49 protein-coding genes and 1 pseudogene (2 of these 50 cut by a window edge) are annotated in these 57,671 nt (G+C 56.3%); 28 read left to right on the plus strand and 22 right to left on the minus strand.

Annotation, left to right across the window (positions count from 1 at the left end; genetic code table 11):
* The 5 genes from M495_RS03145 to lpxC form a co-directional block, all read left to right on the plus strand.
* A protein-coding gene (locus M495_RS03145; protein WP_020825212.1) for a D-alanine--D-alanine ligase crosses the window boundary here: on the plus strand, window positions 1-722 show its 3' portion. It extends 199 nt beyond the left edge of the window; only the last 722 of its 921 coding nucleotides appear in the window; its start codon lies beyond the left edge, outside the window; the stop codon is at window positions 720-722.
* A gap of 1 nt (window position 723) precedes the next feature.
* On the plus strand, window positions 724-1,575 hold the full coding sequence (ftsQ, locus tag M495_RS03150; RefSeq protein ID WP_020825213.1) for a cell division protein FtsQ: 852 nt from the start codon (window positions 724-726) through the stop codon (window positions 1,573-1,575).
* On the plus strand, window positions 1,572-2,828 hold the full coding sequence (gene ftsA / locus M495_RS03155) for a cell division protein FtsA (RefSeq protein WP_004950148.1): 1,257 nt from the start codon (window positions 1,572-1,574) through the stop codon (window positions 2,826-2,828). Before ftsQ ends, ftsA begins: the two co-directional genes overlap by 4 nt.
* Before the next feature lie 74 nt (window positions 2,829-2,902).
* Entirely contained in the window at window positions 2,903-4,057 is a 1,155-nt protein-coding gene (gene ftsZ / locus M495_RS03160) for a cell division protein FtsZ (protein WP_004950150.1), read from the plus strand.
* A gap of 103 nt (window positions 4,058-4,160) precedes the next feature.
* Entirely contained in the window at window positions 4,161-5,078 is a 918-nt protein-coding gene (lpxC, locus tag M495_RS03165) for a UDP-3-O-acyl-N-acetylglucosamine deacetylase (RefSeq protein ID WP_037426060.1), read from the plus strand.
* Window positions 5,079-5,092: 14 nt separating this feature from the next.
* On the opposite strand, the gene M495_RS03170 is transcribed toward lpxC, so the two are convergent.
* Window positions 5,093-5,617, minus strand: a complete 525-nt coding sequence (locus M495_RS03170; RefSeq protein WP_020825215.1) for a DUF721 domain-containing protein — start codon at window positions 5,615-5,617, stop codon at window positions 5,093-5,095.
* Window positions 5,618-5,643: 26 nt separating this feature from the next.
* Between M495_RS03170 and secM the strand changes: the two genes are divergently transcribed.
* The 3 genes from secM (at window position 5,644) to mutT (ending at window position 9,484) form a co-directional block, all read left to right on the plus strand.
* Entirely contained in the window at window positions 5,644-6,177 is a 534-nt protein-coding gene (gene secM, locus M495_RS03175) for a secA translation cis-regulator SecM (protein ID WP_041414203.1), read from the plus strand.
* 89 nt (window positions 6,178-6,266) lie between these two features.
* A complete protein-coding gene (gene secA, locus M495_RS03180; protein ID WP_020825217.1) occupies window positions 6,267-8,978 on the plus strand; it encodes a preprotein translocase subunit SecA in 2,712 nt (903 codons plus the stop codon).
* Between the two features lie 101 nt (window positions 8,979-9,079).
* Window positions 9,080-9,484 (plus strand): 8-oxo-dGTP diphosphatase MutT, encoded by a 405-nt coding sequence (gene mutT / locus M495_RS03185; protein WP_020825218.1) that lies wholly within the window; start codon window positions 9,080-9,082, stop codon window positions 9,482-9,484.
* Window positions 9,485-9,525: 41 nt separating this feature from the next.
* On the opposite strand, the gene yacG is transcribed toward mutT, so the two are convergent.
* Genes yacG through coaE form a run of 3 tightly spaced genes read right to left on the minus strand, consistent with a single transcriptional unit; the run spans window position 9,526 to window position 11,140 of the window.
* Window positions 9,526-9,717 (minus strand): DNA gyrase inhibitor YacG, encoded by a 192-nt coding sequence (yacG, locus tag M495_RS03190; protein WP_020825219.1) that lies wholly within the window; start codon window positions 9,715-9,717, stop codon window positions 9,526-9,528.
* A 50-nt stretch (window positions 9,718-9,767) separates the two neighbouring features.
* Window positions 9,768-10,520, minus strand: coding sequence for a cell division protein ZapD (gene zapD / locus M495_RS03195; RefSeq protein ID WP_020825220.1), 753 nt, complete (start codon window positions 10,518-10,520; stop codon window positions 9,768-9,770).
* A 5-nt stretch (window positions 10,521-10,525) separates the two neighbouring features.
* On the minus strand, window positions 10,526-11,140 hold the full coding sequence (coaE, locus tag M495_RS03200; protein WP_020825221.1) for a dephospho-CoA kinase: 615 nt from the start codon (window positions 11,138-11,140) through the stop codon (window positions 10,526-10,528).
* 458 nt (window positions 11,141-11,598) lie between these two features.
* Between coaE and M495_RS03205 the strand changes: the two genes are divergently transcribed.
* Window positions 11,599-12,642, plus strand: a complete 1,044-nt coding sequence (locus M495_RS03205; protein ID WP_020825222.1) for a GMP reductase — start codon at window positions 11,599-11,601, stop codon at window positions 12,640-12,642.
* Window positions 12,643-12,707: 65 nt separating this feature from the next.
* Here the strand turns inward: M495_RS03205 and hofC are convergent, their stop codons facing one another.
* The 4 genes from hofC to nadC form a co-directional block, all read right to left on the minus strand.
* A complete protein-coding gene (hofC, locus tag M495_RS03210; protein WP_020825223.1) occupies window positions 12,708-13,907 on the minus strand; it encodes a protein transport protein HofC in 1,200 nt (399 codons plus the stop codon).
* The gene (gene gspE / locus M495_RS03215) at window positions 13,904-15,352 is read right to left on the minus strand and encodes a type II secretion system protein GspE (protein ID WP_020825224.1); all 1,449 of its coding nucleotides are present in this window, start codon (window positions 15,350-15,352) and stop codon (window positions 13,904-13,906) included. The genes hofC and gspE overlap by 4 nt, the downstream gene beginning before the upstream one ends.
* A complete protein-coding gene (gene ppdD, locus M495_RS03220; protein WP_020825225.1) occupies window positions 15,349-15,798 on the minus strand; it encodes a prepilin peptidase-dependent pilin in 450 nt (149 codons plus the stop codon). Before ppdD ends, gspE begins: the two co-directional genes overlap by 4 nt.
* A gap of 200 nt (window positions 15,799-15,998) precedes the next feature.
* A complete protein-coding gene (gene nadC, locus M495_RS03225) occupies window positions 15,999-16,889 on the minus strand; it encodes a carboxylating nicotinate-nucleotide diphosphorylase (RefSeq protein WP_020825226.1) in 891 nt (296 codons plus the stop codon).
* A gap of 85 nt (window positions 16,890-16,974) precedes the next feature.
* Here nadC and ampD point away from each other — a divergent pair, with 85 nt between their 5' ends.
* The gene (ampD, locus tag M495_RS03230) at window positions 16,975-17,571 is read left to right on the plus strand and encodes a 1,6-anhydro-N-acetylmuramyl-L-alanine amidase AmpD (protein ID WP_020825227.1); all 597 of its coding nucleotides are present in this window, start codon (window positions 16,975-16,977) and stop codon (window positions 17,569-17,571) included.
* A complete protein-coding gene (gene ampE, locus M495_RS03235; RefSeq protein ID WP_020825228.1) occupies window positions 17,571-18,425 on the plus strand; it encodes a beta-lactamase regulator AmpE in 855 nt (284 codons plus the stop codon). The genes ampD and ampE overlap by 1 nt, the downstream gene beginning before the upstream one ends.
* Before the next feature lie 70 nt (window positions 18,426-18,495).
* Here the strand turns inward: ampE and hemL are convergent, their stop codons facing one another.
* Window positions 18,496-19,785: a glutamate-1-semialdehyde 2,1-aminomutase gene (hemL, locus tag M495_RS03240; protein ID WP_020825229.1), complete on the minus strand. Its 1,290-nt coding sequence runs from the start codon at window positions 19,783-19,785 to the stop codon at window positions 18,496-18,498.
* 179 nt (window positions 19,786-19,964) lie between these two features.
* Here hemL and clcA point away from each other — a divergent pair, with 179 nt between their 5' ends.
* Window positions 19,965-21,404: a H(+)/Cl(-) exchange transporter ClcA gene (gene clcA / locus M495_RS03245; RefSeq protein ID WP_020825230.1), complete on the plus strand. Its 1,440-nt coding sequence runs from the start codon at window positions 19,965-19,967 to the stop codon at window positions 21,402-21,404.
* An 89-nt stretch (window positions 21,405-21,493) separates the two neighbouring features.
* Window positions 21,494-21,838 carry an iron-sulfur cluster insertion protein ErpA gene (gene erpA / locus M495_RS03250; RefSeq protein ID WP_004950184.1) on the plus strand — a complete coding sequence of 115 codons (345 nt, stop codon included), beginning with the start codon at window positions 21,494-21,496 and terminating at the stop codon, window positions 21,836-21,838.
* Between the two features lie 58 nt (window positions 21,839-21,896).
* Here erpA and M495_RS03255 read toward each other — a convergent pair whose 3' ends face one another.
* The 4 genes from M495_RS03255 to mtnN all read right to left on the minus strand — a co-directional run bounded on the left by M495_RS03255 (window position 21,897) and on the right by mtnN (window position 24,495).
* On the minus strand, window positions 21,897-22,145 hold the full coding sequence (locus M495_RS03255; RefSeq protein ID WP_020825231.1) for a hypothetical protein: 249 nt from the start codon (window positions 22,143-22,145) through the stop codon (window positions 21,897-21,899).
* A 226-nt stretch (window positions 22,146-22,371) separates the two neighbouring features.
* Window positions 22,372-22,986, minus strand: coding sequence for a TRIC cation channel family protein (locus tag M495_RS03260; protein WP_020825232.1), 615 nt, complete (start codon window positions 22,984-22,986; stop codon window positions 22,372-22,374).
* Window positions 22,986-23,792: a vitamin B12 ABC transporter substrate-binding protein BtuF gene (gene btuF, locus M495_RS03265; protein WP_020825233.1), complete on the minus strand. Its 807-nt coding sequence runs from the start codon at window positions 23,790-23,792 to the stop codon at window positions 22,986-22,988. The genes M495_RS03260 and btuF overlap by 1 nt, the downstream gene beginning before the upstream one ends.
* A 1-nt stretch (window position 23,793) precedes the next feature.
* The gene (gene mtnN / locus M495_RS03270; protein ID WP_020825234.1) at window positions 23,794-24,495 is read right to left on the minus strand and encodes a 5'-methylthioadenosine/S-adenosylhomocysteine nucleosidase; all 702 of its coding nucleotides are present in this window, start codon (window positions 24,493-24,495) and stop codon (window positions 23,794-23,796) included.
* Window positions 24,496-24,624: 129 nt separating this feature from the next.
* On the opposite strand from mtnN, the gene dgt reads away from it, so the two are divergent.
* Both dgt and degP read left to right on the plus strand, forming a co-directional pair.
* Window positions 24,625-26,142 carry a dGTPase gene (gene dgt / locus M495_RS03275; protein WP_020825235.1) on the plus strand — a complete coding sequence of 506 codons (1,518 nt, stop codon included), beginning with the start codon at window positions 24,625-24,627 and terminating at the stop codon, window positions 26,140-26,142.
* 190 nt (window positions 26,143-26,332) lie between these two features.
* Window positions 26,333-27,772 carry a serine endoprotease DegP gene (gene degP, locus M495_RS03280; RefSeq protein WP_020825236.1) on the plus strand — a complete coding sequence of 480 codons (1,440 nt, stop codon included), beginning with the start codon at window positions 26,333-26,335 and terminating at the stop codon, window positions 27,770-27,772.
* Window positions 27,773-27,832: 60 nt separating this feature from the next.
* On the opposite strand, the gene barA is transcribed toward degP, so the two are convergent.
* Entirely contained in the window at window positions 27,833-30,565 is a 2,733-nt protein-coding gene (gene barA / locus M495_RS03285; RefSeq protein WP_020825237.1) for a two-component sensor histidine kinase BarA, read from the minus strand.
* 68 nt (window positions 30,566-30,633) lie between these two features.
* Here barA and rlmD point away from each other — a divergent pair, with 68 nt between their 5' ends.
* From rlmD to M495_RS03325, 8 genes are all read left to right on the plus strand, one after another.
* Window positions 30,634-31,983, plus strand: coding sequence for a 23S rRNA (uracil(1939)-C(5))-methyltransferase RlmD (gene rlmD / locus M495_RS03290; RefSeq protein ID WP_020825238.1), 1,350 nt, complete (start codon window positions 30,634-30,636; stop codon window positions 31,981-31,983).
* A gap of 9 nt (window positions 31,984-31,992) precedes the next feature.
* Window positions 31,993-34,224, plus strand: a complete 2,232-nt coding sequence (gene relA, locus M495_RS03295; protein ID WP_020825239.1) for a GTP diphosphokinase — start codon at window positions 31,993-31,995, stop codon at window positions 34,222-34,224.
* 155 nt (window positions 34,225-34,379) lie between these two features.
* Entirely contained in the window at window positions 34,380-35,174 is a 795-nt protein-coding gene (mazG, locus tag M495_RS03300) for a nucleoside triphosphate pyrophosphohydrolase (RefSeq protein ID WP_020825240.1), read from the plus strand.
* 375 nt (window positions 35,175-35,549) lie between these two features.
* Window positions 35,550-37,187 carry a glutamine hydrolyzing CTP synthase gene (gene pyrG, locus M495_RS03305; RefSeq protein ID WP_020825241.1) on the plus strand — a complete coding sequence of 546 codons (1,638 nt, stop codon included), beginning with the start codon at window positions 35,550-35,552 and terminating at the stop codon, window positions 37,185-37,187.
* A gap of 81 nt (window positions 37,188-37,268) precedes the next feature.
* On the plus strand, window positions 37,269-38,564 hold the full coding sequence (gene eno, locus M495_RS03310) for a phosphopyruvate hydratase (RefSeq protein WP_020825242.1): 1,296 nt from the start codon (window positions 37,269-37,271) through the stop codon (window positions 38,562-38,564).
* A 297-nt stretch (window positions 38,565-38,861) separates the two neighbouring features.
* Window positions 38,862-40,052 (plus strand): NAD(P)/FAD-dependent oxidoreductase, encoded by a 1,191-nt coding sequence (locus M495_RS03315; protein ID WP_041414206.1) that lies wholly within the window; start codon window positions 38,862-38,864, stop codon window positions 40,050-40,052.
* A gap of 10 nt (window positions 40,053-40,062) precedes the next feature.
* The gene (locus tag M495_RS03320; protein WP_020825244.1) at window positions 40,063-40,434 is read left to right on the plus strand and encodes a hypothetical protein; all 372 of its coding nucleotides are present in this window, start codon (window positions 40,063-40,065) and stop codon (window positions 40,432-40,434) included.
* Window positions 40,435-40,480: 46 nt separating this feature from the next.
* The gene (locus M495_RS03325) at window positions 40,481-41,671 is read left to right on the plus strand and encodes a methionine gamma-lyase (RefSeq protein ID WP_020825245.1); all 1,191 of its coding nucleotides are present in this window, start codon (window positions 40,481-40,483) and stop codon (window positions 41,669-41,671) included.
* Between the two features lie 34 nt (window positions 41,672-41,705).
* Here the strand turns inward: M495_RS03325 and M495_RS03330 are convergent.
* The 6 genes and pseudogenes from M495_RS03330 to M495_RS03355 all read right to left on the minus strand — a co-directional run.
* Window positions 41,706-42,572: pseudogene (locus M495_RS03330) on the minus strand (aromatic amino acid lyase); the annotation flags it as partial.
* 45 nt (window positions 42,573-42,617) lie between these two features.
* A complete protein-coding gene (locus M495_RS25735; RefSeq protein ID WP_020825247.1) occupies window positions 42,618-43,091 on the minus strand; it encodes an ABC transporter permease subunit in 474 nt (157 codons plus the stop codon).
* A gap of 222 nt (window positions 43,092-43,313) precedes the next feature.
* A complete protein-coding gene (locus M495_RS03340) occupies window positions 43,314-44,705 on the minus strand; it encodes an amino acid permease (protein ID WP_041414208.1) in 1,392 nt (463 codons plus the stop codon).
* A gap of 100 nt (window positions 44,706-44,805) precedes the next feature.
* Window positions 44,806-46,341 (minus strand): histidine ammonia-lyase, encoded by a 1,536-nt coding sequence (gene hutH / locus M495_RS03345; protein WP_020825250.1) that lies wholly within the window; start codon window positions 46,339-46,341, stop codon window positions 44,806-44,808.
* Window positions 46,338-48,029 (minus strand): urocanate hydratase, encoded by a 1,692-nt coding sequence (hutU, locus tag M495_RS03350; protein ID WP_020825251.1) that lies wholly within the window; start codon window positions 48,027-48,029, stop codon window positions 46,338-46,340. The genes hutH and hutU overlap by 4 nt, the downstream gene beginning before the upstream one ends.
* A 463-nt stretch (window positions 48,030-48,492) precedes the next feature.
* The gene (locus tag M495_RS03355; RefSeq protein ID WP_020825252.1) at window positions 48,493-49,839 is read right to left on the minus strand and encodes an MFS transporter; all 1,347 of its coding nucleotides are present in this window, start codon (window positions 49,837-49,839) and stop codon (window positions 48,493-48,495) included.
* A 321-nt stretch (window positions 49,840-50,160) separates the two neighbouring features.
* On the opposite strand from M495_RS03355, the gene queE reads away from it, so the two are divergent.
* Window positions 50,161-50,832, plus strand: coding sequence for a 7-carboxy-7-deazaguanine synthase QueE (queE, locus tag M495_RS03360; RefSeq protein WP_020825253.1), 672 nt, complete (start codon window positions 50,161-50,163; stop codon window positions 50,830-50,832).
* A gap of 29 nt (window positions 50,833-50,861) precedes the next feature.
* Here the strand turns inward: queE and queD are convergent, their stop codons facing one another.
* Window positions 50,862-51,221: a 6-carboxytetrahydropterin synthase QueD gene (queD, locus tag M495_RS03365; RefSeq protein WP_020825254.1), complete on the minus strand. Its 360-nt coding sequence runs from the start codon at window positions 51,219-51,221 to the stop codon at window positions 50,862-50,864.
* 437 nt (window positions 51,222-51,658) lie between these two features.
* Between queD and cysJ the strand changes: the two genes are divergently transcribed.
* The 3 genes from cysJ (at window position 51,659) to M495_RS03380 (ending at window position 55,978) form a co-directional block, all read left to right on the plus strand.
* Complete coding sequence (gene cysJ, locus M495_RS03370) at window positions 51,659-53,458, plus strand: NADPH-dependent assimilatory sulfite reductase flavoprotein subunit (RefSeq protein ID WP_041414210.1); 1,800 nt, start codon at window positions 51,659-51,661, stop codon at window positions 53,456-53,458.
* Window positions 53,458-55,173, plus strand: coding sequence for an assimilatory sulfite reductase (NADPH) hemoprotein subunit (gene cysI, locus M495_RS03375; RefSeq protein WP_020825256.1), 1,716 nt, complete (start codon window positions 53,458-53,460; stop codon window positions 55,171-55,173). Before cysJ ends, cysI begins: the two co-directional genes overlap by 1 nt.
* Before the next feature lie 70 nt (window positions 55,174-55,243).
* The gene (locus M495_RS03380; protein ID WP_020825257.1) at window positions 55,244-55,978 is read left to right on the plus strand and encodes a phosphoadenylyl-sulfate reductase; all 735 of its coding nucleotides are present in this window, start codon (window positions 55,244-55,246) and stop codon (window positions 55,976-55,978) included.
* Between the two features lie 61 nt (window positions 55,979-56,039).
* Here the strand turns inward: M495_RS03380 and M495_RS03385 are convergent, their stop codons facing one another.
* Window positions 56,040-57,116, minus strand: coding sequence for an aminopeptidase (locus tag M495_RS03385; RefSeq protein WP_020825258.1), 1,077 nt, complete (start codon window positions 57,114-57,116; stop codon window positions 56,040-56,042).
* Window positions 57,117-57,376: 260 nt separating this feature from the next.
* Here M495_RS03385 and cysG point away from each other — a divergent pair, with 260 nt between their 5' ends.
* Window positions 57,377-57,671 carry the start of a siroheme synthase CysG gene (gene cysG, locus M495_RS03390; RefSeq protein ID WP_020825259.1) on the plus strand. 1,136 nt of this gene lie beyond the right edge of the window, so 295 of the gene's 1,431 nt are visible here — the first part of the coding sequence; it begins with the start codon at window positions 57,377-57,379; the stop codon falls past the right edge of the window.

Here is a 57,671-nt window from a genome sequence, read left to right on the forward strand (position 1 = left end):
GTGAAGACGGCACCCTGCAAGGCATGCTGGAGTTCCTCGAACTGCCTTATACCGGCAGTGGCGTGATGGCTTCGGCACTGACCATGGACAAGTGGCGCACCAAAATGGTGTGGCAGTCGATGGGCCTGCCGGTGGCGCCTTATGTTGCGCTGAACCGTCAGCAATATGCCGGTGCAGAAAAAGAGGCGCTGATCGCGCGCGTAGAGGCCTTGGGCCTGCCGCTGATCGTCAAGCCAAGCCGTGAAGGCTCCAGCGTTGGTATGAGCAAAGTTACTGAGCGTGGCCAACTGGAGGCGGCTCTGGAAGAAGGTTTCCGTCATGACGACGACGTGCTGGTCGAGAAGTGGCTGAGCGGTCCGGAATACACGGTAGCGATGCTGGGTGATCGGGTATTGCCTTCCATCCGCATTCAACCGGCCGGGGTGTTTTACGATTACCAGGCCAAGTACATCTCGGACGATACCCAGTATTTCTGTCCGAGCGGCCTGGGTGCGGAACAGGAAGCCGAAATGGCGTCTCTGGCGTTACGCGCCTATCGTGGGCTGGACTGCAGCGGCTGGGGCCGTGTTGATGTGATGCAGGATAGCGATGGCAGCTTCTATCTGCTTGAGGTGAATACCTCGCCGGGCATGACCAGTCATAGCCTGGTGCCGATGGCAGCGCGCCAGTCTGGTTTAAGCTTCTCGCAGCTGGTAGCGAGAATTTTGGAATTGGCCGACTGATATGTCGCAAGCTGCCCTGAATGCGCGTGAACGCGAGGTGGACAACAACCCGCGACGCAGCAATGGAACCCAATTGGCGGGAATGATTTTCCTGCTGATGGTGTTGGGAACGGTCCTGTGGAGTGGGTGGGCGGTGATTGGCTGGATGAAAGACGCCAGCCGCCTGCCGCTGTCACGACTGGTAGTGACCGGTGAACGTCACTACACCACCAATGACGATATTCGTCAGGCTATCCTGGCGCTGGGATCGCCGGGGACGTTCATGACGCAGGATGTGGATATCATCCAGCAGCAGATTGAACGCCTGCCGTGGATCAAGCAGGCCAGCGTGCGCAAGCAGTGGCCGGATGAGCTGAAGATCCACCTGGTGGAATATGTCCCGGTGGCGCGCTGGAATGATTTGCACATGGTAGATGCCGAAGGCAAATCCTTCAGCGTGCCTGCAGAACGAATTGGCAAACAGAAGTTGCCGTTGCTGTATGGTCCGGAAGGGAGCGAACAGGATGTTCTTGAAGGTTACCGGACCATGAGCAGCATGTTAGCGGCCAGCAAATATACGCTGAAAATGGCGGCCATGAGCGCCCGCCATTCCTGGCAGCTGGCTTTGGATAATGATGTTCGGCTGGAGCTGGGACGCGACGATCGCACCGGACGCCTGCAGCGCTTTATCGAGCTTTACCCGGTATTGCAGCAGCAGGGGCAGGCAGAAAGCAAGCGAGTCAGTTATGTCGACTTACGCTACGAGGCCGGTGCATCGGTAGGTTGGGCCCCCGTGTTTATCGACCCGCAGGCTGCAGGCGATCGGCAGAACAGTAATCAGCAACAGAATCAGGCACAGGCAAAACAACAATGATCAAGTCGACGGACAGAAAACTGGTAGTTGGACTGGAGATCGGTACTGCAAAAGTCTCCGCATTGGTAGGGGAAGTTCTGCCCGATGGCATGGTCAACATTATCGGGGTGGGCAGTTGCCCGTCTCGCGGTATGGATAAGGGTGGCGTTAACGACCTGGAGTCGGTAGTGAAGTGCGTACAGCGCGCTATCGATCAGGCCGAACTGATGGCGGATTGTCAGATTTCTTCGGTTTACCTCGCATTATCGGGTAAACACATCAGCTGCCAGAACGAAATAGGGATGGTTCCTATTTCCGAAGAGGAAGTGACACAGGAAGATGTGGAGAACGTGGTGCATACCGCTAAATCGGTACGCGTCCGTGATGAACACCGCATCCTGCACGTCATCCCTCAGGAATACGCCATCGATTATCAGGAAGGCATCAAAAACCCGGTTGGGTTGTCCGGCGTGCGTATGCAAGCCAAGGTGCACCTGATCACCTGCCATAACGATATGGCTAAGAACATCGTTAAGGCAGTAGAACGTTGTGGTCTGAAAGTTGACCAACTTATTTTCGCCGGTCTGGCCGCCAGCTATGCGGTACTGACCGAAGATGAGCGCGAACTCGGCGTTTGTGTGGTGGATATCGGCGGCGGCACCATGGATATGGCGGTGTACACCGGCGGTGCGCTGCGCCACACCAAAGTGATCCCTTACGCCGGGAACGTGGTCACCAGCGATATCGCTTACGCCTTCGGCACGCCGCCGACAGACGCGGAAGCGATCAAAGTTCGACACGGCTGTGCGCTTGGGTCGATTGTTAGCAAGGATGAAAGTGTAGAGGTGCCAAGCGTTGGAGGACGTCCTCCTCGGAGTCTGCAAAGACAGACACTGGCTGAAGTGATTGAGCCACGCTACACCGAACTGTTGAATCTGGTTAACGATGAAATTTTGCAATTGCAGGAGCAACTGCGTCAGCAAGGGGTGAAGCATCATCTGGCAGCGGGTATTGTGCTGACCGGTGGCGCCGCCCAGATTGATGGCCTGGCAGCCTGTGCGCAACGGGTGTTCCACACCCAGGTACGCATCGGCCAACCCTTGAACATCACGGGTCTGACGGATTATGCGCAGGAGCCTTACTACTCTACGGCGGTAGGTCTGCTGCACTATGGAAAAGAGTCTCACCTGAGCGGTGAGGCAGAAGTAGAAAAACGCGCCTCGGTGGGCAATTGGTTTAAACGTATCAATAGCTGGCTGAGAAAAGAGTTTTAATGTTTCAACAAAGAGATCATGCTGAGTAATCTTTTTATGATCTCGCAGCGACAGGCACAAAACGGAGAGAAACTATGTTTGAACCAATGGAACTAACCAATGACGCGGTGATTAAAGTCATCGGCGTCGGCGGTGGCGGTGGCAACGCCGTTGAACACATGGTGCGCGAGCGCATCGAAGGTGTTGAATTCTTTGCCGTGAATACAGACGCTCAGGCGCTTCGTAAAACGGCAGTTGGCCAAACCATCCAGATCGGTAGCGGTATTACCAAAGGTCTGGGGGCAGGCGCGAACCCTGAAGTGGGTCGCAATTCAGCGGAAGAAGACCGTGAAGCCCTGCGCGCCGCACTGGATGGTGCAGACATGGTCTTCATTGCAGCCGGCATGGGCGGCGGTACCGGTACCGGTGCAGCGCCAGTCGTCGCTGAAGTTGCTAAAGACCTGGGTATTCTGACAGTGGCCGTGGTGACCAAGCCTTTCAATTTTGAAGGCAAGAAACGCATGGCGTTCGCTGAGCAGGGTATCGCAGAATTGTCCAAACATGTGGACTCACTGATCACTATCCCGAACGACAAGCTGTTGAAAGTTCTGGGTCGCGGTATTTCTCTGTTGGACGCGTTTGGTGCGGCTAACGACGTGCTGAAAGGCGCGGTACAGGGTATTGCCGAACTGATCACCCGTCCGGGCCTGATGAACGTCGACTTCGCCGACGTGCGCACCGTAATGTCCGAAATGGGCTACGCGATGATGGGTTCCGGCGTTGCCTGTGGTGAAGACCGTGCTGAAGAAGCTGCGGAAATGGCGATCTCCAGCCCACTGCTGGAAGATATCGACCTGTCCGGCGCTCGCGGCGTGCTGGTCAACATCACCGCCGGCTTCGACCTGCGCTTGGATGAGTTCGAAACCGTGGGTAACACCATTCGTGCTTTCGCTTCCGACAACGCGACCGTGGTAATTGGTACGTCGCTGGATCCGGAAATGAACGACGAACTGCGCGTAACCGTGGTTGCGACCGGTATCGGCATGGACAAACGTCCGGAAATCACTCTGGTCACCAATAAACAGGCCAGCCAGCCAGTGATGGATCATCGCTACCAGCAGCACGGCATGTCGCCGCTGCCGCAGGAAGTGAAACCTGCCGCCAAGGTGGTTAACGATCCGACTGCGCAGCCTAATAAAGAGCCCGACTATCTTGATATTCCAGCCTTCCTGCGCAAGCAGGCAGACTAAGAATATCCTGAGAATTTGGAATCTCCGCTCTTTGTGCTAAACTGTCCCGCCAGCCATGCTGTATGCTTGGCTGGTAGGATTGATAACATTGCGAGATAAAACGATGATCAAACAAAGGACATTAAAACGTATTGTTCAGGCGACTGGTGTCGGTTTACATACCGGCAAGAAAGTCACGCTGACAATGCGACCCGCGGCGGCTAATACCGGGGTCATCTATCGTCGCACTGACTTGAATCCACCGGTTGATTTTCCGGCTGATGCAAAATCCGTGCGTGATACCATGCTCTGTACCTGCCTGGTCAATGAGCATGACGTGCGTATTTCTACCGTTGAGCATCTTAATGCCGCGCTGGCTGGGTTGGGCATCGACAACATCGTTATTGAAGTTGACGCTGCTGAAATCCCTATCATGGACGGCAGTGCCAGTCCGTTCGTCTTCCTGTTGCTGGATGCCGGCATTGAAGAACTGAACTCTGCGAAGAAATTCCTGCGTCTGAAAGACACCGTGCGTGTTGAAGATGGCGACAAGTGGGCCGAGCTGTCCCCGCATAACGGGTTCCGCCTGGACTTCACCATCGACTTCAACCACCCGGCGATCGACGCCAGTACGCAACGCTACCGCCTTGATTTCTCTGCCGACTCGTTCGTGCGTCAAATCAGCCGTGCGCGTACTTTCGGCTTCATGCGTGATATCGAATATTTACAGTCCCGTGGCCTGGCCCTGGGCGGCAGCTTTGACTGCGCTATCGTGGTAGATGATTACCGCGTGCTGAACGAAGACGGTCTGCGCTTCGAAGACGAATTCGTGCGTCACAAAATGCTGGACGCCATCGGCGACCTGTTCATGTGCGGCCATAATATCATTGGCGCGTTTACCGCGTACAAGTCTGGTCATGCGCTGAACAACAAGCTGCTTCAAGCAGTTCTGGCGAAACAGGAAGCGTGGGAATACGTCACCTTCCAGGACGAAGCCGAAATGCCACTGGCATTCAAAGCTCCGTCAACCGTATTGGCATAAGTCGATACCGCTGATTACTTATCACGACTGGTAGCGTTGGCACTCTCTCCGGCCAACGACGCCAGTCGTTCTAATATCTTGCGCAGTTTTTCCGGGCTCCGGCTCGCCAATACCCTTAATTCCCCAGCACTTTCCTGACTCAGATGACGCATAGGCACGCTTGACTGCGTATTTCCTGCCGTTTTTGCGGCGTCCTGCACAAGGTTGTTCCCTTTTGCCATCAAGGCCGGATTAATCCTGATGTCGATCGACGACAATGATGGTAGAATTTGCGCTCGTAGTGCTGATAATAAAGCCGGTTGTTCGTAACGTAGACGCATCATCCAGCTGGCATTTGCCGTTTCTAGCACTAAAATACCCTGTCGGAAGTTTGCGACGCGGCACCAAGGATGCAGTTGAACGGGCAACAGGCCTTTCACTGCACGGTTAAGCTTAAGCAACGCGACCGCGCGTTGTTGGACGTTATGCAGTGGCCCTTTGTCTTCTGCAGACGCGTCGTCGAACAGGGAATCTAATAATTGTGGACGGCTATCGCGCATAATGGGCTCCGGCGGATTATAAACTCGTGATCGGTATTCTAAATCGTTGGCGACAATTTGGCAGACGTTATTTCTGGCCCCATCTCCTTTTAGGGATGGTTGCGGCCACGCTTGGCGTACCTACCAATCTGACCGGCAACCCCGATCAAGCGGCTCTGCCGAGCACCTCGTCCAGCCTGAACCGGCAAAACTCTGCCAGTGGCGCCTTCAATAGCCTGGCGTTACTGCAGGAGGCGCATCGTCGTCCGACCTTTAGCGTCGACTACTGGCACCAGCATGCGCTTCGTACCGTCATTCGTCACCTCTCTTTTGCGCTTGCGCCGCAGGCCGTTTACGCGCGGGTGCAGGAAAGCGAAGCGGAAGTGACCGAACCCCCATTGCAGGTGGCGCAACTGGCGCTGCTTTCTACCCTTAATGCGCTGCTGACGCACGAGCCGAAGCCGCCGACCATCATTCGCACCACTCATCACGCCGTGCTACCCGCTGTTGCGCAGCATCAGGCCGGGTTGTGGCTTGCGCAAGTGCAGGGCATTCGCGCCGGACCTGTAGCCTTAAGCTGATTTCTTGCCCCTCGGGCGACAAAAAAACCTAAAAAATAACATCAAGTTGACTGCCTGTGTTGGCCGTCATGACAGAGATATCAAACATCATGTTAGTGAAATTATTGACCAAAGTTTTTGGTAGCCGTAACGATCGTACGCTGCGCCGTATGCGCAAATCGGTTGAGCTGATCAACCAGATGGAACCGGACATGGAAAAACTGTCCGATGACGAACTGAAAGCCAAGACCAACGAGTTCCGCGCGCGTCTGGAAAAGGGTGAAGTGCTGGAAAACCTGCTGCCTGAGGCCTTCGCGGTAGTGCGTGAGGCGAGCAAGCGCGTCTTCGGCATGCGTCACTTCGATGTGCAGCTGCTGGGCGGCATGGTGCTGAATGACCGCTGTATCGCAGAGATGCGCACCGGTGAAGGTAAAACCCTGACCGCAACCCTGCCGGCCTATCTGAACGCCCTGAGCGGTCGTGGCGTGCACGTGGTAACCGTCAACGACTATCTGGCACAGCGTGACGCCGAGAACAACCGCCCGCTGTTCGAGTTCCTCGGTTTGAGCATCGGCATCAACCTGCCGGGCATGCCGGCACCGGCCAAGCGTGAAGCCTATGCCGCGGACATTACCTACGGCACCAACAACGAATACGGTTTCGACTATCTGCGCGACAACATGGCGTTCAGCCCGGAAGAGCGCGTTCAGCGCAAACTGCACTATGCGCTGGTGGATGAGGTTGACTCCATCCTGATCGATGAAGCGCGTACGCCGTTGATCATCTCTGGCCCTGCTGAAGACAGCTCCGAGATGTATATCAAGGTTAACAAGCTGATCCCTAAACTGATCCGTCAGGAAAAAGAAGATTCGGATTCCTTCCAGGGCGAAGGCCACTTCTCGGTTGACGAAAAGGCGCGCCAGGTGCACCTGACCGAACGCGGCCTGATCCTGATCGAAGAAATGCTGATGGAAGCCGGCATCATGGACGAAGGGGAGTCACTGTACTCACCGACCAACATCATGCTGATGCACCACGTGACTGCGGCTCTGCGTGCCCATGTGCTGTTTACCCGTGACGTTGACTACATCGTAAAAGACGGTGAAGTCATCATCGTCGACGAACACACCGGCCGTACCATGCACGGCCGTCGCTGGTCCGATGGCCTGCACCAGGCTGTGGAAGCCAAAGAAGGCGTGGAAATCCAGAACGAAAACCAGACCCTGGCCTCCATCACCTTCCAGAACTACTTCCGCCTGTACGAGAAGCTGGCTGGGATGACCGGTACCGCCGACACCGAAGCTTTTGAATTCAGCTCGATCTACAAGCTGGATACCATCGTGGTGCCGACCAACCGTCCAATGCTGCGTAAAGACATGCCGGATCTGGTCTACATGACCGAGCATGAGAAGATTGGCGCCATCATTGAAGATATTCGTGAGCGCACCGCTAACGGCCAGCCGGTTCTGGTCGGTACGATTTCAATCGAGAAATCCGAAGTGGTTTCGCGTGAGCTGGAGAAAGCCGGTATCGCCCATAAGGTGTTGAACGCCAAGTTCCACGCCATGGAAGCGGACATCGTTGCTCAGGCCGGCCAGACCTCTGCGGTTACCATCGCTACCAACATGGCCGGTCGTGGTACCGATATCGTGTTGGGCGGCAGCTGGCAGGCAGAGATTGCCCAGTTGGAAGATCCAACTGAAGAGCAAATCGCGGCGATTAAAGAGGCCTGGAAAATCCGTCACGATGCCGTACTGGCAGCCGGTGGCCTGCACATCATTGGTACCGAGCGTCATGAATCACGCCGTATCGATAACCAGTTGCGCGGCCGTTCCGGTCGTCAGGGTGATGCCGGTTCATCCCGCTTCTACCTGTCGATGGAAGATGCCCTGATGCGTATTTTCGCCTCCGATCGCGTTTCCAACATGATGCGTAAATTGGGGATGAAAGAAGGTGAGGCCATTGAGCACCCATGGGTCACCAAAGCGATTGCCAACGCCCAGCGTAAAGTAGAAAGCCGCAACTTCGACATTCGTAAGCAACTGCTGGAATACGATGACGTGGCCAACGATCAGCGCCGCGCGATCTACAGCCAGCGTAACGAACTGCTGGACGTGTCTGACGTTAGCGAAACCATTGCCAGCATCCGTGAAGACGTGTTCAAGACCACTATTGACGGCTACATTCAACCGCAGTCGCTGGAAGAAGAGTGGGATATTCAGGGGCTGACCGAACGTCTGAAAAACGATTTCGATCTGGATATGCCTATCGCCGAATGGTTGGATAAAGAGCCTGAGCTGCACGAAGAAACGCTGCGTGAGCGTATTCTGGAAAAAGCCAAGGAAGAGTACCAGCGTAAAGAAGAAGTGGTTGGCACCGAGATGATGCGCAACTTCGAGAAAGGCGTGATGCTGCAGACGCTGGATTCCCTGTGGAAAGAGCATCTGGCGGCCATGGACTACCTGCGTCAGGGCATCCATCTGCGCGGTTATGCGCAGAAAGATCCTAAGCAGGAGTACAAGCGCGAGTCCTTCAACATGTTCGCTACCATGCTGGAATCACTGAAGCATGAAGTGATCAGCGTGCTGAGCAAGGTTCAGGTGCGGATGCCGGAAGAGGTTGAAGCCTTGGAACTGCAGCGTCGTGAAGAAGCCGAGCGTCTGGCCAAACAGCAGCAGCTGAGCCACTATGAAGAAAACGCGCTGGTGACTGAAGATCCTAATGCGCCGACCATCGCAGAACGTAAAGTGGGCCGTAACGATCCGTGCCCATGCGGTTCCGGTAAAAAATACAAACAGTGTCACGGTCGTCTGCAGAACTAAGCCGACACTGTTTAACGAATAAAACCCAGGGGTTCAGCGTGCTGAGCCCCTGTTTTTTGGAGCCGCATTCTGCGCTCCAATGACTCAATCAGGAGGATGCGATGAAACATCTGAATATCGCCGTCGGCATCATTCGTAACGCCCAGCAGGAAATCTTCATTACCCGCCGCGCGGCCGATTCGCATATGGCCGGTTTCTGGGAGTTTCCCGGCGGCAAAATTGAACAGGGTGAGACGCCGGAACAGGCGCTTAGCCGTGAATTATTGGAAGAGACCGGCATTGAAGCCCAGCGTGCGGAGTTGTTGGACGTGCTTGAGCATCAATTTAGCGATCGCATCGTCACGTTGAATTTCTATCTGGTAGAAGCCTGGGCTGGTGAACCCTTCGGTCGTGAAGGCCAGCCTATGCGCTGGGTAAAGCAGGCTGACCTGCGGGAAGAAGAGTTCCCTCAGGCCAATATCAGCATTATCAAACTGCTGGTGGAGCAGGCTAACGCCGCGCAGTAATACAACCGGCCTGGCGGCTGCCGGGCCGATCAGAAGGACGATCAGCGATCGTCTGCTTCACTCCACTCTTCGCTTTCGGAAAGATCGCTGTTGCTGGGAATGCGCTTCTCTTCATCGGCCCATTCGCCCAGATCAATCAGCTGACAGCGTTTGCTGCAAAACGGACGAAATGGGCTCACCTCTCCCCAAACCACACCTTTGCCACAGGTTGGGCATTTCACTACGGTAGTCATATCTATTCCTTACTCCCTTCCAACGCGTGAAAGGTCTTGATGTCATTGGGTCAGCAACAGGCCAACTCAAAGGTTAGTCGTTCCGGCACCACGCCGAGCTCACTGTCCAGCGGCAGAAAGCGAATCGCATAGCGCGTCTTATGGCCGGAAATTTGTGGGTAAAGCTGGTGCGCCAGATTGATGCGTAAGCGCAGCAGATCCGCCCCCTCGGCGTTATCCTGGAAAAAACCGTTCAGGCTGATCTGATTGCGAAATGGCCCGGCCTGACGGATCAGATCCAGCACCATAGTCAGTGCCTGGTTTAATGGTTCTAGCGTTTGCAACCATTCGGCTACGTCATTATCCCGCTCTTGCTGAGGCGCATGCATCCACATGTGCAGCGTCGGCAAGTCAAAGCTGCAGCACCCACCGGGGATGCTCAGACGTTGCCGCACCAGACTAATCAACCGATCTTCGCGCAGCGCCTGACCCAGTCGCGGCGCAGACATCAGTGCGGCACCACGTTGCTTCAACTGGTTGCGCAACTGATCCACCAGCGACATATCGACGCCCGGAACATCGGCCCACGCCAGCAATTTTTGCTGCTGACGCTCCAACTCTTTCAGTAACTCGGTACGTACTTCACCGCGCTCCAGCACGTCCAGCAGATCGGCGATGGTGCGGAAAAATGTCAGGGCGATGGCCGTTTCGCTTAAGGCTCGCTGGCCATGCAGCTGTTGCAGCAAAAATTCCATGCGCAGCCAGGTGCGCATTTTTTCATTCAACGGATGTTCAAAAAGAACGCTTGGGGAAACATCACTCATTCAGTTTAATCCTGTCGGGTCGCTGATGCCGCCAGCTCAAGGTAACGGCAATGCAGTGCGGCAACCAATGGCTCTATCCCCTGAGCGGTGCCGCTATTATCAATGATGTCGTCTGCAGCGGCCAGGCGCTGCTCACGCGTGACCTGTGCGGACAGTATGTTCTGTGCCTGCTGACGGCTGATACCGTCGCGGGCGATGGTTCTGGCCAACTGAGTCTCGCTGTCGACGTCAACCACCAGCACGCGATCGGCGCGCGCCTGCAGGTTGTTCTCGACCAGCAATGGCACAACCCAGAGAGCGTAGGGGCTGGTAACTTGCGCCAGTTGACGTTGAGTTTCCTGATGAATCAGCGGGTGCAGCAGTTGGTTTAGCCAACGTTTTTCATCAGGGTTACTGAAGATACACTGACGTAAGGCGGCACGGTTCAGTGAACCGTCCGGCTGCAACATTTCATTACCAAAACGTTCGGCGATGGCGGCCAGTGCCGGGGTTCCTGGCTCGACAACCTGTCGGGCGATAACGTCAGCATCGACCACCGTCACGCCGTGGCGAGCGAAGGCGTCTGCCACGGTGGACTTACCGCTGCCGATACCCCCTGTCAACGCAACAATGTAGGCCATGGTAGGGAATGCACCTGAGGTTCATAAAAAAATAATAGACGAATCATAAAGCGATCGCACAGAAGTGCAAGTAAGCCGGCGGCGCTTGCCGTGCCGCTTAGGCTGTACGGTGATAAAAAGCGCAGCCGGAAAGGGAAAATGAGCGGGAGGTCACACTGCGGTGTCGCAGGTAAATTTGTCGGATTGTAGCGCAAAAAAAGGAGAATTCGCAGTCTTGTCCGGCGATTATTAGCGCGTATGATAGCGTCACTGGAACTGGCATTAATCTATACCCGTCATTCTTCAAGCTGCAGGTGTGTTGACTGCGAGCGTTCACCCGAATCACTTACATGAGTAAGCTCATCGGGACTCTCGCCCTTGTCGCTTTCCTGCAACTCGAATTATTTAGGGTATACCCCGTCGCTTTTCAAGCCATTGCGTTTTGCGATCCGTCGCCATAAACCAGGAAATCATAAGTCATGCGTATTGAAGAAGATTTGAAGTTAGGCTTTAAAGATGTGCTGATTCGCCCAAAGCGTTCCACGCTGAAAAGCCGCTCAGAAGTTGAACTGGAACGTCAGTTTACCTTCAAACATTCTGGCTGTAGCTGGTCTGGTGTGCCGATCATCGCCGCCAACATGGACTCAGTCGGTACCTTCAGCATGGCAGAGGCCCTGGCTTCCTTCGATGTTCTCACCGCCGTACACAAACACTACACCGTAGAGCAGTGGGCCGCCTTTGTGCAGCGCGTACCGGCATCGGTGCTGCGCCACGTGATGGTTTCAACCGGCACGTCCGACGCTGACTTTGTGAAAATGCAACAGATCCTGGCGCTATCACCCGAGCTGAAGTTTATCTGTATCGACGTAGCCAATGGCTATTCCGAGCATTTTGTCGCTTTCCTGCAGAAAGCGCGCGAAGCCTGCCCAAAACATGTTATTTGTGCCGGTAACGTCGTCACCGGTGAAATGGTGGAAGAACTTATCCTGTCCGGCGCCGACATTGTTAAAGTCGGTATTGGTCCAGGCTCTGTCTGCACGACCCGCGTGAAAACCGGCGTCGGTTATCCGCAGTTGTCTGCGGTGATCGAATGCGCTGATGCGGCGCATGGCCTCGGCGGCCAAATCGTTAGCGATGGCGGTTGTTCGGTGCCGGGCGACGTAGCGAAAGCCTTTGGCGGCGGTGCTGATTTTGTCATGCTGGGCGGCATGCTGGCCGGCCACGACGAATGTGAAGGCACCATTGTGGAAGAGAACGGTGAGAAATTTATGCTGTTCTACGGCATGAGCTCCGAGTCGGCGATGAAACGCCACGTCGGCGGCGTTGCCCAGTACCGTGCGGCCGAAGGGAAAACTGTCAAACTGCCGTTGCGCGGCGAAGTTGAGTTCACCGTCCGCGACATCCTTGGCGGCCTGCGTTCCGCTTGCACCTACGTCGGCGCGGAACGTCTGAAAGAGCTGACCAAGCGCACCACCTTTATCCGCGTTGCAGAGCAGGAAAACCGCGTCTTCGGCAGCAAGTAAGCGGCGCGTATCGATACCAGCAATTTGTGGGCGCAGTTCAATGCTGCGCCCAATCACTGACGGACTTACCCCAAAACATTCCCCAACTGAAAGATCGGCAGATACATGGCAATCACCAATGTGCCGACGATCCCGCCCACCACCAGCATCAATAGGGGCTCCAGCGTTTGCGCCAGGGTATCGGCCAGCTCAAAGGTTTGCTGTTCATGCCACGCGGCCAGTTTGCCCAATAGGGTATCTAACGAACCGGATTCTTCGCCCACGCGTACCAGTTGCTGGCACAGCGTTGGGAAAAGCGCCTGCTGTTCCAGGGCGCGATGAAAAGTCTGCCCTTGCGAAATCTGTTGCCTGATGTTGTCAATTGCCTGGCGATAAAACAGGTTATCCACCGACAGCGCCGCCGCAGCCAACCCGTCAACCAGGCTGAGCCCAGCCTGCTGGGTCATGGCCAGAATACGGAATATTTGGCTCAGGCAGCCGCCTTTAATCAAGTGCGCAATCAGTGGCAGACGCAACAGCGCCGCCTGTTCGCGCCTGCGCCATTGAGGCTGCGGATGCAGACGACGAAGATAGGTGTATGCCATACAGACCAGAATCGCCGCCAGCCAGGGACCGCTGTCGATCAGCAGGGTGGAAATGTTCAGCAATCCTTGGGTAAACCACGGCAGCGGCGCATTGAATGACTGATAGACGCCGGCAAATTCCGGCAACACCATCACCAGCATCAAAATGCTTACCAACAGCGCCACCGCGCAGATAAACAAAGGGTAACGCAGTGCCTTGATGACTTTCTTTTGCAGTTTTTGCTGTGCTTCCTGTTGTTGGGCCAGTTGCAGGCAGCATTCGTCCAGGTGACCGGTCAGCTCGCCAATGGCGATTAGCTGGCGGTAGATCAGAGGAAACACGGCATGTTGCTCAGCGATAACTTCAGAAAATGGCTGGCCCTGGCGTACCTGTTCACTCACTTCCCGCAGCAGGCAGCGCCAGGCTGCGGACGGATGCTCCGCAGCTAATAACTGTAAACCGCTGACCAGCGGCAATCCGGCCTGCAGCAGGGTGGCTAACTGACGGGTGAACTGGATCAGGGGTTCACCGCGCCATTGACCCGGTGAAATACGTTTTCCGCTGTTGATCTGGCAGGGTTGCAGCCCTTGTTCGATCAACCACTGGCTGACCTCATTCTTCTTACCGCTCATCAGCTCACCCTCACGCAGCTGTCCGTGTGGGTCAATTGCCTGCCAGAGGAAAAGGCGGAGTGTTTTCACTGAGCGACTCCGCCGTCGGCAATGATACCGACAATGCGGTATACCTCCTCCAGCGAGGTGACGCCCTGAGCGACCAGCGTTAGTCCGGCTTGCAGCAACGTGGTTTGCCCCTGCTGCCGGGCGATGTCAGCCAACATGCTGGGGGCGGCCCCCTCCAGCAGGCCGGCTTGCACCTCTGGGGTAATGGTCAACAGTTCATATACCCCGGTGCGGCCATAGTAGCCGCTGAAGCAGTGCTCGCAGCCATCGGCCTTCCAGGGCAGCAGAGGTGTTGCCCAAATGGCTGCGGGAAAACGTACGGGCTGGCTTTGTTGATAGCGGCAGTGGCTGCATAACTTACGCACCAGACGTTGTGCGATCACCAGCTTCAGACAGGCGGCAATCAGGTAGCCCGGAATGCCCATATGAGTCAGGCGCGTCAGGGTTTCGCTGGTGGAATTGGTGTGCAAGGTGGAAAGCACCAGGTGGCCGGTTTGAGCGGCTTTTACTGCGATCTCCGCCGTTTCCCGATCGCGGATCTCACCGATCATGATGACGTCCGGATCCTGTCGCAGCAAGGCGCGTAATACGCGGGAGAAATCCAGTTCCGTTTTGGCGTTGGTCTGCGTCTGATTGATACCGAACAGGGGAATTTCAATCGGATCCTCGACGCTGCATAAATTACTCTGCGCGTCATTCAACTGACGCAGACCGCTGTACAGCGTGACGGTTTTGCCGCTGCCGGTGGGGCCGGTGACCAGGATCATGCCCTGCGGGCAGGATAAGGCAGAGGAAAACTGCACCAGTGCTGTCGGATCCATACCCAACCGATCCAACGGCAGCTCCTGGCGTTCAGTTTGCAAAATTCGCAGCACCACTTTTTCGCCGTGCAGGGTGGGCAGGGTGGCGATACGCATGGAGTAGCTAGCGTTATCCAACCGCACGCTGAGCTGACCATCCTGCGGCAGGCGGCGCTCGGCGATGTCCAACTGCCCCATGATTTTCAGTCGAGCCGTGAGGCGAGCCGCGAGCGTGAATGGCGGCGAGGTTATCACCTGCAACACGCCGTCGATGCGTAGCCGGATACGGAGAGTCTGTTGGTAAGGTTCGAAATGAATGTCCGAGGCTCGTCGCTGAATGGCGATGCGGAGCGTCTGATTGATAAACTGCACCACGGGTGCGTCACTGTCGTCGTTTAATGATGCCGCGTCGAATTGCTTCTCCGAAGTGGGTTGCTCGCGCCTATCGCCCTGCATTTGCCGCCTGTTCAGTTCCAATTCCAGCCTGGCTGCCGGCCACTGTTCCAGATGAATGCGTTTGCCGGTGGCAAAACGCAGGGCTGATAATAGCGCTTGTGGTGCCTCCGTCGTCAGGGCCACGTTCAGGCACTGGTCATCTTCACTGAGAGCCAGTGCCTGATAGCGTTGGCACAGGGTATGGATTTCTTCGCTGATTGCCGTACTCATGATGTCGGCGCCGCGGCGGTAGTGTCAAAACGGAAAACTTCCTGGCAGGTTTCCTGCAGATTGCTGTTTTCGCTGGTGCACAGGCGTGTCCAACGCGTCAGGCCGCTGGCATTTTGGGTTGGCGTCAGTGCGACCGTCAATCCCTGCAGCGTTTGCGAGCCGGTGAGCGAGATCACGCCCTGGCTGACCTGAACCGCGCTGACGTAACGTGAGGCGTCGCCGGTAGGGATGCCTTTGCTGCCAGCGTTACAGCCGGTCGGCGTGCCGCTGTCGAGCACGCACAGTTCAACGGCCAGCTTATACGGCGTCATGGCTTGCAGCATGTCGGTCATCGCTGCCTTTTGGATATAGCGCTGATAGGCAGGAATACCTATGGCGCTCAGTATGGCGATAATGGCGATCACCACCATCAGTTCTATCAGGGTAAAACCGCGCTGCGTTTCCATCCGTTGCTTCCTCCATGTCAATGTGGAGGCCAGAGTAATCAGGCCAGCGGGGCGCTTCGAGCGGGTGATGGCTGTTTTTAGGCGCAGTTCCACAGCATTCGATCGAGGTTGCAGCAGAGGGGAAAAGAGATGGGGCGAGCTTCGCAGTTTTGGTGAAAAAACACCTCCCCCGGTAGTTCAGGGAGGTGCGGAGAGAGGGGTTATTTGAAGCGCATGGACAGATCGAGGGCGGTCACATGTTTGGTCAGCGCGCCCACAGAAATATAGTCCACGCCGGTTTCGGCGAAGGTACGCAGGGTTTCGCTGGTCACGTTGCCGGACACTTCCAGCTGTGCACGGCCCTGAGTTTGCGTCACGGCGGCGCGCATCATGTCGACGCTGAAATTGTCCAGCATGATAATGTCTGCACCGGCGTCCAGCGCCTGCTGCAGTTCATCCAGCGACTCGACTTCCACTTCGACCGGCACCTCGGCATGCAGCCAGAATGCTTTTTCGACCGCTTTTTTAATCGAGCCGGAGGCAATGATGTGGTTTTCCTTGATCAGGAAGGCGTCGGACAGCCCGAGACGGTGGTTGCTGCCGCCGCCGCACAATACGGCATATTTCAGCGCGGTGCGCAGCCCTGGCAGGGTCTTGCGGGTGTCGAGCAAGCGGGTTTTCGTCCCCTGCAACAGTGCCACATAGCGGCTGACTTCGGTTGCTACGCCGGAAAGCGTCTGCACAAAGTTCAGCGCAGTGCGCTCACCGGTAAGCAGCACCCGTGCCGGGCCGGTCAGTTTGCAAAGCGCTTGGTCTGGCACCAGGCTATCACCGTCCGCCACCAGCCAATCCACCTTCACCTGGTTGCCCAACTGGATAAAGACTTCATTCAGCCAGCGTTTTCCGCAAAAAATACCGGGTTCGCGGGTGATGATCGTGGCTTCGGCCTGGGTATCGGCCGGCAACAATTGCGCGGTAATATCGCGTTCGGCATCGACTTCGCCTCCCAGGTCTTCACGCAGCGCCTGGGCAACGGCATAGGGGATATCGCTTTCAATTCGTTCAAGAAGCTCGGTGCGGCGAGTGTCGGCACTGTAGCGGCGTGTCGGCATAGAAAACTCCGAAATGGACGGTAAGATCGTAGGGGGAACATGCTACTCTGTTGCCGTGACAAGTACTACCGCCCAGAGGTGTCTGATGCAGTTAGAACAAGGCTGGATTGTCGGGGTAACCCGGGTTGTCTCGCCGCATTGCGATCTTCGCCCGAATGAGGAGGCGCCTTCGCTGCTGGTGATCCACAATATCAGCCTGCCGCCCGGCGAGTTCGGCGGCCCCTATATCGATCGGCTGTTTACCGGTACTCTTGATCCTGCGGATCACCCCTATTTTTCTGATATTCATCAACTACGCGTTTCGGCGCACTGCCTGATCCGTCGCGACGGTGAAATCATTCAGTATGTGCCCTTTGACCGACGAGCCTGGCACGCGGGCGTTTCGTCGTATCAGGGACGAGAGCGCTGTAACGATTTTTCGATCGGCATTGAACTGGAAGGTACCGATCATGTGGCGTTCACGCCGCAGCAATACCAAAGTCTGAACGCGGTGACCGCGCTGCTGATCCGGCATTATCCGACGTTGGCGGCGCATATCACCGGGCACAGTGACATTGCCCCAGGCCGTAAAACCGATCCCGGCCCGGCGTTTGATTGGGATTTATATCTGGCATCTCTGGAACAACCTGGAGGGCCAGATGACGCTATGCTTGGAACAATGGAAAGGGAGAGGAGTCGCTAATGACGCTGTTTACGCTGTTACTGGTTCTGGCGTGGGAACGTTTATTCAAGCTGGGTGAGCATTGGCAGTTGGATCATCGCCTTGAGGTGGTATTTCAACGGCTGCATCGGTTTTCACTGGCGCAAACGCTGCTGATGACGCTGGCCTGGATGGTGGTGGTGGCAGGGATTTTGTGGCTGTCCCAGGGACTGTTTTTCGGCGTAGTGACGCTGTTGCTGTGGATCGTCATTGATTTGCTGTGTGTCGGCGCAGGGATCAAGCGTAAACACTATCGGGCCTATCTGAAGGCCGCTCGGCAGGGGGATGCCCATGCCAGCGATCAAATGGCGGAAGAACTGGCGTTGATCCACGGTTTGCCGGTGGATTGCAGCGAAGAGTTGCGCTTGCGTGAACTGCAAAATGCGCTGCTGTGGATTAACTTTCGTTATTATCTGGCGCCGCTGTTTTGGTTTGTGGTCTGCGGGCCTTACGGGCCGATTGCGCTGGCAGGCTACTCTTTCCTGCGCGCTTACCAGACCTGGTTGGCACGCCATAACACGCCGCTGGAGCGTTCGCAGTCAGGCATCGATCATCTGCTGAACTGGCTGGACTGGATCCCGGTACGTCTGGCCGGCGTGGCTTACGCGTTGTTTGGCCACGGTGAAAGAGCGTTACCGGCGTGGTTTGCGTCGCTGGGCGATCGTCACTCTTCGTCGTATCAGGTGCTGACGCGGTTGGCGCAGTTTTCACTGGCGCGCGATCCCCATATGGATCCGGTGCAGACGCCAAGGGCAGCGGTCAGCCTGGCGCGTAAGGTGACGATGATTATCGTGGTGGTGGTGGCGCTGCTGACCATTTACGGAGCCTTGCTCTAAAGCCACAGCGGGGGTCACGATGGAAATAAAAACGGGCGCCTGGCGCCCGTTTTTATTGGCTTGATGCGTCTTACAGTTTGGCGAAGCAGCGACGTGCGGCATCGATGGTGCGCTGAATGTCTTCCTTGCTGTGCGCAACGGACATAAAGCCGGCCTCAAAGGCAGAAGGCGCCAGATACACCCCTTCCTCCAGCATCAGGTGGAAGAAGCGCTTAAAGCGTTCTACGTCGCACTGCATCACGTCCTGGTAGCAGGTCACTGCCGGTGCATCGGTAAAGAACAGGCCAAACATCCCGCCAACGTGGTTAACCACCAGCGCGATGTTTTCTTCTTCAGCCGCGTGCAGCAGGCCAGACGCCAGCATATCGGTCAGTTCGGTCAGGGTCTGGTGGATACCGACCTGAGAGACTTCGGTCAGACAGGCGTAGCCGGCCGCCATCGCAATCGGGTTGCCTGACAGGGTGCCCGCCTGATAGACCGGCCCGGTTGGTGCCAGCGCTTCCATCACTTCACGACGGCCCCCAAAGGCACCGACAGGCATGCCGCCGCCGATGATTTTACCCAAACAGGTCAGGTCCGGCACCACGCCATAATGAGCCTGAGCCCCGGCCAGCGCCACGCGGAAGCCGGTCATGACTTCGTCGATAATCAACAGCGCACCGTACTTGTCGCACAGTGCACGCAGGCCCGGCAGGAACTCCGGCAGCGGCGGCACGCAGTTCATGTTGCCGGCGACCGGCTCGACGATGATGCAGGCGATCTCGGAAGGATATTGTTCAAATGCAGCCTGCACCGAATCCAGATCGTTAAAGGTACAGGTCAGGGTATGCTTGGCGAAATCGGCCGGTACGCCCGGGGAGTTAGGCTGGCCCAGGGTCAGCGCGCCGGAGCCGGCTTTGACCAGCAGGCAGTCGGCGTGGCCGTGGTAGCAGCCTTCAAATTTGATGATTTTGTCGCGGTTGGTGTAACCGCGCGCCAGACGGATGGCACTCATGGTGGCTTCGGTTCCCGAGTTCACCATCCGCACCATGTCCATGGTCGGCACCAGTTCGGTAACCAGCTCCGCCATTTTAACTTCCATCTCGGTCGGCGCGCCAAAGCTCAGGCCGCGCTGCGCCGCTTCAATGACCGCATTGCGGATCGCCGGGTGGTTGTGTCCCAGCACCATCGGCCCCCAGGAACCGACGTAGTCGATATAACCTTTACCGTCGACGTCGAACAGGTAAGCCCCGTCCGCCCGTTCGATAAACAGCGGCACACCGCCAACGCCGTTGAATGCACGCACCGGAGAGTTAACCCCGCCTGGGATTACCTGTTTTGCCTCGGCATACAGACTTTCGGACTTGCTGTTTAAGCTCATAGAACGGCTCCTGGATTCTCTTTTGAATGATTTGACCGCGCTATTCTAGTGAAGTGTTCGTCGATATGAAACGATCACAGTCAGATACCTATTTAGAGGGGCGATCGATTAGCGGGTGGGTTAGAATAATCAACTAGCCTATTTGTATTACATTTAATTCCATTAATGAATAACCCATTATGACTGAATTACAGCAACAGCCGCGGGTGGCGCAGGCCCCACGTCTAAAACGCAGTGACGCAGTGCGCCAGCTTTTGCGTCGGGATAAAACGCCGGTGGCGATCCTGTTTATGGCGGCGCTGGTGGGCACCCTGGCGGGGCTGCTCGGGGTGGCCTTTGATAAGGCGGTAGATTGGGTGCAGCAGCAGCGCTTTTCCGCGCTGGCGCAGGTCGCCGATTATTGGATCCTGGTTTGGCCGCTGGCCTTTATTCTTTCCGCCGCGCTGGCGATGTTGGGATATTACCTGGTACGTCGCTTTGCTCCTGAGGCTGGGGGATCGGGCATACCGGAGATCGAAGGGGCATTGGAAGAGCTGCGTCCGGTGCGCTGGTGGCGGGTGATCCCGGTAAAATTTATCGGCGGTATGGGCACCTTGGGCGCAGGTATGGTGCTGGGCCGCGAAGGGCCTACGGTGCAGATGGGCGGCAACGTCGGGCGCATGGTGCTGGATATCTTCCGCATGCGCGGTGCCGAAGCGCGCCATTCTTTGTTGGCAACCGGTGCAGCCGCCGGCCTGTCTGCGGCCTTTAACGCCCCGCTGGCGGGCATTTTGTTTATCATTGAAGAGATGCGGCCGCAGTTCCGCTACAACCTGATTTCGATTAAAGCGGTGTTTATCGGCGTCATCATGTCGAGCGTGGTGTTCCAGCTGTTCAACGGGGAAGGTTCGGTGATTGCGGTGGGCAAGCTTCCCTCGGCGCCGATCAATACCCTTTGGCTGTATTTGGTGCTGGGGGCGATATTTGGTGCGGTGGGGGTGATGTTCAACGCGTTGGTCTTCCGCACGCAAGATATGTTCGCTCGCCTGCACGGCGGAAAAATGCGCAAAATTTTGTTGATGGGCGGTTTGCTCGGCGGTATTTGCGGCATTCTGGGGCTGATCCAACCCGAAGCCGCTGGCGGCGGTTTTGGCCTGATCCCGATCGCCGCAGCGGGCAACTATAGCGTCGGCATGCTGATGTTTATTTTTATCACCCGGGTGATCACCACGCTGCTGTGTTTCGGTTCCGGCGCACCGGGCGGCATTTTTGCGCCAATGCTGGCGTTGGGTACGCTGTTTGGCACCGCCTTTGGCCTGGCTGGCGGGCATTTGTTCCCCGAGTACGGCATCGAAGCCGGCACCTTCGCTATTGCCGGCATGGGCGCCCTGTTTGCTGCCACGGTGCGTGCGCCGCTGACCGGGATCGTGCTGGTGCTGGAGATGACCGACAATTACCAGCTCATCCTGCCAATGATAATTACCTGTCTGGGTGCTACGCTGGTGGCGCAGTTCCTCGGGGGCAAGCCGTTGTATTCCTCCATATTAGCCCGCACCTTACAACGGCAGGAAGCGTCGCAGGCCAGCGAGGCGGCCGATAAAACAGGTAAAGAAAATACAACAAATGCGGTGAATACTTGAACGCAACACTCAGGTATTGGATAATCATTAACATTAATCCGGCCGCCATTGTAGCGACCTGATGCAGAACAATGTTGGGAGTAAAGAGTATGAGTGATGAAACAGCACTGCCCCTGCAATTTACCGAGGCAGCAGCAAGCAAGGTTAAAGTCCTGATTGCTGATGAAGAAAATCCGAATCTGAAGTTGCGGGTTTACATTACCGGTGGCGGTTGCAGCGGATTCCAATACGGCTTCACTTTTGACGACAAGGTCAACGATGGTGATATGACTATCGAGAAGCAGGGCGTCGCGCTGGTGGTTGACCCGATGAGCCTGCAGTATCTGGTGGGCGGCTCGGTCGACTATACCGAAGGCCTGGAAGGCTCGCGCTTCGTGGTGACTAACCCGAACGCCAAAACCACCTGCGGCTGTGGATCTTCCTTCAGCGTCTGATCCTGCGTGCAGCAGTACTAAACCCGCCAACCTCACCGGTTTGCGGGTTTTTTTATGGCTACCATTCTAAGGTGACCAATTCTCGATAGGTTTCACTGCCGCTTTCGTTTTGTAACCTGCTACGGGTCACCTTAGGTTGGGTGTCGGTCGCATTGCCGCATTTCACCTGAGGGACGGCGTCGCTGACATCTACGCTGCACATAGGCATTAAGGTCAGGCTGACGCCGATTTTGCCGCTGGTGGTACCGGCGTAAGAGAGAGAGCTGCACAGCAGTACGCTGAACAATAAGATAATATTTTTCATCATTAGGACAAAGCCATCCGTAAGCAATCACATAATGGCTTATCGGCAAAAAGTTAATAAAATTTAACAGGGCGGGAGAATGGTTAACTTGAACTTAAAAAGTTTATTACATTGTTTTCCCTGATTTTTTCAGGCGCAGATAATAACATTTGTTTATTAATTGGTCGAATATTCTGCTCTAGGGAGTGGGGACGTGATAAGACTCCGCCCGGGATCGGGCGGAGTGGGATTAGCGCTCGAGGATAAATGCGGGCAGTTTCAGGTGCCAGCGAATGGCCGCCAGCCTGATGGCTAACGTGATGACCATGCCAAGCATCATCGCCTGCTGCAGCGGCATACCGAAAGTGGCGAAGGCCGTGGCATGTACGATGCCGCCGATAATACAGGCAGTAGCGTAAATTTCGGTTCGCAGGATCATGGGGATTTCACGCGCCAGCACATCGCGGATAATGCCGCCGCCAACACCGGTGATCACGCCCATACAGATTGCCACTAATGGGCTGGCATCGGCGGCAAAGGCTTTGTTTACCCCGATGCCGACGAACACCGCCAGCCCGACGGCATCCAGCACCGGCAAGATCCATTTAGGCAGGCGGCGCGGCTGGCGCACCAGCAGCAGCGTCAGTACGCAGGTGATCATCGCCACCACCAGATCGGTTGGATCCTTTACCCAAAATACCGGCCCGTTAGCCAATGCCATGTCGCGAATGGTGCCGCCACCGACCGCAGTGACCACGCCAAGCACCAGCACGCCAAAGGGATCCATCCGCAGCTTGCCCGCCAGCAATACGCCGGAAATGGCGAAAACCGCCGTGCCCAGGATATCCAGCCAAAACACCAGCATTAACGGATCTCCGCCAGTTGGCTGCACAGCTGTTGCGCAGCCAGCATGATGCGGGGACCGGCGCGGTTGAACCAGTCGCCATTGAGCGCAATCACCGGTACCTGCAGTTGCGGCGCCCAGAAGGCTTTTACGCTGGCAATCTCTTTTTGGTCACCGGTAATAACGATGGCCTGGGGTTGACGCGCCAACACCTGCTCACGACTGATTTGCGGCCACGGCATGCGGCTGTCGGCAAAGATGTTTTCCGCACCGCACAGCGACAACACCTGGCTTTGCAGGGTAGCACCGGAAGTGGTGAACAGGGGCTGGGTGCCGAATTGCAGCAGGACCCGTCTTGGCTGAGTGTGAGGATATTTGTTTTTCAGGTCGGCAATTTGCTGACGAAGAGCGTCTGCGGCCAGATGCGCCTGTTCAGGATGCGGGCTGTATTGGGCCAGTTGATCCAGCGAGCGGGGGATATCATCCAAAGTCGTGGCGTCGGCATAGAAAATCGGAATGCCGAATGCGGCAAGCTGATCCAGCACTCGCTGCGGATTGCCACCGCGCCAGGCGAGGATCAGATCCGGCTTTAGCGCCAGTACCCGCTCCAGATTGATGCCTTGCCAGGAGGCGACCTGCTCGAGTTTCTTGGCTGCTGGCGGATAATCTGAATAGGCGCTCACCGCCAGCAGCGTGTCGCCCATGCCGGCGGCATAGGCAAGTTCGGTAGTATTGGGTGCCAGGCTGATCACGCGCTGGGCAGCGCCGACAGGCAGCGCCACCCATAATGCCAGCAGCCACAACAGGGCTGAAAAGCGTCGCGTCACATTAACCGCGCTTAGCCAGGGTCTGCAGCATGGCGTTAACCATCAGCGTGGATTGCTGAGCGGCCACCACCAGGAACTCGTCGAAGCTCATGTGCGATTCACTGTCGGCAACGTCAGAGATTGCGCGTACCACGACAAACGGGGTGCCGAACAGGTGGCAAACGTGGCCCACGGCCGCCGCTTCCATTTCTACTGCCGCCACGCTCGGGAAAGTCGCGCGAATGCGGGCCAAAGGCTCTGCGCCGTTAATGAAGGCATCGCCGCTGCAGATCAGGCCGCGTACGGCGTTCAGATCCAGTTGCTTGATGCAGCTTTCCGCCAGGGCAATCAGCGCGTCGTCCGCGACAAACGCCGCCGGGCAGCCGGCCATTTGGCCTGGTTCGTAACCGAAAGCGGTCACGTCGGCATCGTGATAACGCACTTCTTCGGACACCACGATATCGCCGACCTTCAGCGTGCTGGCCAGGCCACCGGCAGAACCGGTGTTGATCACCACGTCCGGCTTGCAGTGTTCCAGCAGCAGGGTGGTCCCCATGGCCGCAGAAACCTTACCGATGCCGGACTTCAGCAACGCCACGTCAACGCCGCCGATCTGGCCGGTATAGATTTCACAGCCCGCGCGTTGAATGGTCTGACGGTTTTCGATTTGATCGCGCAGCAGGGTGACTTCCTGCTCCATTGCGCCGATGATGCCTACTTTCATAAATAACACTCGCTGATTGGGTGTGGGAATTGCGCCATAGTCTATCATGGCTCTCATAGAGAGATAATGCGTTGCATATGCCGTCGGGAATTGTTATCACGGGGGCTGGGCGCAACGGCGGAGAAACAGATGTCCGGGATCGACTTTAAGCAGAAAATCAGCTTCCAACGGCCCTTCAGCAACCCCATTGAAGCCGAAGAAGAATACGACATAGTGCGGCAGTTCGAGAGCGATCGCGGGCGTATTGTCAATTCCGCCGCCATTCGCCGTCTGCAGCAAAAAACCCAGGTGTTCCCGCTCGAACGCAACGCCGCGGTGCGCAGCCGCCTGACGCACTCCATGGAAGTGCAACAGGTAGGACGGCATATCGCCAAAGAGATCCTTAATCGTTTCAAACAGGCAGGGCGGATCGACGAGCTCGGCCTGACCAAACTGCTCGATCCTTTTGAAAGTATTGTCGAAATGGCCTGCTTGATGCACGACATCGGTAATCCGCCTTTTGGCCATTTTGGCGAGTCGGCAATTAACGACTGGTTTGCGCAGCGGCTGGATCCTGCCAGCTGCGGCAGTGAGCCCGCCAGTAACGATCGCTGCCAGGTCAGCGTATTGCGTCTGCACGAAGGTGAGAGCGATCTTAACCGCCTGCGCAGCCGCATTCGTCACGATCTCAGCCACTTCGAAGGGAATGCCCAGGCCATCCGGCTGGTGTATACCCTGCTGAAGCTTAACCTGACCTATGCACAGGTGGGCTGTATCCTGAAATATACTCGCCCGGCCTACTGGGCCAGCGATATTCCAGCCAGCCACAACTACCTGATGAAAAAACCGGGCTTTTATCTGGCGGAAGAGGCATTTGTCGATCGGTTGCGGCGTGAGTTGAATATGGGCGAGTTCGACCGTTTCCCTCTGACCTATATTATGGAAGCCGCTGATGATATTTCGTACTGCGTGGCGGATTTGGAAGACGCGGTGGAAAAAAACATTTTCACCGTCGAACAGCTTTACCAGCATTTAACTCAGGAGTGGGGTGAGGTAACGCCGGGCGATCTGTTTGATAAAACCGTGGCCAGTGCTTTTCGCAAGATCGATCGCGGGGGCGCGCGTCGCAGCACCGAAGATCAATTCTTCATGTATTTACGAGTTTTCACCGTGGCGCGTTTGGTCCCGCATGCGGCGCAGCGTTTTATTGATAATCTGGATGCGGTTTTCCAGGGAAACTTTAATCAGGCGCTGTTGGAAGATTCCAGCCCGGCTTACCAACTGCTGAAAATATTCAAGAATGTGGCCTTCAAACACGTCTTCAACCATCCTGAAGTCGAACAGTTGGAGCTGCAGGGCTACCGGGTGATCAGCGGCCTGCTGGATATCTACAGCCCGTTGCTGGCAATGTCTTTGGCGGATTTTACCCGGCTGGTGCAGGAAGACAGCCATCGTGCTTATCCGATAGAAACACGCCTGTTTCACAAGCTTTCGACTAAACATCGCCTGGCGTATATCGAAGCGATTGAAGGTTTGCAGCACCTGTCGCCGGAGCAATTGGCGATCCGGGAGTATTATTTCCGTGCGCGTTTGCTGCAGGATTATATCAGCGGCATGACCGATCTTTATGCCTATGACGAATACCGCAGATTAATGGCAGCGGAATAATTCAATCCGCTAATAAATATTATTTTAAGCAGTTTGCTTGGCGCCGAGAGCTTATTTGGAGTTTTGTAAAGACGGACAATATTTGTTTACTATTACCAATAATCTGCGCCGGAACTTCGGGTTATTAATAGGCTCTCACTATGCACAAAGACCCTAATACTTTCTGATCGACTTTAGAAGAGACACACAGATGAAAAAAACCGCATTAGTTCTGAGCGCATTGGCATTCAGTATTGGTATGGCGATGGGCCCGATGACGGCCGTCGCCGCAGAAACCGCGTCTTCCAGCACCCAGCAATTGCCAAGCCTGGCACCGATGCTGGAAAAAGTGATGCCTTCCGTGGTGAGCATTAATGTTGAAGGCAGCACCACGGTCAATACGCCGAAAATGCCGCAGCAGTTCCAACAGTTCTTTGGTGAGGATTCACCGTTCTGCCAGGATGGTTCGCCATTCCAGGGCTCGCCGATGTGCCAGGGCGGCGCTGGCGCTGAACCGGGGGCGCCTGATCAGGGCACGCAGCAAAAATTCCAGGCGCTGGGCGCCGGGGTAGTGATTGACGCGGCCAAGGGCTACGTCGTCACCAACAACCACGTGGTGGATAACGCCAACAAAATCCAGGTTCAACTGAGCGACGGTCGCAAATTTGACGCCAAGGTGATCGGCAAGGATCCGCGTTCCGATATTGCGTTAATCCAACTGAAAGACTTTAAGAACCTGACGGCGATCAAGATGGCGGACTCCGAGCAACTGCGAGTCGGTGATTACACCGTCGCGATCGGCAACCCCTATGGACTGGGTGAAACAGCCACTTCCGGTATCGTTTCTGCACTGGGTCGCAGTGGGTTAAATATCGAGAACTACGAGAACTTTATCCAGACCGATGCGGCGATTAACCGCGGTAACTCTGGTGGCGCCTTGGTGAACCTTAACGGCGAACTGATCGGCATTAACACCGCGATCCTGGCGCCGGACGGTGGCAACATCGGTATCGGTTTTGCTATCCCGAGCAACATGGTGAAAAACCTGACCGCGCAAATGGTCGAGTACGGTCAGGTCAAACGCGGTGAATTGGGCATTATGGGTACCGAACTGAACTCTGAACTGGCGAAAGCGATGAAAGTGGACGCGCAGCGCGGGGCATTCGTCAGCCAGGTGATGCCGAAGTCTTCTGCCGCCAAAGCGGGTATCAAGGCCGGTGACGTGATTGTCACCATGAACGGTAAAGCGATTTCCAGCTTTGCTTCGTTCCGCGCGGAAATCGGTACTCTGCCGGTAGGCAGCAAAATGTCGCTGGGCATTCTGCGCGACGGCAAGCCTGTTACCGTGGACGTTACGCTGGAACAAAGCGCCCAGACTCAGGTTGAGTCCGGTAATATTTACACCGGTATTGAAGGTGCCGAACTGAGCAATGGCCAGGTCGGCAACCAGAAAGGCGTGAAGGTAGATAGCGTTAAAGCCGGCAGCGCTGCCGCCCGTATTGGGCTGAAAAAAGGTGACGTGATCCTGGGCGTTAACCAACAGCCGATCCAGAACCTGGGTGAACTGCGCAAGATCCTCGACAGCAAACCTTCGGTGCTGGCGCTGAATATCCTGCGTGGCGACACCAGCCTGTACCTGTTGATGCAGTAATGACCCACAGGTTTTTACCAAAAAGGCACGCTACGGCGTGCCTTTTTATTGCCTGTTACTTCAGGCCAAATGAGCGCGCGCGGCTTGGCAGACCAGCTCAATCTCATCCAGCAGCTCCAGCCATTCCGGCTCCAAATCATCGCTGCTTACACCCCGACGCAACTGCTGTTCAATGTAGAAACACAGCTGTTTCAGACGCGGTACGCCGCTGTAGCTGCAACTGCCGTGCAGTTTGTGGATCAAATCCAGAATGTCGGCGTCCGGCGTGCCGTCGAGCATCGCTTGCACGCGTTCGCTAACCTGTGGCAGGAAGTCGAGCAGCATCTGCAACAGGTCACGGGCCAAATCGGGCTTGTTGGCCGCCTGACGCAGCGCCAGGGCCCAGTCGAGCGACAACGGCGGTTCATTAACGGAAACGGGTGCCGGCGTTACCGGATCAGGTTCGCCGCTGTGATAGCGGGCCAACACGCGGGTCAGCATGGCTTCGTCAATCGGTTTGGCCAGATAGTCGTCCATGCCTGCCTGCAGCAAATGTTCGCGTTCGCCGCTGACCGCATGGGCGGTGACGGCGACGATCGGTGTTGAATTGTGGTGCGGCAGTTGGCGGATCAGCTCGCTGGTTCGAATACCGTCAATGTTGGGCATCTGGATATCCATCAGGATCAAATCCAGCACGTTATCGCGCGCCAGCAGCAGCGCTTCTTCCCCGCTTTCACACAGCAGGGTCTTTTCCACCTGTTCGGCCAGCAGGGTGCCGATCAGTTTCAGGTTGGCCGGATTATCGTCAACCGCCATCACCGTTAGCGGCAGGCGTTTACGTTCCGGCAGCGCAGTGATGCGCGGCGGCGTTTCCATGCGCAGCAGCGGGAACAGGCGATTACTGGTGATCGGTTTGATCAGGCAACCGGCGGCGCCCTGTTGTTTAAGCATTTCGGCGTTGATTTGCGACTGGCAAGGCAGCGCCAGAATCACCCGGTCGGCGACTTTCAAAGCCGCCAGCAGCTTGCTTTCGTGCTGGGCCATATTGTCGCGGAAGGGGATTGGCACGCCCACCAGCAGGAAATCGTAATGTTTCTTCGGCAGTTGGGCCAGCGTAGGTGAATGGGTAATCACCAGTTGGGTGACGTTCAGCATATTGAGCGTCGCCTGCGCTGCCATCGGGTTGGCTTCGATATACCCCAACGTCTTGCCTTGCAGATCCGGCAGGCTTGGCGGCAGCGACAGCATGCCTTCGTGCAGATCGAGCGTGATGTGGAACCAGAAGGTCGAGCCGCGATTCAACTGGCTGTGGAAGCAGATATCGCCGCCCATTTCTTTCACCAGCTTCTGGGTGATCACCAGCCCCAGGCCGGTGCCGCCGTGACGGCGTGAAATACTGGCGTCCGCCTGACGGAACGCCTGGAACAGCTGTGACTGTTGTCGTTCGGAGATGCCGATGCCGGTGTCGTGGATTTGTACTTCCAGCTCAATCTGGCGGTCTTGCAGGCCGCGCAGTTCGACACGGATATTGATGTTGCCGGTTTCGGTAAACTTGATCGCGTTGCCCAGCAGGTTGGTAATGATCTGCTGTAACCGCAGCGAATCGCCGATCACCTGCTCTGGAACGTCGTTGTGCACGTCCAGCGTCAGCTCCAGCCCTTTTTCGTGGGCGCTCGGTGCCAACAGCACAATGACCTCGTCGAGGGTTTCACGCAGTGAGAACGGAATATGTTCCAGCACCAGCTTGCCGGCCTCCAGTTTGGAGAAGTCCAGCACGTCGTTAATGATGGTCAGCAAGTTGTTGGCCGAGCGCTCGATGGTTTGCAGGTAGTCGGTTTGGGTGACGCTCATTTCGGTTTTCAGCATCTGACGGGTAAAGCCAATCACGCCGTTGAGCGGAGTACGCAGCTCGTGCGACATGTTCGCCAGGAATTCGGATTTGATGCGGGCCGCTTCCTGGGCGCGTTTTTTCGCCAGATCCAGCTCGACGTTCTGGATCTCCATTTGCTCCAGGGTTTCGCGCAGGTCGGAGGTCGCCTGATCAATGTTCTGCTGCATCTCTTCATGGTAGGCCGTGAGCGACATCGCCATTGAGTTGATGCCGTTCTTCAGCATATGCAGTTCGCCCAGCATAAAGCCTTCGACACGGCTGTCGAGCTGACCGCGGCGGATGCGATCGACGGTATTGACCATATTGCGGATCGGGCCGGTGACGTCGCGCATCAGACGGTAAGCGAACAGAATGGCGATACACATGCACAACAGCAGCAGCAGGGTGGAAACGAAGACCTCTTTGTATTGCTGCAGGCGAACCGACTGCAGATCCAGCTCGATCGCCACATAACCCAGGCGGTTGTCCTGCTGGAGATCGCTGCTGGCAGCCTGGTCCGGGTACTGGCTCTCCGCCAGAATCGGGGTGCGCAGGATCAGCGAGTCACCGCGCCGGGTCAGCATCAGATCCGTGGGGATCGGAACCCCCTTCGGCAACTGCAATTGGGTAAAGTTGTGATGGTAATTGGAGGTGACAAACAGATTATTCTGCGCGTCAAATACCGTAATTGAACGCACAATATCTGAATGACGGCGGTGTAACAGACTGACCAACTGCCTGACCGACTCGCGGCTGCGGAACGTCATGCCGTACTCGCTGGCCACTGCCAACGGTTCGATAATGCTGGCGCCGGCGTCAACCAGTTGTTCTTGCAATTCATTGTAGCGATGCACTACGAAGAAAGTGCTGAGTAACAGACCAATCAACAGCGTTGGGGCCAGAATCAGGATCATCATGCGCGCCCGCAGGCTGTATTTGGTCATGGGTTTCCAATGTGGGAGAATTGCCGGACAATCTCTACTTTAAATGAACCAGCACTCAATCGACAAATATGGCGCAATTCTACTCTCCGAAACGTCGCGTGACGACCCGGCAAAATTCTCCCGTGCTAACACTGACGGTAGACAACCTCGATCCCTTCGGTCAGGGCGTGGCGCACCACAACGGCAAAGCGATTTTCGTCCCGGGGGTATTACCGGGCGAGCAGGCGGAAGTCCAACTCACGGAAGAAAAAAACAAGTTTGCCAAAGGCAGGTTAAAGCGCCTGCTCAGCCGCAGCCCGCAACGTGTCGAACCGCGCTGCCCACACTTTGGCGTGTGCGGCGGTTGCCAGCAGCAACACGCGGATGAAAGCCTGCAGCAGCAGAGCAAGGCGGCGGCCCTGGTGCGAATGATCGCTCGCGAGACCGGCGTTACGCCGCAGCAGGAGCCGGTGATCGCCGGTCCACAATACGGCTATCGCCGTCGCGCCCGTCTCGGGCTGTTGTGGCAGCCCAAACAGCAGCGTCTGGTAATGGGCTTTCGCCAGGCGGCGTCCAGCGATCTGGTGCCGGTGACGCAGTGCCCGGTGCTGCATCCTGAACTGGAACAATTACTGACGCCGTTGCGAGCCTGCCTGAGCGCATTGCAGGTCGCCAGACGACTCGGGCATGTCGAACTGGTGCTGGCAGATAACGGCCCGGTACTGGTTCTGCGCCATCTCGACGCCTTGAAAGAGGATGACCGCCAGGCCTTGCAGGCTTTTGCGCGGACAAAAAACGTAACCATTTATTTGGCACCGGACAGCGATAGCCTCGAAAAACTGTGCGGTGAAACGCCGTATTATCAGGTCGACGGGCTACGCTTAGACTTCAGTCCGCGTGACTTTATTCAGGTAAATGACCACGTAAATCAGCAAATGGTGGCCCAGGCCCTTGAATGGCTCAGTATTCAACCCAATGATCGGGTATTGGATCTGTTCTGCGGCATGGGCAATTTTACCCTGCCGTTGGCGCGACGCGCCGCTGCGGTGGTAGGCATAGAAGGTGTTGCCACACTGGTAGCGAATGGGCAATATAATGCACATAAGAATAGGCTGAATAACGCCAGCTTCTTCCATGAAAATCTGGAAGAGGACGTTGAGCAACAACCTTGGGCAGCACAAGGATTTGATAAAGTGATGCTGGACCCTGCCCGTGCGGGCGCGGCCGGAGTGATGTCACATATTGTTAAACTGGCGCCAGAGCGGGTGGTTTATGTTTCCTGTAACCCGACCACGCTGGCACGCGACAGCAAAGTGCTGCTGAGCGCCGGTTATCGTCTTGCACGTGTGCGGATGTTGGATATGTTTCCGCATACGGGGCATCTTGAGTCAATGGCGCTGTTTATTAACGGTTCTGCGCCAGAGGTCGCTGCAAAGTAGGGAGAGGGTATGGTTGCGGTAAGAAGTGCACATCTGAACACGGCTGGTGAATTTGCTCTCGACGAGTGGATTGCCAGCTTGGGGCTACCTAACCCGCAGTCATGTGAGCGATTAGCCGCAACCTGGCGTTACTGTGAGCAGCAGACTCAGAACCATCCTAATGCGCCGCTGTTGCTGTGGCGCGGGCTGGAAATGGTCGAGATCCTCTCTACTCTGAGCATGGATAACGACAGCATGCGCGCCGCGCTGCTGTTCCCGCTGGTGGATGCCGGCATCGTGCAAGAAGAAACCCTGACCGAAGAGTTCGGCAAGGGCATCACCTATCTGGTGCATGGCGTACGCGATATGGACGCCATCCGCCAACTGAAAGCCACTCAAAACGATTCGATGGCCTCCGAACAGGTCGACAACGTGCGCCGCATGCTGTTGGCGATGGTGGAGGATTTCCGCTGCGTGGTCATCAAGCTGGCGGAGCGGATCGCTCACCTGCGCGAAGTGAAAGATGCGCCGGAAGACGAGCGCGTGCTGGCGGCAAAAGAGTGTTCGAATATCTATGCGCCGTTGGCTAACCGTCTGGGTATCGGGCAGCTCAAATGGGAGCTGGAAGATTTCTGCTTCCGCTACCTGCATCCGGACGAGTACAAACGCATCGCCAAGCTGCTGCACGAACGCCGCATCGATCGCGAACAGTTTATTGACGATTTCGTCGCCTCGCTGCGTAATGCGATGGTCGATGAAGGCGTCAAGGCGGACATCTACGGTCGTCCAAAACACATTTACAGCATCTGGCGCAAGATGCAGAAGAAGGCGTTGGCGTTTGATGAGCTGTTTGACGTGCGCGCGGTACGCGTGGTGGTCGAACGCTTGCAGGACTGCTATGCCGCGCTGGGGATTGTGCATACCCACTTCCGCCATCTGCCGGATGAGTTCGACGACTACGTCGCCAACCCGAAACCCAACGGTTATCAGTCGATCCACACCGTAGTACTGGGTCCGCGCGGGAAAACGCTGGAAATTCAGATCCGCACCCGGCAGATGCATGAAGATGCAGAACTGGGTGTCGCCGCGCACTGGAAATACAAAGAGGGTGCGGTTGCGACGGTTCGCTCAGGCTACGAGGAACGTATCGCCTGGCTGCGCAAACTGATCGCCTGGCAGGAAGAGATGGCGGACTCCGGCGAGATGCTCGACGAGGTTCGCAGCCAGGTGTTCGACGATCGGGTTTATGTATTCACCCCGAAAGGCGACGTGGTGGATCTGCCGGCCGGCTCTACGCCGCTCGACTTCGCTTACCATATTCACAGCGACGTCGGCCACCGTTGCATCGGTGCCAAAATTGGCGGCCGCATCGTGCCCTTTACCTATCAGCTGCGGATGGGAGACCAGATTGAAATCATCACCCAGAAGCAGCCGAACCCAAGCCGCGACTGGCTGAACCCGAACCTCGGTTATATCACCACCAGCCGTGGACGCTCCAAGATCCACAACTGGTTCCGCAAGCAGGATCGCGATAAAAATATCCTTGCCGGTCGCCAGATGCTGGACAGCGAGCTGGAACACCTCGGTATCAGCCTGAAAGAGGCCGAGAAGCTGCTGATCCCGCGTTACAACATGAATTCGCTGGATGAAATACTGGCGGCGATTGGCGGCGGTGATATTCGCCTGAATCAGATGGTGAATTTCCTGCAGGGCAAGTTCAACAAACCGAGCGCCGAAGAGCAGGATCGCGAAGCGCTGCGGCAGTTGGTGCAGCAGAAAGCGCCGCCGGCAACCCGCAGCAAGGACAACGGCCGGGTGGTGGTGGAAGGGGTCGGCAACCTGATGCACCACATTGCCCGTTGCTGCCAGCCGATCCCGGGCGACGATATTATCGGTTTTATCACCCAGGGGCGCGGCATCTCCATTCACCGTGCGGACTGTGACCAGCTGGTGGATCTGCAATCGCACGCGCCGGAACGTATCGTGGATGCGGTGTGGGGCGAAAGCTATTCCAGCGGTTACTCACTGGTGGTGCGCGTGATGGCCAACGATCGCAGCGGCCTGCTGCGTGACATCACCACCATTTTGGCCAACGAAAAGGTCAACGTGCTGGGCGTCGCCAGCCGCAGCGACACCAAAAAACAGCTGGCAACCATCGATATGGACATTGAAATCTACAACCAGCAGGTACTGGGCCGGGTGTTAGCCAAGCTCAATCAACTGCCGGACGTGATAGACGCCAAACGCCTGCACGGCAGCTAACTCACCTGCGTCTTTCGGGCCACATCATTGTTGGCCAGGCTCCGTGGCTTCAGTTATCGTAGGGGGCGAACCTATTCGCCCCGATTGACCCGGGCGCAGCACGCTGCGCCGCTACATTAATGACCGGCGCCGATTCTTCTGTCAGAGACTTTCTTATGACCCAATCTTCTCCACTGCACCGCTTGTTGAACATCATGAAAACGCTGCGCGATCCGCAGGTCGGTTGCCCATGGGACCGCAAACAAACCTTCGCCACCATCGCCCCTTACACGCTGGAAGAAACCTACGAGGTACTGGACGCTATCGAACGTCAGGACTACGGCGATCTGCGTGACGAACTGGGGGACCTGCTGTTCCAGGTGGTGTTCTACGCCCAGATGGGCCAGGAGCAGGGGCTGTTTGACTTCGACGAGGTGTGTAACGCCATCAGCGACAAGCTGGAACGCCGTCATCCGCACATTTTCGGGGAAGCCGATGCCGCGGACAGCGAGGCCGTTGCGGCCCGCTGGGAGCAGTTGAAGGCCGGTGAGCGTGCAGAGAAAGCGCTGCATTCTGCGCTGGATGACATTCCTCAGGCGCTGCCGGCGCTGATGAAGGCGCACAAGATTCAGAAACGCTGCGCTTCGGTCGGTTTTGACTGGCATACGTTGGGCCCGGTGCTGGACAAGGTGTACGAAGAGATCGACGAAGTGATGCATGAAGCGCAGCAGGGGGTAGTCGACGAACAGAAACTGGAAGAGGAAATCGGCGATCTGCTGTTCGCCACGGTGAATTTATCGCGCCATCTTGGCCATAAGGCAGAAAATGCGTTGCAGGCAGCCAACCGCAAGTTCGAGCGCCGTTTCCGTCAGGTAGAAGAGATTATCCAACGGCGTGGGCTGCAGATGGGCGAAGCAACGCTGGAGCAGATGGAAGAGGCGTGGCAGCAGGTTAAGCGCCAGGAAAACTAATCTGCCGCTCGGGTGTCCTAGGATTGTCGCAGTAGCTTAATCTTGATCGGCGACAAGGTTCACCTAAGCTGAAACGGTTAAGCTCAGAGTCATAGTTTGCTGAACCGTGGCTTACCGACAGCAAAACGCCAACAAACTGAAATCTAAGGCGTTTTATTGTCTCGAAAGGGCGGAAAAATAAATTTTTCTGTGCTAACTCATTGTTTTAAAAAGACAGGCTCTGGCAGGCCGATAGAGTAAACCCTGATGAACCCTTGATGGTGACAGAGATGATGGACAGTAAAACGATCGTTTGTAGGTCTGGAGAGGTTCGGGTATACTACTTTCCCGTCTTGGTTCTTCCATCGTCTTTAAACCTAAACTCTCAGGTTCAGCATGACAACTAATTATATTTTTGTGACCGGCGGGGTCGTATCCTCTCTGGGTAAAGGCATTGCCGCAGCCTCTCTGGCGGCTATTCTTGAAGCCCGTGGCCTCAACGTTACCATCATGAAACTGGACCCGTACATCAACGTGGATCCGGGCACCATGAGCCCGATTCAGCATGGGGAAGTTTTCGTCACCGAAGACGGCGCAGAAACCGATCTGGATTTGGGTCACTACGAGCGCTACATCCGCACCAAAATGTCGCGCCGCAACAACTTCACCACCGGTCGCATTTACTCCGACGTTCTGCGTAAAGAACGCCGTGGCGACTATCTGGGCGCAACCGTACAGGTCATCCCGCACATCACCAACGCGATCAAAGAGCGCATCCTCGAAGGCGGCGAAGGCCACGACGTGGTGTTGGTTGAGATCGGCGGTACAGTCGGCGATATCGAATCGCTGCCGTTCCTGGAAGCCATCCGCCAGATGGCCGTGGAAGTGGGCCGCGAGCACACCCTGTACATGCACCTGACTCTGGTGCCGTACATGGCCGCTGCCGGTGAAGTGAAAACCAAACCTACTCAGCATTCCGTAAAAGAACTGCTTTCCATCGGTATTCAGCCAGATGTGCTGATTTGCCGTTCCGATCGCACAGTTCCTGCTAACGAACGCGCGAAAATCGCACTTTTCTGTAACGTGCCGGAAAAAGCCGTTATCTCCCTGAAAGACGTTGATTCTATTTATAAAATCCCAGGCCTATTGAAATCTCAGGGGCTTGATGATTATATTTGTAAACGATTCAGCCTCAACGCGCCGGAAGCCAACCTGGCCGAGTGGGAGCAGGTTATTTACGAAGAAGCCAATCCGGGCGGCGAAGTGACTATCGGTATGGTCGGCAAATATGTCGAACTGCCGGATGCTTATAAGTCGGTGATTGAAGCGCTGAAACACGGCGGCCTGAAAAATCGTCTGACCGTGAACATCAAGCTGATCGACTCGCAGGATGTTGAAACCCGCGGCGTAGAAGTGCTGAAAGGTCTGGATGCGATCCTGATCCCAGGCGGCTTCGGCTACCGTGGCGTAGAAGGCAAGGTGATGACCGCGCGTTATGCGCGTGAAAACAACATCCCTTATCTGGGCATCTGCCTGGGTATGCAGGTGGCGCTGATGGAGTTCGCCCGCAACGTTGTGGGTATGGAGAACGCCAACTCAACCGAGTTTGTGCCAGACTGTAAGTACCCGGTGGTGGCATTGATCACCGAATGGCGTGACGAAGACGGCAACGTCGAAGTCCGTACCGAAGAAAGCGATTTGGGTGGCACGATGCGTGTCGGTGGCCAGCAATGTCACCTGACCGACAATAGCCTGGTGCGTCAGATGTACGGCGAACCGACCATTGTTGAACGTCATCGTCACCGTTATGAAGTTAACAACATGCTGTTGAAGCAAATTGAAGCCGCCGGGCTGTTGGTTGCCGGCCGTTCCGCAGACAACAAGCTGGTTGAGATTATCGAACTGCCGAATCACCCGTGGTTTGTAGCTTGTCAGTTCCACCCGGAATTTACTTCGACGCCGCGTGATGGTCATCCGTTGTTCGCCGGCTTTGTGAAGGCCGCTGGTGAGTATCAGAAGCGCCAGGTGAAATAAAATATTTGGTAGGCGGCGCGCGGTGAGAACCGCGCGCTGTTTGTCTGGAGTTTTAGTTTAACTTGTACTGAGGAAAACCTAATGTCCAAAATCGTTAAAGTCATCGGTCGTGAAATCATCGACTCCCGCGGTAACCCGACTGTTGAAGCCGAAGTGCATCTGGAAGGCGGTTTCGTAGGTCTGGCTGCTGCGCCGTCAGGTGCTTCTACCGGTTCCCGTGAAGCACTGGAACTGCGTGACGGTGACAAGTCTCGTTTCCTGGGTAAAGGCGTACTGAAAGCCGTTGCTGCAGTAAACGGCCCGATCGCTCAGGCAGTATTGGGCAAAGATGCCAAAGACCAGGCTAACATCGACAAGATCATGATCGACCTGGACGGTACTGAGAACAAATCCCAGTTCGGCGCTAACGCCATTCTGGCGGTTTCCCTGGCAGCGGCTAAAGCGGCTGCAGCTTCCAAAGGTATGCCGCTGTATGAGCACATCGCTGAGCTGAACGGCACCCCAGGCAAATTCTCTATGCCACTGCCTATGATGAACATCATCAACGGCGGCGAGCACGCTGACAACAACGTCGACATTCAGGAATTCATGATTCAGCCGGTTGGCGCGAAAACCCTGAAAGAAGCCGTTCGCATCGGTTCTGAAGTTTTCCATCACCTGGCGAAAGTGCTGAAGGCCAAAGGCCTGAACACCGCTGTAGGTGACGAAGGCGGCTACGCACCAAACCTGGGTTCCAACGCCGAAGCGCTGGCTGTTATCGCTGAAGCGGTAAAAGCAGCAGGCTACGAGCTGGGCAAAGACGTGACCCTGGCGATGGACTGTGCGGCTTCCGAGTTCTACAAAGACGGTAAATACGTCCTGGCCGGCGAAGGCAACAAAGCCTTCACTTCCGAAGAGTTCACTCACTTCCTGGAAGAGCTGACCAAACAATATCCAATCGTGTCTATCGAAGACGGCCTGGACGAATCTGACTGGGATGGTTTCGCATACCAGACTAAAGTGCTGGGCGACAAAATCCAGCTGGTGGGCGACGACCTGTTCGTTACCAACACCAAGATCCTGAAAGAAGGCATCGAGAAAGGCATCGCTAACTCCATCCTGATCAAATTCAACCAGATCGGTTCTCTGACCGAAACTCTGGCTGCTATCAAGATGGCGAAAGACGCAGGCTACACTGCGGTGATCTCTCACCGTTCAGGTGAAACCGAAGACGCAACCATCGCCGACCTGGCTGTGGGTACTGCGGCTGGCCAGATCAAAACCGGTTCTATGAGCCGTTCTGACCGCGTTGCTAAATACAACCAACTGATCCGTATCGAAGAAGCGCTGGGTGCACGCGCTCCGTTCAATGGCCTGAAAGAAGTTAAAGGTCAGTAATAACGGTTTGGTTCGTTGCTAAATGAAACCCGCTCCGGCGGGTTTTTTTATCACTGGTTATTTACATAAGTGATAGTGAGTTATTTATTATTATTGAACTAATATCTTATTATCTGTTTTTTAACTTGATGTATTAATTATAATAATAAAATTCCTATTTTATATATTCTCTTTTCTATTGCTTTATATTTTTTCGTTACTAGACTGCCAGTAAGGCAGAAGAATTAAGCCTGTATTCCTGCCTCCATTCGTTTCCCTAAAAATTGCCGAGCCGTGACTCGGCTGGGTGAGGGCTTGATGCGAAACAGGATTGTGATAGTCGGTGGGGGTACCGGAGGGACCATATTGGCCAATTTACTGGCCACGAAATTACATCGGGAAATATTGAATAATAAAGTTGAGTTATTGATGATTTCGGATTCTCCGATTCATTATTATAAACCCGCTTTTATGTACGTTGCCTTTAACGCTTTTTTCAAACAGGAATTAACCCGCTCACAGCAAAGCCTGCTGCGTCCGGAAATTCAGTTTATTGTCGATAAAGCGGAGCGCTTTGATTTAACTCAGCGAGTGATCCATACCCGCAGTAGCAAACAGTACCCGTATGATTTTCTGGTGTTTGCCACCGGCTGCGTGCCCTGGCCGGAGCGTATCGAAGGGTTGGCGCGGGCAGGCGATCATTTTTACCAATATCAGGCCGCCCGCCAACTGGCACAAAAGCTGTCGAGCATCGAAAAAGGCCGAATTTTTATCACCGTCTCCTTCCCCGAAACGCCCAATGTGCCGCACCAGTGCGGTATTGCCCCGATAGAAACCACCCTGATGCTCGATGATTACCTGCGTCGACGCGGAGTGCGTAAAGCGGTTGAAATTGTTTATACCTACCCCAGCGTTTCGCAGTTGCTGCGTAACTGCCTGTTTTTACAGCGTCCAACCGCAGAGGCCTTGCCCGGTATTTTCGCCGCGCGGGATATTCGCCATCAGCGCGGGTTTACTCTCAGCCGGGTGGATGAGCAGCAGAAAATCGCTTATTCCGCCGAAGGTGAGCAGCAGCCGTTCGATATTTTGATGGCTACCCCACCTATCCGTGCGGTAGAGGCAGTGCGGAACACGGGGCTGAGCGAGGGGCATAACGGCGAAGGCTGGTTGCCGACCGACCATCAGACGCTGCAGGTCTACGGCCAACAAGGGGTCTATGTCATCGGCGATACGGTGGATTTGCCGGTCAGCAAGGCCGGTGGCTCCTGCCACAATCAGGCGCCGGTGATTGCCGACAATATCGTGGCGGAACTGAGGCTGGGCCAGACCGTTAGCCACTACGACGGCAAGGTGCAGGCCATTGCTCAAATGGGGCTGCAAGCCGGGATGCCGCTGGTTTACGACTACCGCAACGATGTGTTGCCGACGCCTTCAACCAAAGTCGGCAGCATGTTGCGCAACGGTTTTAATCGCGGACTCTACTGGGCGACGGTACGCGGGCTGATTTAACGGAGGGCCTATGAACGCATCTGAACATGAACCCCTGGCGGCTTTGCTGGAGAAGCTACAGCCGCTGCTGGCCGGCGGTCGGCTCGATAACGTGGTCGATCTGCTGTCGCTGCTGTCTGACCTGGTGGATATCGCCGATAACGCGCTGGTGGAAAAACTCTCCGGCGTCTTTGAAGGCCTGGTGGCTGCGGGATGGGAGGGCGGAATGGCGTTGAAAATGGCGCATACCGAGTTGCAGTTGGATCCCTCACCCGTCAATTTTCGTGCGCTGTACGCCTTGTTGCGGCAGCCGGATACCTTACTGGGCCTGATGCTGGTGCTGCGTACTTTGCAAATCGTTGGCCAGCGTATGCGCAGCAGCGCACTGCCCACGGACGTTTGAACGAACTAAGCATCATTGTTTTCACTCACTCAGGTAAGGAGTTGTCATGTCTGCCATTTTCAGGCAAGCCTTTGCAACACGCGCGATCCATCACGGTTACGATCCCCAGCAGTATCTGGGAGCGCTCTGTCCCCCGGTGTTTATGAGCTCGACCTTTACGTTCCCGACGGCGGAATATGGCGGTGCCTGCTTTGAAGGCACTGAGCCGGGGTATTTTTATTCACGCATCGCCAACCCGACCCTCAACCTGCTGGAACAGCGGATAGCCAATCTGGAGGGGGGCGAAGCTGCGGTGGCGTTTTCCTCCGGTATGGGCGCGATTACCGCCTGCTGCTGGACACTGCTCAATCCGGGCGACGAGCTGATCGTTGACGAGACGATTTACGGCTGCACCTTCAGTTATTTTCATCACGGATTGGCGCGCTACGGCGTGAAAATCACTCACGTAGACCTGACCCGCCCGGAGCGTCTGGCGGCGGCGATCGGCCCCCGGACCCGCATGGTGTATTGCGAAACGCCGGCCAACCCGAATATGCGTTTGGTCGATATTGCCGCAGTCGCCGAAATTGCTCACCGCCAACAGGCGCTGTTACTGGTGGATAACACCTATTGCACCCCGTATCTGCAACGGCCGCTGGAACAGGGGGCCGATATAGTGGTGCACTCCGCTACCAAATACATCGGGGGGCATGGTGATCTGTTGGCCGGGCTGGTGGTGACGCGGCAGGATTTGGCGCAGGACATCCGTTTAGTTGGGCTGAAAGACATGAACGGTGCGGTGCTGTCTGCCCAGGATGCGGCATTGCTGCTGCGCGGGCTGAAAACCCTGCCGTTGCGTATGGAACGCCATTGCGACAACGCCCAGCGTTTGGCGGAAATGCTGGCTCAGCATTCGGCGGTAGAACGTGTCTATTATCCCGGGCTGGAGGATTTTCCCCAGTATGAGTTGGCGCAGCGGCAAATGGCGCGGCCGGGCGGCATGCTGGCGTTTGAACTCAAAGGCGGCATGGCGGCGGGCATCCGCTTCCTCAATGCGCTGCGTTTGATCTTGCGCGCGGTCAGCCTGGGGGATTGCGAATCGCTGGCGCAGCATCCCGCCAGCATGACCCACTCGGCCTACAGCCCCGAAGAGCGGCAGCGTCACCATATCAGCGACGGGCTGATACGCTTGTCCGCCGGCCTGGAAGATCTTGGCGACCTGCAGGCCGATATCCGCCAGGCCTTGGCGCAAAGCTAGCTTTGATGCCCCACCCAGCGGGAAGGGGCAAGCGTTAATCTAACGCAGGGGCAATTTCCGCCAGCGCCTGTTCGTCCTGCAACAGCGCGGCGCTGCTGGCAATGTCGGGCACCAACCAGCGATCCTGATGGTAAGGTTCTACCCTTTGACGCAGCAGTCGCCAGGCGCGCCCGGTACCTTCGCCGACGCGTTGCGGTTGCAAAAACTCGAAGGCCTGCGCCGCCAACAGATATTCAATCGCCAGGATCTGGTTAACGTTGGCCAACAGCTTATGCAGCCGCAATGCCGCACCGGTCCCCAGACTGAGGTGATCTTCCTGCAGCGCCGAAGTGACATAGTTATCCACTACGCAAGGCTGGGCCAGCTGACGGTTCTCTGCGCACAGCGATGCCGCCACGTATTGAGCGATCATCATGCCGGAGTTGACGCCCGGCTCACTGACCAAAAATGGCGGCAAACCGCTGACCAGCGGGTTAATCAGACGATCGATGCGCCGTTCCGCAATACCGCCGAGTTCGGCGATAGCGATCGCCAGCACATCGGCGGCCATCGCGACCGATTCGCCGTGCGGATTGGCCTGTGACATGACGCGGAAGTTATCCGGCGTGCCAAGCAGCAACGGGTTATCGGTGGTGCCATTCAGCTCGGTTTCAATCTGTCGTTCGGCATGAGCCATCTGATCGCGGCAGGCACCGTGCACCTGTGGAATCGAGCGGATGCTCAGCGCATCCTGAGTGCGAATACCTTTGCTGGCGGCAATCACCTCGCTGCCGTGCAGTAGCGCCCGCAGATTGGCACCCACCCGTTGCATGCCTGGGTGCGGTTTCAACGCCAGTATTTCCTCGTCGAAGGCGGCAATTTGTCCGCGTAAAGCTTCAAAGCTCATGGCACCCAACACGTCTTCGTCCAGCCCACGAGCGCCGATCATTGACGCGACCACTACCATCTATAACGACATCATGGTGGTCTGGTTGATACCGGCCATGATGCTCGGCAGCGCCTGCGGCAACTGGACGCCGAACAGCTTCTGCCAGCGGTTGGCGTCAAAGGCGGTGACGGACTCCATCACTTCCTTGTCCATTTGGCGGATGCCCAAATCGGTCAGGCGGATCAGCGGTGGCGTGGCATAGAGCACCGTCGCCAGAATGGCCTGCACCTTGCTCAGGCCGAACAGCATCAATACCGCCCGTACGCGATCGCAACGCGCCGCCAATATGCCTTGCGGAATGCCGATAATCACCGCCAGCAGCGTGGCGACCAGCTCCAGCTTCTGGGAGCTGATGCGTTCCTTGCTCATGCGCGCCAGATTCTGGTTAATCAGACTGAGCGGCAGATTCACTTTTGACAACACCTGCACCAGCTCAGGCGCCAGCGGTTTCAACTTACGCTTGGCATCGCCTTCAATTACATAACGTGGCACCTACCAGCCTTCAACTGCGCCGACAATGGGGGCACCAACGCTGACCGCCTTGCCCGCTTTCTTGACCGACTTGTGCCGGATTCGCACCAGCCTGTTGCGCGTGCGGAGGGGCTGCCTGTCATCAGCCCGAGCGCGATCAGCGGTATCCATAATTTGTGTCGTGTTTGCATGGTGATACTCCACGTTAATGACGAAGAGCCCGGGAACGGCGGGCTCGTGAGACTAATACTGTGGTGAGGACGTGACGGGTGAACCCCCGCCTTTTTTACGTACCCACAACCAGTAAGCCAGGGTAAGGAAGGCTACCCACACCAACCCTACGTACAGGGCAATGCGGCTGTCTTCGAAGTAACCGAGCAGGCCGATGACGAACAGCATAAATATCGTCGCCAGTGCCGGTGCGACCGGCCACCAGGGAACCGGGAAGCTCAGCTTGCTGACCTCTTGCGGCGTCAGCGTGCGGCGCATGGCAATTTGTGACAGCAGGATCATCAGCCAAACCCAAACGGTGGCGAAGGTGGCGATGGAGGCGATGATCATAAACACCTGTTTTGGGATCAGGTAATTGAGCACCACCCCCAACAGCAGGGCAATGGACATCACCAGCACCGTCATCCAGGGCACGCCGTTACCGGTCAGGCGAGTGAAGCTTTTGGGTGCCTGACCTTCCTGCGCCATGCCATACATCATGCGGCCGGCACCGAAGATATCGCTGTTGATGGCGGAAATGGCGGCGGTGATCACCACCACATTCAGCACGTTGGCGGCGGAACTGATGCCCAGATTGCTGAAGATCTCAACAAACGGGCTGCCGTTTTGGCCGATGCTGTTCCAGGGATAGATTGCCATCAGCACCAGCAGCGTCAGCACGTAGAACAGCAGAATGCGAATCGGTACCGCATTGATCGCTTTCGGCAACACCTTCGCGGGGTCTTTTGCCTCGCTGGCGGTAATGCCGATGATCTCAATGCCGCCGAAGGCGAACATCACCACCGCCAGCGAAGCAACCACGCCGCCGATGCCGTTAGGCATAAAGCCACCGTGCTGCCACAGGTTGCTGAGGCCGGTGGCGTGCTGAGTCTGACCGAAGCCAAACAGCATCACCGCCGCGCCGCCGATGATCATCGCGACGATTGCCGCCACCTTGATCAACGACAGCCAGAACTCCATTTCACCGAACACTTTCACGCTGCACAGGTTGAGCGCGCCGATGAACATGATGATGCTGAGTACCCACACCCATTGGGCAACGTCCGGGAACCACAGCCCCATATAGATGCCGAAGGCGGTGACGTCCGCCAGGGCAACAATCACCATTTCGAAGGTATAGGTCCAGCCGGTGAGGAAACCGGCCAAGGGGCCAAGGTAGTGGCTGGCATAATGACCGAAGGAGCCGGAGACCGGCTGATGCACCGCCATTTCACCCAGCGCGCGCATTACCATAAAGACCGCCGCGCCGCCGACCAGATAAGCCAGCAGCACCGCAGGGCCAGCCAATTGGATGGCTCCCGCGGAGCCGTAGAACAGACCGGTGCCGATGGCTGAGCCGAGCGCCATAAAGCGGATATGTCGCGCGTTTAGTCCGCGTCTGAGTTGTGTCGTTTCGTTACGCATGTTGCTTCCCGTCGAGTTTTTACGGCAGAACAGGCACGCGCTATCCGCACCGGGTGGAACGCACCCGGTGGGACAGAACAAACTGCGTGGTAGGTTTTATTTATGCCTGACTAGGCAGCAGCGCCGAAGGCATCAGCGAGTTCAGATGACCGGCCGCCAACAGCAGGCTGGCGGCTTCAATGTCGGGGGCGAAGAAACGATCCTTGTCGTAATAACTGACTTGCTCGCGCAGTATGCGGCGTGCCTGCTCCAGACTTTCGGTGGTTTTCAGGCCCTTGCGCAAATCCAACCCCTGGCAGGCCGCCAGCCATTCGACGGCCAGAATACCGCGCACGTTATCCGCCATTTCCCACAGACGGCGTCCTGCAGCCGGTGCCATGGAAACATGGTCTTCCTGGTTGGCGGAGGTCGGGATGCTGTCGACGCTGGCCGGATGCGCCAGCGCTTTGTTTTCGCTGGTCAGTGCCGCGGCGGTAACCTGGGCAATCATAAAGCCGGAGTTCACGCCGCCGTTGTCCACCAGGAATGGCGGCAGTTGCGACATGTGTTTATCCATCATCAGCGAGATACGACGTTCGGACAGCGAGCCGATTTCGGCAAATGCCAGCGCCAGATTGTCGGCGGCCATTGCGACCGGTTCGGCGTGGAAGTTACCGCCGGACAGGACATCGCCCTGTTCTGCGAATACCAATGGGTTGTCGGACACCGCATTGGCTTCGACCTCCAGCACTTCGCTGGCCTGGCGGATCTGCGTCAGGCAGGCACCCATTACCTGCGGTTGGCAGCGCAGGGAGTAGGGATCTTGTACCTTTTCACAGTTGCGATGCGAGTCGGACACTTCGCTGCGTTCGCCCAGCAGGTGGCGGTAAGCGGCGGCGGCGTCGATCTGGCCACGTTGGCCGCGTACGGCGTGAATACGTGCGTCAAACGGGCTGCGAGAACCCAGAGCGGCTTCCACCGTCAGGCTGCCGGTGACCGTGGCTGCGGCGTACAGGTCCTCCGCGTCAAACAGGCCGCGCAGCGCGAAGGCGGCGGAAACCTGGGTGCCGTTCAGCAGCGCCAGGCCTTCTTTGGCCGCCAGCGTGAGCGGCTTCAGGCCTGCTTTGGCCAGTGCCTCGGTGGCAGGCAGCCATTCGCCTTGATAGCGGGCCTTGCCTTCGCCCAGCAGCACCAGACTCATGTGTGCCAGCGGAGCCAAATCGCCGGAGGCGCCCACGGAGCCCTTCAGCGGGATATGCGGATAGACTTCGGCGTTGACCAAGGCCATCAGCGCCTGGATCACTTCCAGACGGATGCCGGAGAAACCGCGCGACAGGCTGTTGATCTTCAATACCATAATCAGGCGAACTAGGTTGTCGTCGGTCGGCGCGCCAACGCCTGCGGCATGTGACAACACGATCGAACGTTGCAGGTTTTCCAGGTCTTCACGTGCAATGCGGGTAGACGCCAGCAGGCCGAAACCGGTATTGATGCCGTAGGTGGTGCGGTTTTCTTCGACAATGCGCTCAACGCAGGCCACGCTCTGCTGGATAGCGGCGTAGGCATTGTCGTCCAACGTCAGGGTCACCGGGTGTTGATAAACGTCGCGCAGTTGCGTCAGAGTCAGTTGGCCTGGGCGGATAGTCAGCGCTTTCATGCTTTGCCTCCTTGAGTCGCGGCCACCATCGGCAGGTTCAAACCTTGCTCACGGGCGCATTCAATCGCAATGTCGTAACCGGCATCGGCATGACGCATCACGCCAGTGGCAGGGTCATTATGCAATACGCGGGCGATACGTTCGGCGGCTTCGTCGGTGCCGTCACAAACGATAACCATACCGGAATGCTGCGAGAAGCCCATGCCGACGCCACCGCCGTGGTGCAGGGAAACCCAGGTCGCACCGCTGGCGGTATTGAGCAGGGCGTTAAGCAGCGGCCAGTCGGAAACGGCGTCCGAACCGTCCTGCATAGATTCGGTTTCGCGGTTCGGGCTGGCGACCGAGCCGGAGTCCAGATGGTCACGACCGATCACGATCGGTGCGGACAGTTCGCCACTGCGTACCATTTCGTTGAAAGCCAGGCCCAGCTTGGCGCGTTGGCCCAGACCGACCCAACAGATACGTGCCGGCAGGCCCTGGAAGCTGATGCGTTCGCGCGCCATATCCAGCCAGCGATGCAGATGCTCGTCATCCGGGATCAGCTCTTTAACCATGGCGTCGGTTTTGTAGATATCTTGCGGATCGCCGGACAGTGCAGCCCAGCGGAACGGGCCGATACCGCGACAGAACAGCGGACGGATATAGGCAGGCACGAAGCCTGGGAAATCGAAGGCGTTGTTGACGCCCATTTCTTTCGCCATCTGACGAATGTTGTTGCCGTAGTCGAAGGTCGGTACGCCCATTTTCTGGAACGCCAACATGGCTTCGACGTGTTCAGCCATCGACTGCTTGGCAGCGGTCACCACCTGCGCAGGTTCGGTCTGTGCACGTTCGCGGTACTCTTCCCAGCTCCAGCCTTTTGGCAGATAGCCGTTCAGCGGATCGTGAGCGCTGGTCTGGTCGGTGACCATGTCCGGGCGCACGCCGCGGCGCACCAGTTCTGGCAGAATGTCTGCCGCATTGGCGCATAGGGCGATGGAGATGGCTTTGCCTTCGGCGGTGTATTTCTTGATGCGAGCCAGCGCGTCGTCCAGATCCGTCGCTTGCTCATCGACATAACGGGTCTTCAGACGGAAATCGATACGGCTTTGTTGGCATTCGATGTTCAGTGAACAGGCGCCTGCCAGCGTAGCAGCCAGCGGTTGCGCGCCGCCCATACCGCCCAAACCGGCGGTCAGCACCCAGCGGCCCTGCAGGCTGCCGTCGTAATGCTGGCGGCCCGCTTCCACGAAGGTCTCGTAGGTGCCCTGGACGATGCCCTGGCTGCCGATGTAGATCCAGCTGCCGGCGGTCATTTGGCCGTACATGGCCAGGCCTTTGGCGTCCAGTTCGTTAAAGTGTTCCCAGGTTGCCCAATGTGGCACCAGGTTAGAGTTGGCAATCAGTACGCGTGGCGCGTTGCTGTGGGTTTTGAATACCCCGACCGGTTTGCCGGACTGAACCAGCAGCGTTTCGTCTTCTTCCAACGTTTTCAGGGTGGCGACAATTTTGTCGTAGCAGTCCCAGTCACGCGCGGCGCGGCCAATACCGCCGTACACCACCAGCTCATGCGGGTTTTCCGCCACTTCCGGATCGAGGTTGTTCATCAGCATGCGCAACGGCGCTTCGGTCAGCCAGCTTTTTGCATTTAATTTTGTGCCGCGTGGCGCGCGTACATCGACATTGCGAACTTTGTTATTTGCAGTCACAGCATTTTCCTCAAACAGTATCGGTGCAGATCCCATGGTGCGGTGGGGTGAATCACCACGCCATAACAATGCGTAGGGTTTATTAACATATACTTGTATGTACAAGCATATGCAACACCGACCAGTGGGCGGTTAAAAAGGCATAAGAGAAAGTTATTTTTGTTTTTAATCAATTAGATGGTTTCTATTTTGACGTCTGAGCTATTAGGCTCGCACTGAAGAACAGTGAGCTATTCAACAAAAATGAATTAAAAATGGGTCATTTTTGAGCGGCAAATCACAATAAATTTACATACCCATTACAAGTTAGGGCGAGCGATAAAAAAGTCCTATCGCTGGAGGGGGTGAAGCCGTTGACAGAGTGCTGTGTTGTTTTGTGGTAGGGGCGCCGCATGCTGCGCCCAATAGCATAATCAATGGGTTAAATCGGGTCGAACATGTTCGACCCCTACCGGTTTAGCCCTTATACGGGTTTGTCAGCCGGTTGCAGCGTCGCTCTTCGGGTCATTTTGAAAACTGTAGCGATGGCGGCGATCAGCGCCGGCACGCACAGGAACATCAAAATGCTCTGCACTTCCCATTGCATGGCCAGCAACTGTGCCCCCATCATGGTGCCCGCCACGCCGCCAAAGCGGCCGATGCCCTGCATCCAGGCTATGCCGGTTGCGCGACTGTGGGTCGGGTAGAAAGTGGCTGCCAGCGTTTGCAGACCGGATTGCGCGCCGTTCATGGTGATGCCCATCAGGAAGATAAACGTACCCAGCAGCACGATATGGCTGTCCTCGGTCGCCATTGCCACAATCAGCAGAGCGGTAATGACAAAGCCGCTCGACACCACTTTATGGGCGTTCCAGCGGTCCATCAGCCAGCCGGCCACCAGAATGCCAAGCGTGCCGCCGAAGGTGAACAGCGAGGTCAAAATGGCCGATTGTTCCAGTTGATAGCCCAGTCCCTGCATCAGGATCGGCATCCAGCTCAGCAGCACGTAATAAATCACCAAGCCCATAAAGTACGTCAGCCACAGCATCAGCGTGCCGGTCAGATAAGGGCGGGTGAACAACAGGCCGACGCTGGTTTTGGACTGTGTCAATTTCTCTTCATACAGATAAAAGCGCGTCACGTTATCGAGATTCTGGCTGACAAAACGCTGGGCAATACGTTTGATTTTTGCCGCATCTTTACCGCGGTTCACCATGTATTTCACCGATTCCGGCAGGAACAGGATCAACAATAACGTCAGCGCCAACGGAGCGATCGCGCCCAACAACAGCACACTATGCCAGCCATACGCCGGGATCAGCCAAGACGAAATCGCACCACCTCCGGCTGCACCCAGCGGGAAGCCGCAGTACATGGTGTTAATAGCCAACGAACGACAGCGTTGTGGCGCATACTCGGAAATCAGCGTGATGGCGTTCGGCATCGCCGCCCCTAATCCCAGGCCGGTGAGGAAACGCCACAGAGTCAGGCTATTGAGCGAGCCGGCGTAGGCGGTAGCCAGGGTCGACAGGCCGAAGAACAGGCATGAAAATACCAGTACCCGCTTACGGCCGATACGGTCGGAAATCGGTCCGGCAACCAGGGCACCAAGGGACAGACCCAGCAGCGCGGCGCTCAGCACCGGGCCCAGATCCTGTTTAACAATGCCCCAGTCTTTGGCGACCGAGGGAGCGATATACCCCATGGCCGCCGTGTCAAAGCCATCAATGGCCAGGATCAGGAATCCCAAAATGATCAAGGTCCAGTGAAACAGCGAAAATTTGCTGTCATCGATGGCCTGCTGAATATTCAACTCGGTGGAATGAGCCATGGCAACCTCTAACGCAGATGTGATTGTGTGGATAAATCACCGGAACTGATGCCCGGCTTGTGCTTGCCTGTATATACATCTGCGCGCAGGCGCTTTATGTCAAATATATTTATCTTATGCGTTAAATAAATGTTGTTTTTGCGAAGCAGATTACATCGTAAACACAAGGAGATTGCTCAGTAAGCAAATAAAATGAAGCGGATAGCCGGTGAGATACGCTGGCGAAGGCGGGTAGGATAAAATTTAATACAATTTCGCCCGTTTGGTCGCCGGGCTGGAATCTGCGATAATCCCTTTTTACCTTTCCAGATTGAGAAACCGATGCAGTACCCGATTAATGAAATGTTCCAAACCTTGCAGGGCGAAGGCTTTTTCACCGGCGTTCCAGCCATCTTTATTCGCTTGCAGGGCTGCCCGGTAGGATGCAGCTGGTGCGACACCAAACATACCTGGGAAAAGGAAGCCAATCGGGAAGTCGATATGCAGCGGATCCTGGTGAAAACCGAAGAGAGCGACGCCTGGGGCAGCGCCAACGCCGAGCAGCTGTTGGCGGTGATGCGTCAACAGGGTTATACCGCACGCCACGTGGTAATCACCGGCGGCGAGCCCTGCATCTATGATTTGACTCCGCTGACCCAGTTGCTGGAAGACAACGGCTACGGCTGCCAGATTGAGACCAGCGGCACCCACGAAATCCGGTGTTCGGCGAAAACCTGGGTGACGGTATCCCCCAAGGTGAATATGCGCGGCGGCATGAAGGTGTTGGATCAGGCTTTGCAGCGCGCTGATGAAGTGAAGCACCCGGTTGGGCGTGAGCGCGATATCGAAGCATTGGATGTGCTGCTGGCGACGCTGCATGATGAGAAGCCGCGTATTATCGCGCTGCAGCCGATCAGCCAGAAGGAAGAGGCGACTCGCCTGTGCATCGCAACCTGCATTGCGCGCAACTGGCGCCTGTCGATGCAGACCCATAAATATCTGAACATCGCATAAAATTCAGGGCGCCATTGGGCGCCCTTTCTTTAACCTTTATACACGCATCCCGCGGTACAGGTTTCTTTCACCATCACCGCAGTCAGCTCCGGCAACTGGGGTTTGAGCTGTTGCCAGATCCAGGCGGCAAGCACTTCGCTGGTGGGATTTTCCAATCCTGGAATATCGTTCAGATAATGGTGATCCAGGCGCTCCCAAATAGGGGAGAACACGGCTTTAAGCTCGGCGAAATCCATCACCCAACCGGTATGTGCATCCACTTCACCGGTTACTTCCAGACGCACCATAAACGAATGCCCGTGCAGACGGCCACATTTATGGCCCTCAGGTACGTGCGGCAAACGGTGTGCGGCTTCAAACTGAAAATCTTTAAACAGCGTGGTTGCCATTATTACGGCCTCATTGACTCAAAAACCGCCGAAGTTTACCGGAAACGGAGCCTGCTTGCCATTTATACCGCTATGGTCTACCGCTGCTGTGGTCAATGCACGGTTAACACTTTTTTTGTTTGGTACCGACTGGACCTATCGGTTGGGGTAATGAGTGGTAAATGCGATTCATTCAAATAACGTTAAAAAAACAGCTTTATTTTCATTGAGATAAAAATATCTGCTTAGCGCTTTAAGCACTATCCGTTACCAGAAAAACAGCTTAGTCATTTTGGTTATTAATTATTGCTATCCCTTATTTAATCGTTGCTATTGTGCTCGGTAACCTTACAAACTCTCCTGTTCTTTTCAGGACCGCAGACTGAACGAAAAGACAGCGACTGACACTGGCGAGCACCTGGCTGGATAGGTGCCAAGTATAGGAAATAAGTACTGCAATGACGACTCAGGCTCCTCCAACATCGATGCTCCCGCTGACACCCGAACAGCTGGCGCGCCTGCAGGCGGCGATTGGTGAATATTCACCGACGCAGCTGGCGTGGCTGTCAGGTTATTTCTGGGGAATGGTTAATCAACAGCCTGGTGCGGTAGCCATTGCTCCGCCTGCCGCCGCTGCCGCCAGTATCACGCTGATTTCCGCCTCGCAGACCGGCAATGCTCGCCGCCTGGCGGAACAATTGCGCGACGATCTGTTGGCCGCCAAGCTGAGCGTCACGCTGGTTAATGCCGGCGACTACAAATTCAAGCAAATTGCCCAGGAACGTCTGCTGGTGATCGTCGCCTCCACCCAAGGGGAAGGTGAGCCGGCGGAAGAGGCGGTTGCCCTGCATAAATTCCTGTTCTCCAAGAAAGCGCCGAAGCTTAACGAAACCGCGTTTGCGGTCTTTGGCCTGGGGGACACTTCCTACGAAAACTTCTGTCAGTCGGGTAAAGATTTCGACGGCAAGCTGGCCGAACTGGGCGCTGAGCGTCTGGTCGAGCGGGTAGATGCCGACGTGGAATATCAGGAGCTGGCTACCGCCTGGCGTAAACAGGTGGTGGAGGTGTTGAAAGCGCGCGCACCGGCTGAAAACGCCGCACCGGGCGTGCTGGCCAGCGGTGCGATTGACCTGATCGACAGCAGCCCGTACAGCAAAGAACAGCCTCTGACCGCACAACTGGCAGTGAAGCAAAAAATTACCGGCCGGGCCTCAGACAAAGACGTGCGCCATATTGAAATCGACCTGGGTGATTCTGGTCTGCGTTACCAACCGGGCGATGCGCTGGGCGTGTGGTTCGATAACGACCCGGCACTGGTGGATGAACTGGTGCAACTGCTGTGGCTGAAGGGCGACGAACCGGTGGAAGTGGAAGGAAAAACCTTGCCGCTTTCGCAAGCGTTACGCAGCCATTTTGAACTGACGCAGAACACCACGCTAATCGTCGATAAATACGCGGCTCTGTCGCGCGACGAGAAGCTGATTGGTTTGTTAGCGGATAAAGCCGCGCTGCAGCATTACGCGCACAACACGCCAATTGTCGACATGGTGCGACAGGCGCCAGCCGATCTTAACGCCGAGCAGTTGATTGGCCTGCTGCGTCCGTTGACGCCGCGCCTGTATTCCATCGCCTCGTCGCAAGCCGAGACTGAAAACGAAGTGCACGTGACCGTCGGCGTGGTGCGTTACGACATCGAAGGGCGCGCCCGCGCAGGCGGTGCCTCCAGTTTCCTGGCCGATCGGCTGGAAGAAGATGGTGACGTGCGGGTGTTCATCGAACATAACGACAATTTCCGCCTGCCGGCCAACCCGGAAACTCCGGTGATCATGATTGGGCCAGGCACGGGCATTGCGCCGTTCCGCGCCTTTATGCAACAGCGTGATGCTGACGGTGCCGGCGGCAAGAACTGGTTGTTCTTCGGCAACCCGCACTTTACTGAAGACTTTTTGTATCAGGTCGAATGGCAGCGCTATGTGAAAGATGGCCTGCTGACCCGCATCGATCTGGCCTGGTCACGTGACCAGCAGCATAAAGTCTATGTCCAGGACAAATTGCGCGAACAGGGCGCGGAAGTGTGGCGTTGGATCCAGGAAGGCGCGCACATTTACGTCTGTGGCGATGCGAACCGCATGGCAAAAGACGTGGAAAACACATTACTGGAACTGGTGGCCGAGCACGGTGGCATGGATACCGAGCTGGCGGATGAATTTTTAAGTGAGCTGCGCCTTGAGCGCCGTTATCAGCGAGATGTCTACTGATGAGTGATAAACACCCGGGGCCTCTGGTGGTCGAAGGCAAATTGGCCGATGCCGAGCGTTTGAAGAAAGAAAGCAACTTCCTGCGCGGCACCATCGCCGAAGACTTGAAGGATGGCCTGACCGGCGGTTTTAACGGTGACAACTTCCTGCTGATCCGCTTCCACGGAATGTACCAGCAGGACGACCGTGATATCCGCGCCGAACGCGCCGAACAGAAGCTGGAACCGCGCCACGCCATGATGCTGCGTTGCCGTCTGCCGGGGGGGATTATCTCCCCACAGCAGTGGCTGGGCATTGATAAGTTCGCGCAGGAAAGCACGCTGTACGGCAGCATCCGCATCACCAACCGTCAGACTTTCCAGTTCCATGGCATTGTGAAGGGCGACGTTAAGCCGGTTCACCAGCTGTTGGGGCGCCTGGGATTGGACGCGCTGGCTACGGCTAACGACGTCAACCGCAACGTGCTTTGCACCTCTAACCCGGTGGAGTCCGAGCTGCACCAGGAAGCCTACGAGTGGGCGAAAAAGATCTCCGAACATCTGCTGCCGCGTACCCGCGCCTATGCTGAAGTGTGGCTGGATCAGGAAAAAGTGGCGACCACCGACGAAGAACCGATCCTCGGGGCGACTTATCTGCCGCGCAAGTTCAAAACCACGGTGGTGATCCCACCGCAAAACGACGTCGATCTGCACGCCAACGACATGAACTTTGTCGCTATTGCCAAAAACGGCAAGCTGGTGGGCTTTAACCTGCTGGTAGGCGGGGGCCTGTCGATTGAACACGGCAACAAGAAAACCTATGCGCGCAAGGCCAGCGAATTTGGCTATATCCCGCTGGAGCATACGCTGGCGGTCGCGGAAGCGGTGGTAACCACCCAGCGCGACTGGGGTAACCGTACCGATCGCAAGAACGCCAAAACCAAATACACGCTGGAACGCGTTGGGGTTGATACCTTCCGTGCCGAAGTGGAAAAACGGGCCGGTATCACCTTTGAACCGATCCGCCCGTACGAATTTACCGGCCGCGGCGATCGCATTGGCTGGGTTAAAGGCATTGATAACCAGTGGCACCTGACGCTGTTTATCGAGAATGGCCGTCTTCTGGACTATCCGGGACGCCCGTTGAAAACCGGCGTTGCCGAGATCGCCAGGATCCATAAAGGGGATTTCCGTCTGACGGCCAACCAGAACCTGATCGTTGCCGGCGTACCGGAAAGCGAGAAGGCGAAGATCGAAGCGATCGCTCGTGAACACGGATTGATCGACGATGGGGTCAGCGTGCAGCGTCAAAACTCGATGGCCTGCGTATCCTTCCCGACCTGCCCATTGGCGATGGCGGAGGCCGAGCGTTTTCTGCCGGCGTTCGTCACTAAAGTGGAAGGGATCCTGCACAGCCACGGTGTGGGTGACGAGCACATCGTATTGCGCATTACTGGTTGTCCGAACGGCTGTGGCCGCGCGCTGTTGGCGGAGATTGGCCTGGTGGGTAAAGCGGTTGGCCGCTATAACCTGCATTTGGGTGGCAATCGTGAAGGTACGCGTATTCCGCGCATGTACCGTGAAAATATCAACGAAGAAGAAATTCTGCGAGAGATTGACCAACTGGTGGGCCGCTGGGCCACAGAGCGTAACGCGGGCGAAGGCTTCGGTGATTTCACTATTCGCGCCGGGGTGGTCAAGCCGGTAATTGATTCGGCGCAGGATTTCTGGGACTGACGCCGTTTGGCCCCGCTTTCACCGGGGGCCGATCCGCGCGGTATGATTCAAGCATCAGGAGGCTGGCAACATGGCTGAATTCGATCTGGCGGCGCTGAATGCGCTGCCCAAGTCTGGGCAGGCGTTGGCACTGGCGGTAGTTAATGGCCAGTTGGAAACGCTTTCCGCCGAGCAACGCGTGGAATGGGCGCTGGAACATCTGCCCGGCGAGTTTGTGCTCTCTTCAAGTTTCGGCATTCAGGCAGCGGTATGTCTGCATTTGGTTACGCGGATCAAACCGGACATTCCGGTGATCCTCACCGATACTGGCTATCTGTTCCCGGAAACCTATCAGTTTATCGATCAGCTGGTCGACAAACTGAAGCTGAACCTGCAAGTGTTTCGTGCCGAGCAGTCGCCCGCCTGGCAAGAGGCTCGCTACGGGAAACTGTGGGAGCAGGGCGTTGAAGGTATCGAGAAATACAACCTGATCAACAAGGTTGAGCCGATGAATCGCGCATTGGAAACTCTGGGCGGGCAAACCTGGTTCGCCGGTCTGCGCCGCGAACAATCCGGCAGCCGCGCCAATCTGCCGGTACTGGCGGTGCAACGTGGGGTATTCAAGATCCTGCCGATTATCGACTGGGACAACCGCAAGATTTATCAATACCTGACCGAGCACGGCCTCAGTTATCACCCGCTGTGGGAACAAGGCTATCTGTCAGTGGGGGACACTCACACCACGCAGAAGTGGGAACCAGGCATGAGTGAAGAAGAAACCCGTTTCTTTGGCCTGAAACGTGAGTGTGGCCTGCACGAAGGCTAATCACGTATCAACATCGTCAAAGGGCTCAGCATTCGCTGGGCCCTTGGCGTTTTCAGAGAGACTACTTTTTCTGTTTTTGTGCTTTGGGTGGGTGCGCCTGAGCCAGTTCTTTAATCAGCGGCAGCAAAATCTGCACGCTCTCGCGGCTGCGCTTGTCGATGCGCCCTGGCAGATTGCGTTCCAGATATTGCAGGTTATCGTACTGCGGGCGATGCCAGGTGATGCCCTGCGGGAAGTGCGGGCTCACGGCGCGTTGCTGATAACCGTCTTTATCGCCCAGTGACCAGTTGGTGGCTTCGACCGACAGCACCGGGATACCGGCTTTATCAAACACTTCCTGATCGGAACAGCAGCCGGTGCCTTTCGGGTGTGCTTTGCTGCCCGGGTTGGTGGCGGCAGCGATGCCGTAGCGGTGGGCAATATCCAGTGCGCGATCGCGGCTCTGTTTCGCCAGCTTTGGCGGCGTATTGAGACCGGCGTTGAAATACAGGCGATCGCCGGTAATCAGGCTGTCGAGGTTAACCACCAGTAGGGTATTGTGTTTCTCTTCGTCGCTCATGCGCTGCAGGTAGTTCTGCGCGCCCAGCGAACCCAGTTCTTCGGCGCTGGTGGCGACAAAGCGCAGGCCGTAAGCGGTGGGGATGTTCTTAAGACGCTCCGCCAGTTCCAGCATAACGCCGACGCCAGAGGCATTGTCGTCGACGCCCTGCAGCGTCAAGCCGCCGAGATTGTTGTCCAGATCGGCGTCGCTTCGCGGCGTGTAGGTATCGAAATGCGCCACGATCAGAATCTGCTGAGGAAGGCTGCCATTTTTAGCGGCGATCACCGAGCTGGCGGTGATGTTATTCCAGTTCTTCTTGCCGTCTTTACTGGTGTACAGATAGCGGGTGTTGAAACTGCGGATATCGCTCTGATACCCCATCTTGCTGAACTGCTGTTTCAGATAGTCTGCGGTGAGCAATTCTGCCGGGCTACCGGCCATGCGGCCAGGAAAATAAGTGGCGATGTGGCGAGTCTGCTCGGCGGCGAATTTGCCCATCGGGGCCTCTTTTGCGGGCTGAGTGGCGGCCGAAACGCTGAAAACACCGCCGAGCGCTGCCACCAGCAGGCCGGTCTTCAGGTAAAAACGGGAAAACATACCGAAAAATCCTTCTTTGATATCGACAAGACCGATTATTTTTGCGGTGTCCAGTATGAGACGGTCGGCAAGATTAAACAATTTCTCCCGCTCTTAAATTTGGCGTAAATGCGCAAACCTTAGTCGCAATTATCGCCGGTTAAGCCGTGTGCTGCGGCCTATATTCCATAAAGTAACTAGTCATTCCTTTTCGTCATTTCAGAGGCCAAATCTCAGCCCGTATAGTCACACTATCATTCTGCATATATGAAAAGGCTGTTGTGGACTATCTACCTATATTTGCCGACCTGAAACAACGCCCGGTGTTGGTCGTTGGCGGCGGCGAAGTGGCTGCGCGCAAAGTGGATCTTCTCCTGCGCGCCGGGGCTGAAATACGGATAGTTGCGCAGTCACTCTCACCCATACTCGAAGAACTGCATCAGCAGGGGCGCATCCACTGGCAGGGGCAGGCTTTTGCCGCTCAGCAACTGGATGAGGTGTTCCTGGTGATTGCCGCAACCGACGACAGCGCGCTGAATGCCGAGGTGTTTGCCGAAGCGGATAAACGCCGGGTGC

The organism is Serratia liquefaciens ATCC 27592 (genome assembly GCF_000422085.1).
Classification (GTDB): Bacteria; Pseudomonadota; Gammaproteobacteria; order Enterobacterales; family Enterobacteriaceae; genus Serratia; species Serratia liquefaciens.

Coding starts and splice junctions, on each gene's coding strand:
- barA (WP_020825237.1), bottom strand. CDS start 30,565: ATGACCAAATACAGCCTGCGGGCGCGCATGATGATCCTGATTCTGGCC.
- rlmD (WP_020825238.1), top strand. CDS start 30,634: ATGGCGCAATTCTACTCTCCGAAACGTCGCGTGACGACCCGGCAAAAT.
- clcA (WP_020825230.1), top strand. CDS start 19,965: ATGACTGAATTACAGCAACAGCCGCGGGTGGCGCAGGCCCCACGTCTA.
- erpA (WP_004950184.1), top strand. CDS start 21,494: ATGAGTGATGAAACAGCACTGCCCCTGCAATTTACCGAGGCAGCAGCA.
- M495_RS03355 (WP_020825252.1), bottom strand. CDS start 49,839: ATGGCTCATTCCACCGAGTTGAATATTCAGCAGGCCATCGATGACAGC.
- M495_RS03340 (WP_041414208.1), bottom strand. CDS start 44,705: ATGCGTAACGAAACGACACAACTCAGACGCGGACTAAACGCGCGACAT.
- gspE (WP_020825224.1), bottom strand. CDS start 15,352: ATGAGTACGGCAATCAGCGAAGAAATCCATACCCTGTGCCAACGCTAT.
- hutH (WP_020825250.1), bottom strand. CDS start 46,341: ATGAAAGCGCTGACTATCCGCCCAGGCCAACTGACTCTGACGCAACTG.
- mutT (WP_020825218.1), top strand. CDS start 9,080: ATGAAACATCTGAATATCGCCGTCGGCATCATTCGTAACGCCCAGCAG.
- ppdD (WP_020825225.1), bottom strand. CDS start 15,798: ATGGAAACGCAGCGCGGTTTTACCCTGATAGAACTGATGGTGGTGATC.
- queD (WP_020825254.1), bottom strand. CDS start 51,221: ATGGCAACCACGCTGTTTAAAGATTTTCAGTTTGAAGCCGCACACCGT.
- M495_RS03380 (WP_020825257.1), top strand. CDS start 55,244: ATGGCTGAATTCGATCTGGCGGCGCTGAATGCGCTGCCCAAGTCTGGG.
- mtnN (WP_020825234.1), bottom strand. CDS start 24,495: ATGAAAGTAGGCATCATCGGCGCAATGGAGCAGGAAGTCACCCTGCTG.
- cysJ (WP_041414210.1), top strand. CDS start 51,659: ATGACGACTCAGGCTCCTCCAACATCGATGCTCCCGCTGACACCCGAA.
- cysI (WP_020825256.1), top strand. CDS start 53,458: ATGAGTGATAAACACCCGGGGCCTCTGGTGGTCGAAGGCAAATTGGCC.
- ftsQ (WP_020825213.1), top strand. CDS start 724: ATGTCGCAAGCTGCCCTGAATGCGCGTGAACGCGAGGTGGACAACAAC.
- dgt (WP_020825235.1), top strand. CDS start 24,625: ATGTCCGGGATCGACTTTAAGCAGAAAATCAGCTTCCAACGGCCCTTC.
- ampD (WP_020825227.1), top strand. CDS start 16,975: ATGCAGTTAGAACAAGGCTGGATTGTCGGGGTAACCCGGGTTGTCTCG.
- M495_RS03205 (WP_020825222.1), top strand. CDS start 11,599: ATGCGTATTGAAGAAGATTTGAAGTTAGGCTTTAAAGATGTGCTGATT.
- yacG (WP_020825219.1), bottom strand. CDS start 9,717: ATGACTACCGTAGTGAAATGCCCAACCTGTGGCAAAGGTGTGGTTTGG.
- zapD (WP_020825220.1), bottom strand. CDS start 10,520: ATGAGTGATGTTTCCCCAAGCGTTCTTTTTGAACATCCGTTGAATGAA.
- ftsZ (WP_004950150.1), top strand. CDS start 2,903: ATGTTTGAACCAATGGAACTAACCAATGACGCGGTGATTAAAGTCATC.
- lpxC (WP_037426060.1), top strand. CDS start 4,161: ATGATCAAACAAAGGACATTAAAACGTATTGTTCAGGCGACTGGTGTC.
- mazG (WP_020825240.1), top strand. CDS start 34,380: ATGACCCAATCTTCTCCACTGCACCGCTTGTTGAACATCATGAAAACG.
- hemL (WP_020825229.1), bottom strand. CDS start 19,785: ATGAGCTTAAACAGCAAGTCCGAAAGTCTGTATGCCGAGGCAAAACAG.
- nadC (WP_020825226.1), bottom strand. CDS start 16,889: ATGCCGACACGCCGCTACAGTGCCGACACTCGCCGCACCGAGCTTCTT.
- M495_RS03255 (WP_020825231.1), bottom strand. CDS start 22,145: ATGATGAAAAATATTATCTTATTGTTCAGCGTACTGCTGTGCAGCTCT.
- eno (WP_020825242.1), top strand. CDS start 37,269: ATGTCCAAAATCGTTAAAGTCATCGGTCGTGAAATCATCGACTCCCGC.
- ftsA (WP_004950148.1), top strand. CDS start 1,572: ATGATCAAGTCGACGGACAGAAAACTGGTAGTTGGACTGGAGATCGGT.
- M495_RS03320 (WP_020825244.1), top strand. CDS start 40,063: ATGAACGCATCTGAACATGAACCCCTGGCGGCTTTGCTGGAGAAGCTA.
- M495_RS03315 (WP_041414206.1), top strand. CDS start 38,862: ATGCGAAACAGGATTGTGATAGTCGGTGGGGGTACCGGAGGGACCATA.
- M495_RS03170 (WP_020825215.1), bottom strand. CDS start 5,617: ATGCGCGATAGCCGTCCACAATTATTAGATTCCCTGTTCGACGACGCG.
- M495_RS03260 (WP_020825232.1), bottom strand. CDS start 22,986: ATGCTGGTGTTTTGGCTGGATATCCTGGGCACGGCGGTTTTCGCCATT.
- coaE (WP_020825221.1), bottom strand. CDS start 11,140: ATGGCCTACATTGTTGCGTTGACAGGGGGTATCGGCAGCGGTAAGTCC.
- M495_RS03385 (WP_020825258.1), bottom strand. CDS start 57,116: ATGTTTTCCCGTTTTTACCTGAAGACCGGCCTGCTGGTGGCAGCGCTC.
- degP (WP_020825236.1), top strand. CDS start 26,333: ATGAAAAAAACCGCATTAGTTCTGAGCGCATTGGCATTCAGTATTGGT.
- pyrG (WP_020825241.1), top strand. CDS start 35,550: ATGACAACTAATTATATTTTTGTGACCGGCGGGGTCGTATCCTCTCTG.
- relA (WP_020825239.1), top strand. CDS start 31,993: ATGGTTGCGGTAAGAAGTGCACATCTGAACACGGCTGGTGAATTTGCT.
- secA (WP_020825217.1), top strand. CDS start 6,267: ATGTTAGTGAAATTATTGACCAAAGTTTTTGGTAGCCGTAACGATCGT.
- ampE (WP_020825228.1), top strand. CDS start 17,571: ATGACGCTGTTTACGCTGTTACTGGTTCTGGCGTGGGAACGTTTATTC.
- queE (WP_020825253.1), top strand. CDS start 50,161: ATGCAGTACCCGATTAATGAAATGTTCCAAACCTTGCAGGGCGAAGGC.
- M495_RS03325 (WP_020825245.1), top strand. CDS start 40,481: ATGTCTGCCATTTTCAGGCAAGCCTTTGCAACACGCGCGATCCATCAC.